The organism is Ignavibacteriota bacterium, assembly GCA_016707525.1.
Taxonomy (GTDB): domain Bacteria; phylum Bacteroidota; class Ignavibacteria; order UBA10030; family UBA6906; genus JAGDMK01.
Map to the genome: position 1 here is coordinate 115,343 of JADJHP010000009.1, position 57,671 is coordinate 173,013.

Annotated in this window: 51 protein-coding genes, 1 pseudogene and 1 riboswitch (2 of these 53 running past the window's edge); of the genes and pseudogenes, 15 read left to right on the plus strand and 37 right to left on the minus strand. The window is 61.0% G+C overall.

The window, feature by feature from the left end; genetic code table 11:
• Together sixA and IPI01_15065 are read right to left on the minus strand one after the other, a co-directional pair.
• Nucleotides 1-104: the start of a phosphohistidine phosphatase SixA gene (gene sixA / locus IPI01_15060; protein MBK7259087.1), read on the minus strand. The gene continues 400 nt to the left of window position 1, outside the view; 104 of the gene's 504 nt are visible here — the first part of the coding sequence; the start codon lies at nt 102-104; the stop codon falls past the left edge of the window.
• Nucleotides 101-1,198 carry an adenosine deaminase gene (locus tag IPI01_15065; protein ID MBK7259088.1) on the minus strand — a complete coding sequence of 366 codons (1,098 nt, stop codon included), beginning with the start codon at nt 1,196-1,198 and terminating at the stop codon, nt 101-103. Before IPI01_15065 ends, sixA begins: the two co-directional genes overlap by 4 nt.
• Before the next feature lie 122 nt (nt 1,199-1,320).
• On the opposite strand from IPI01_15065, the gene IPI01_15070 reads away from it, so the two are divergent.
• Nucleotides 1,321-2,688, plus strand: coding sequence for a sigma-54-dependent Fis family transcriptional regulator (locus IPI01_15070; protein MBK7259089.1), 1,368 nt, complete (start codon nt 1,321-1,323; stop codon nt 2,686-2,688).
• 156 nt (nt 2,689-2,844) lie between these two features.
• Here IPI01_15070 and IPI01_15075 read toward each other — a convergent pair whose 3' ends face one another.
• The 3 genes from IPI01_15075 to IPI01_15085 are packed head-to-tail and all read right to left on the minus strand — an operon-like array spanning nt 2,845 to nt 7,403.
• Nucleotides 2,845-4,317, minus strand: coding sequence for a sodium:solute symporter family protein (locus tag IPI01_15075; GenBank protein MBK7259090.1), 1,473 nt, complete (start codon nt 4,315-4,317; stop codon nt 2,845-2,847).
• Between the two features lie 29 nt (nt 4,318-4,346).
• Entirely contained in the window at nt 4,347-4,976 is a 630-nt protein-coding gene (locus IPI01_15080; GenBank protein ID MBK7259091.1) for a thiamine diphosphokinase, read from the minus strand.
• 15 nt (nt 4,977-4,991) lie between these two features.
• Nucleotides 4,992-7,403, minus strand: a complete 2,412-nt coding sequence (locus tag IPI01_15085; GenBank protein ID MBK7259092.1) for a TonB-dependent receptor — start codon at nt 7,401-7,403, stop codon at nt 4,992-4,994.
• 77 nt (nt 7,404-7,480) lie between these two features.
• Nucleotides 7,481-7,580: riboswitch (TPP riboswitch) on the minus strand.
• A gap of 107 nt (nt 7,581-7,687) precedes the next feature.
• Here IPI01_15085 and IPI01_15090 point away from each other — a divergent pair.
• Genes IPI01_15090 through IPI01_15115 form a run of 6 tightly spaced genes read left to right on the plus strand, consistent with a single transcriptional unit; the run spans nt 7,688 to nt 12,527 of the window.
• Complete coding sequence (locus IPI01_15090; protein ID MBK7259093.1) at nt 7,688-8,566, plus strand: DNA-formamidopyrimidine glycosylase; 879 nt, start codon at nt 7,688-7,690, stop codon at nt 8,564-8,566.
• A 58-nt stretch (nt 8,567-8,624) separates the two neighbouring features.
• Nucleotides 8,625-9,080 carry a hypothetical protein gene (locus IPI01_15095; protein ID MBK7259094.1) on the plus strand — a complete coding sequence of 152 codons (456 nt, stop codon included), beginning with the start codon at nt 8,625-8,627 and terminating at the stop codon, nt 9,078-9,080.
• A 34-nt stretch (nt 9,081-9,114) separates the two neighbouring features.
• The gene (locus IPI01_15100; protein ID MBK7259095.1) at nt 9,115-10,572 is read left to right on the plus strand and encodes an OmpA family protein; all 1,458 of its coding nucleotides are present in this window, start codon (nt 9,115-9,117) and stop codon (nt 10,570-10,572) included.
• A 44-nt stretch (nt 10,573-10,616) separates the two neighbouring features.
• A complete protein-coding gene (locus IPI01_15105; GenBank protein MBK7259096.1) occupies nt 10,617-11,120 on the plus strand; it encodes a DinB family protein in 504 nt (167 codons plus the stop codon).
• Nucleotides 11,095-11,616, plus strand: coding sequence for a hypothetical protein (locus tag IPI01_15110; GenBank protein MBK7259097.1), 522 nt, complete (start codon nt 11,095-11,097; stop codon nt 11,614-11,616). Before IPI01_15105 ends, IPI01_15110 begins: the two co-directional genes overlap by 26 nt.
• The gene (locus tag IPI01_15115; protein ID MBK7259098.1) at nt 11,613-12,527 is read left to right on the plus strand and encodes a Fe-S cluster assembly protein HesB; all 915 of its coding nucleotides are present in this window, start codon (nt 11,613-11,615) and stop codon (nt 12,525-12,527) included. The genes IPI01_15110 and IPI01_15115 overlap by 4 nt, the downstream gene beginning before the upstream one ends.
• A gap of 38 nt (nt 12,528-12,565) precedes the next feature.
• On the opposite strand, the gene IPI01_15120 is transcribed toward IPI01_15115, so the two are convergent.
• The 6 genes from IPI01_15120 to IPI01_15145 form a co-directional block, all read right to left on the minus strand.
• Nucleotides 12,566-13,651: an ATP-dependent 6-phosphofructokinase gene (locus IPI01_15120; GenBank protein MBK7259099.1), complete on the minus strand. Its 1,086-nt coding sequence runs from the start codon at nt 13,649-13,651 to the stop codon at nt 12,566-12,568.
• 140 nt (nt 13,652-13,791) lie between these two features.
• Complete coding sequence (locus tag IPI01_15125; protein ID MBK7259100.1) at nt 13,792-14,673, minus strand: hypothetical protein; 882 nt, start codon at nt 14,671-14,673, stop codon at nt 13,792-13,794.
• Nucleotides 14,673-16,103: a hypothetical protein gene (locus IPI01_15130; GenBank protein ID MBK7259101.1), complete on the minus strand. Its 1,431-nt coding sequence runs from the start codon at nt 16,101-16,103 to the stop codon at nt 14,673-14,675. Before IPI01_15130 ends, IPI01_15125 begins: the two co-directional genes overlap by 1 nt.
• A 29-nt stretch (nt 16,104-16,132) precedes the next feature.
• On the minus strand, nt 16,133-19,681 hold the full coding sequence (locus IPI01_15135) for a hypothetical protein (GenBank protein MBK7259102.1): 3,549 nt from the start codon (nt 19,679-19,681) through the stop codon (nt 16,133-16,135).
• 30 nt (nt 19,682-19,711) lie between these two features.
• On the minus strand, nt 19,712-22,162 hold the full coding sequence (locus IPI01_15140; GenBank protein MBK7259103.1) for a tetratricopeptide repeat protein: 2,451 nt from the start codon (nt 22,160-22,162) through the stop codon (nt 19,712-19,714).
• 109 nt (nt 22,163-22,271) lie between these two features.
• Nucleotides 22,272-22,754, minus strand: coding sequence for a thioredoxin family protein (locus IPI01_15145; protein ID MBK7259104.1), 483 nt, complete (start codon nt 22,752-22,754; stop codon nt 22,272-22,274).
• Between the two features lie 90 nt (nt 22,755-22,844).
• Here IPI01_15145 and queF point away from each other — a divergent pair, with 90 nt between their 5' ends.
• Both queF and IPI01_15155 read left to right on the plus strand, forming a co-directional pair.
• Nucleotides 22,845-23,258 carry an NADPH-dependent 7-cyano-7-deazaguanine reductase QueF gene (gene queF, locus IPI01_15150; protein ID MBK7259105.1) on the plus strand — a complete coding sequence of 138 codons (414 nt, stop codon included), beginning with the start codon at nt 22,845-22,847 and terminating at the stop codon, nt 23,256-23,258.
• Nucleotides 23,255-23,851, plus strand: a complete 597-nt coding sequence (locus IPI01_15155) for a queuosine precursor transporter (protein ID MBK7259106.1) — start codon at nt 23,255-23,257, stop codon at nt 23,849-23,851. The genes queF and IPI01_15155 overlap by 4 nt, the downstream gene beginning before the upstream one ends.
• 141 nt (nt 23,852-23,992) lie before the next feature.
• Here IPI01_15155 and IPI01_15160 read toward each other — a convergent pair whose 3' ends face one another.
• The 6 genes from IPI01_15160 to IPI01_15185 form a co-directional block, all read right to left on the minus strand.
• On the minus strand, nt 23,993-24,193 hold the full coding sequence (locus IPI01_15160; GenBank protein MBK7259107.1) for a cold-shock protein: 201 nt from the start codon (nt 24,191-24,193) through the stop codon (nt 23,993-23,995).
• A gap of 313 nt (nt 24,194-24,506) precedes the next feature.
• Nucleotides 24,507-24,656 (minus strand): hypothetical protein, encoded by a 150-nt coding sequence (locus IPI01_15165; GenBank protein ID MBK7259108.1) that lies wholly within the window; start codon nt 24,654-24,656, stop codon nt 24,507-24,509.
• A gap of 179 nt (nt 24,657-24,835) precedes the next feature.
• Nucleotides 24,836-25,225 carry a co-chaperone GroES gene (locus IPI01_15170; GenBank protein MBK7259109.1) on the minus strand — a complete coding sequence of 130 codons (390 nt, stop codon included), beginning with the start codon at nt 25,223-25,225 and terminating at the stop codon, nt 24,836-24,838.
• Between the two features lie 235 nt (nt 25,226-25,460).
• Nucleotides 25,461-26,753 (minus strand): hypothetical protein, encoded by a 1,293-nt coding sequence (locus tag IPI01_15175; GenBank protein ID MBK7259110.1) that lies wholly within the window; start codon nt 26,751-26,753, stop codon nt 25,461-25,463.
• A gap of 154 nt (nt 26,754-26,907) precedes the next feature.
• A complete protein-coding gene (argF, locus tag IPI01_15180) occupies nt 26,908-27,825 on the minus strand; it encodes an ornithine carbamoyltransferase (GenBank protein MBK7259111.1) in 918 nt (305 codons plus the stop codon).
• Between the two features lie 88 nt (nt 27,826-27,913).
• On the minus strand, nt 27,914-28,267 hold the full coding sequence (locus IPI01_15185) for a hypothetical protein (protein MBK7259112.1): 354 nt from the start codon (nt 28,265-28,267) through the stop codon (nt 27,914-27,916).
• 285 nt (nt 28,268-28,552) lie between these two features.
• On the opposite strand from IPI01_15185, the gene IPI01_15190 reads away from it, so the two are divergent.
• A complete protein-coding gene (locus tag IPI01_15190; GenBank protein MBK7259113.1) occupies nt 28,553-29,137 on the plus strand; it encodes a glutathione peroxidase in 585 nt (194 codons plus the stop codon).
• A 102-nt stretch (nt 29,138-29,239) separates the two neighbouring features.
• Here the strand turns inward: IPI01_15190 and lpdA are convergent, their stop codons facing one another.
• The 3 genes and pseudogenes from lpdA to aceE all read right to left on the minus strand — a co-directional run bounded on the left by lpdA (nt 29,240) and on the right by aceE (nt 34,705).
• Nucleotides 29,240-30,655 (minus strand): dihydrolipoyl dehydrogenase, encoded by a 1,416-nt coding sequence (lpdA, locus tag IPI01_15195; GenBank protein ID MBK7259114.1) that lies wholly within the window; start codon nt 30,653-30,655, stop codon nt 29,240-29,242.
• A 13-nt stretch (nt 30,656-30,668) separates the two neighbouring features.
• A pseudogene (locus IPI01_15200) lies at nt 30,669-31,984 on the minus strand (2-oxo acid dehydrogenase subunit E2).
• A 27-nt stretch (nt 31,985-32,011) separates the two neighbouring features.
• Complete coding sequence (aceE, locus tag IPI01_15205; GenBank protein MBK7259115.1) at nt 32,012-34,705, minus strand: pyruvate dehydrogenase (acetyl-transferring), homodimeric type; 2,694 nt, start codon at nt 34,703-34,705, stop codon at nt 32,012-32,014.
• Between the two features lie 68 nt (nt 34,706-34,773).
• On the opposite strand from aceE, the gene IPI01_15210 reads away from it, so the two are divergent.
• The gene (locus IPI01_15210) at nt 34,774-35,493 is read left to right on the plus strand and encodes a lipoate--protein ligase family protein (GenBank protein ID MBK7259116.1); all 720 of its coding nucleotides are present in this window, start codon (nt 34,774-34,776) and stop codon (nt 35,491-35,493) included.
• Between the two features lie 47 nt (nt 35,494-35,540).
• Here IPI01_15210 and IPI01_15215 read toward each other — a convergent pair whose 3' ends face one another.
• The 8 genes from IPI01_15215 to IPI01_15250 are packed head-to-tail and all read right to left on the minus strand — an operon-like array spanning nt 35,541 to nt 43,755.
• The gene (locus IPI01_15215) at nt 35,541-36,296 is read right to left on the minus strand and encodes a tetratricopeptide repeat protein (protein ID MBK7259117.1); all 756 of its coding nucleotides are present in this window, start codon (nt 36,294-36,296) and stop codon (nt 35,541-35,543) included.
• A complete protein-coding gene (locus IPI01_15220) occupies nt 36,293-38,134 on the minus strand; it encodes a protein BatD (protein ID MBK7259118.1) in 1,842 nt (613 codons plus the stop codon). The genes IPI01_15215 and IPI01_15220 overlap by 4 nt, the downstream gene beginning before the upstream one ends.
• Nucleotides 38,135-38,138: 4 nt before the next feature.
• Nucleotides 38,139-38,873: a tetratricopeptide repeat protein gene (locus tag IPI01_15225; GenBank protein ID MBK7259119.1), complete on the minus strand. Its 735-nt coding sequence runs from the start codon at nt 38,871-38,873 to the stop codon at nt 38,139-38,141.
• Nucleotides 38,870-39,919 carry a VWA domain-containing protein gene (locus IPI01_15230; GenBank protein MBK7259120.1) on the minus strand — a complete coding sequence of 350 codons (1,050 nt, stop codon included), beginning with the start codon at nt 39,917-39,919 and terminating at the stop codon, nt 38,870-38,872. Before IPI01_15230 ends, IPI01_15225 begins: the two co-directional genes overlap by 4 nt.
• On the minus strand, nt 39,919-40,917 hold the full coding sequence (locus tag IPI01_15235; GenBank protein MBK7259121.1) for a VWA domain-containing protein: 999 nt from the start codon (nt 40,915-40,917) through the stop codon (nt 39,919-39,921). The genes IPI01_15230 and IPI01_15235 overlap by 1 nt, the downstream gene beginning before the upstream one ends.
• Complete coding sequence (locus IPI01_15240; GenBank protein ID MBK7259122.1) at nt 40,904-41,887, minus strand: hypothetical protein; 984 nt, start codon at nt 41,885-41,887, stop codon at nt 40,904-40,906. Before IPI01_15240 ends, IPI01_15235 begins: the two co-directional genes overlap by 14 nt.
• Nucleotides 41,884-42,759 carry a DUF58 domain-containing protein gene (locus IPI01_15245; GenBank protein ID MBK7259123.1) on the minus strand — a complete coding sequence of 292 codons (876 nt, stop codon included), beginning with the start codon at nt 42,757-42,759 and terminating at the stop codon, nt 41,884-41,886. Before IPI01_15245 ends, IPI01_15240 begins: the two co-directional genes overlap by 4 nt.
• Nucleotides 42,760-42,765: 6 nt before the next feature.
• The gene (locus tag IPI01_15250; GenBank protein ID MBK7259124.1) at nt 42,766-43,755 is read right to left on the minus strand and encodes a MoxR family ATPase; all 990 of its coding nucleotides are present in this window, start codon (nt 43,753-43,755) and stop codon (nt 42,766-42,768) included.
• Nucleotides 43,756-44,166: 411 nt separating this feature from the next.
• On the opposite strand from IPI01_15250, the gene IPI01_15255 reads away from it, so the two are divergent.
• Nucleotides 44,167-45,183: a bifunctional transcriptional activator/DNA repair protein Ada gene (locus IPI01_15255; protein ID MBK7259125.1), complete on the plus strand. Its 1,017-nt coding sequence runs from the start codon at nt 44,167-44,169 to the stop codon at nt 45,181-45,183.
• A gap of 119 nt (nt 45,184-45,302) precedes the next feature.
• Here the strand turns inward: IPI01_15255 and IPI01_15260 are convergent, their stop codons facing one another.
• Both IPI01_15260 and IPI01_15265 read right to left on the minus strand, forming a co-directional pair.
• Complete coding sequence (locus tag IPI01_15260) at nt 45,303-46,199, minus strand: CHAD domain-containing protein (protein MBK7259126.1); 897 nt, start codon at nt 46,197-46,199, stop codon at nt 45,303-45,305.
• 159 nt (nt 46,200-46,358) lie between these two features.
• On the minus strand, nt 46,359-47,870 hold the full coding sequence (locus IPI01_15265; GenBank protein MBK7259127.1) for a Ppx/GppA family phosphatase: 1,512 nt from the start codon (nt 47,868-47,870) through the stop codon (nt 46,359-46,361).
• Nucleotides 47,871-47,994: 124 nt separating this feature from the next.
• Here IPI01_15265 and IPI01_15270 point away from each other — a divergent pair, with 124 nt between their 5' ends.
• Nucleotides 47,995-48,903 carry a DMT family transporter gene (locus tag IPI01_15270; protein ID MBK7259128.1) on the plus strand — a complete coding sequence of 303 codons (909 nt, stop codon included), beginning with the start codon at nt 47,995-47,997 and terminating at the stop codon, nt 48,901-48,903.
• Between the two features lie 111 nt (nt 48,904-49,014).
• On the opposite strand, the gene IPI01_15275 is transcribed toward IPI01_15270, so the two are convergent.
• Together IPI01_15275 and IPI01_15280 are read right to left on the minus strand one after the other, a co-directional pair.
• Complete coding sequence (locus tag IPI01_15275; GenBank protein ID MBK7259129.1) at nt 49,015-49,566, minus strand: hypothetical protein; 552 nt, start codon at nt 49,564-49,566, stop codon at nt 49,015-49,017.
• 70 nt (nt 49,567-49,636) lie between these two features.
• Nucleotides 49,637-50,317: a hypothetical protein gene (locus tag IPI01_15280; GenBank protein ID MBK7259130.1), complete on the minus strand. Its 681-nt coding sequence runs from the start codon at nt 50,315-50,317 to the stop codon at nt 49,637-49,639.
• Nucleotides 50,318-50,508: 191 nt separating this feature from the next.
• On the opposite strand from IPI01_15280, the gene ychF reads away from it, so the two are divergent.
• Nucleotides 50,509-51,594, plus strand: a complete 1,086-nt coding sequence (ychF, locus tag IPI01_15285; GenBank protein ID MBK7259131.1) for a redox-regulated ATPase YchF — start codon at nt 50,509-50,511, stop codon at nt 51,592-51,594.
• A gap of 49 nt (nt 51,595-51,643) precedes the next feature.
• On the opposite strand, the gene IPI01_15290 is transcribed toward ychF, so the two are convergent.
• The 5 genes from IPI01_15290 to IPI01_15310 form a co-directional block, all read right to left on the minus strand.
• Nucleotides 51,644-52,675 (minus strand): T9SS type A sorting domain-containing protein, encoded by a 1,032-nt coding sequence (locus IPI01_15290; protein MBK7259132.1) that lies wholly within the window; start codon nt 52,673-52,675, stop codon nt 51,644-51,646.
• 132 nt (nt 52,676-52,807) lie between these two features.
• Nucleotides 52,808-53,326: a hypothetical protein gene (locus IPI01_15295; GenBank protein ID MBK7259133.1), complete on the minus strand. Its 519-nt coding sequence runs from the start codon at nt 53,324-53,326 to the stop codon at nt 52,808-52,810.
• Between the two features lie 96 nt (nt 53,327-53,422).
• Nucleotides 53,423-54,478 carry an agmatine deiminase family protein gene (locus IPI01_15300; protein ID MBK7259134.1) on the minus strand — a complete coding sequence of 352 codons (1,056 nt, stop codon included), beginning with the start codon at nt 54,476-54,478 and terminating at the stop codon, nt 53,423-53,425.
• A gap of 32 nt (nt 54,479-54,510) precedes the next feature.
• Nucleotides 54,511-55,401, minus strand: coding sequence for a carbon-nitrogen hydrolase (locus IPI01_15305; GenBank protein ID MBK7259135.1), 891 nt, complete (start codon nt 55,399-55,401; stop codon nt 54,511-54,513).
• Nucleotides 55,402-55,473: 72 nt separating this feature from the next.
• Entirely contained in the window at nt 55,474-56,898 is a 1,425-nt protein-coding gene (locus IPI01_15310) for an MFS transporter (protein MBK7259136.1), read from the minus strand.
• 80 nt (nt 56,899-56,978) lie between these two features.
• On the opposite strand from IPI01_15310, the gene IPI01_15315 reads away from it, so the two are divergent.
• Nucleotides 56,979-57,671: the 5' portion of a M20/M25/M40 family metallo-hydrolase gene (locus IPI01_15315; protein ID MBK7259137.1), read on the plus strand. Its footprint extends 1,002 nt past the window's final position; only the first 693 of its 1,695 coding nucleotides appear in the window; the start codon lies at nt 56,979-56,981; its stop codon lies off the right edge, out of view.

The window sequence follows — 57,671 nt, forward strand, 5'->3', positions numbered from 1 at the left end:
CGGATATCGCTTTCTCCCTGTGGCGAGAGCGGCCGCTCGCTGTCCGAAGTGATCGCCCCGCCTATCGCCCTGGCATCCCCATGGCGGACGATATAGACGTTCATGCCTTCCCCTTTGCGAACCTCTTCCGGGCCGCGGCATACCCCGGTTTGATGACGTCGTAGATGATCCCGATGCGTTTATTGTACGGCAGGAACGCACTCTTCATCGCGTTGATGGTCAGCTTCTCGAGATCATCAAGTGTCAATTTGAAGACCTGGTGCGCGATCTTGTATTCCTTCGTCATGGTGGTCGCACTCATCAACCGGTCATCGGTGTTGAGCGTGACGCGGAATTTGTACTTGTGGTAGACGCCGAACGGATGCTCCTCGAGACTCTTTACCGCACCCGTGTCCACGTTGCTGGTCAGACAGATCTCCAGCGGCAGGCGCTTGTCGAGGACGTACTGCGCAAGGTATCCCATGCGCACGATCTTGTTCTTGTTCTTCTTGTCGAGTCCGATATCCTCGATCAGGCGCGTGGCATGGCCGATACGGTGGGCGCCGCACCACTGCAATGCCTGCCAGATACTTTCCTTGCCGAATGCTTCCCCGGCATGGACGGTGATATTGAAATTCTCGCGCTGGATGTAGTGGAAGGCATCGACGTGCTTCTTCGGCGGATAGCCGCCTTCCTCCCCCGCAAGATCGAATCCGACCACGCCGCGCTCACGGAAATCGACCGCCAGCTCCGCCATCTCCAGCGAAAGCTTCATGTTGCGCATGGCACAGATGATCACGCCGAACTCGACCCCGAAATCTTTCTTGCCGCGCTCCAGCCCGCGGAGCACCGCGTTGACCACGTCGTCATGGTGGAGGCCACGTTCCGTATGAAAGACGGGAGCGAACCGGGTCTCCACATAGACCACGCCGTCGTTCTTCATATCTTCCATCATCTCATAGGCGACCCGCTCCAGGCCTTCCTCGGTCTGCATCACCGCGCAGGTATGGGCGAATCCCTCAAGATACAGCGGGAGACTTCCCCGTTGGGCCCCCCGGTGGAACCATTCAGCCAGCTCACCGGGATCCGTAGTCGGAAGACCCGTATACCCGATCTCCCGGGCAAGCTCGATGATGGTCTTCGGACGGAGTCCTCCGTCGAGGTGGTCATGGAGAAGAACCTTGGGAAGAGTGCGGATAAACTGCTCTGTAATGCGCATAGGAGAGATAGAGAGGTTGGACATTTGCCAAAATAACAACTGAAGGGGTAAAAATCAATGAAAGGTTGATTTTGAAAGGGGTTTTCTCTATATAAGCAGGGGGAAAAACAGGGCCAACACGTATGTCCAAAAAAGATACATCCGTCCTCGTCGTTGATGACGAGGAAACCTTCCGATATCTGCTCTCATCGCTGATCGGCACGGCAGGCTACGCCGTTGATACCGCCGCCGATGGCGTGGCAGCGATCAACGCGGTCCAGACAAAGCTCTACCACGTGGTCCTGCTCGATATCCGTATGCCGAAGGTGGACGGCATCGAGGTGCTGAAATTCATCAAGAATAACCACCCGGGCATCGAAGTGATCATGCTCACGGGCACGTCGGACGTCAAGACGGCCGTGGAATGCATGCGCCTGGGGGCCTACAATTTCATCACCAAACCGACCACGGCCGACGAACTCCTGACGACCATCGGACGCGCCATCGAGCGCCGGCAACTGATGATCGATAACTTCCTGATGAAGGACCAGTTGGACCGCCTGCAGGGGACGCAGGAAATGGTCGGCAAGAGCGAGGCCTTCCAGAAGGTGCTCGAGATCGCAGCAAAGGTTGCCCCGACCGAATCGACGGTCCTTATCCAGGGTAACAGCGGTACCGGTAAAGAACTTATCGCCAATTTCATCTTCAAGAACAGTCTCCGCGCGAACGCTCCGTTCGTGACGCTGAACTGTGCCTCGATCCCCGATACACTCATCGAAAGCGAACTGTTCGGACACGAGAAAGGTGCCTTCACCGATGCCCGCGCCACCAAGCCCGGTATCGTGGAGATCGCCAACAACGGGACGTTGTTCCTGGACGAGATCGGCGATATCAGCCCGGTGGTCCAACCCAAGATCCTCCGCTTCATCCAGAGCGGTGAGTTCCGCCGGGTGGGCGGGAATACCACACTGAACGCCGATGTCCGCATCCTCTCGGCAACGAACAAGAACCTGAAGGACGAGGTGCGCGAGGGCCGCTTCCGCGAGGACCTGCTCTACCGCCTCAATGTCATCACCATCGAGATCCCGCCACTCCGCCAGCGGAAGCAGGATATCCCCCTGCTGGTCGCATCGTTCCTCGCCAACCGGATGAAAACGAAGGTGAAGACGACCATCTCCCAGAAGGCGCTGGAGATCCTGATCGAGTACGATTGGCCGGGGAACATCCGCGAACTGGAGAATGTGATCGAACGCGCGGCGATCCTCTGCCGGAACAACTTGATCGAACCGGTCGACCTGTCGCTGCCCAATGCACCCATGACCCTTCCTGCCAGCACATCGGGCGACCAGAAGATCGGGACGGCGGTGGCACTCAAAGAGATCGAGCGCTACCACATCGAAGGGGTGTTGCGGAGCTTCCGCGGGAACAAGGCCGAATCCGCCAAGGTACTGGGGATCAGCCTGAAGACGCTGTATACCAAGATCCAACAGTATCAGATCAAACTCGGGTAACACCGACGCACATCGGATTTCATCCGTAGGGGGCCGTGCATGCACGGCCCCCTACATGTTTTACGGCATCCCATCTGCTGACGGCTGCAAATAGATGCACCGCTCCTATACGTTTCACGACATTCCATCCGTGTGAGGGGCCGCATGCACGGCCCCCTACGTCGTTCTCGCCCTCATCTTCCCCCACATCCACACCGCCACACTGACCGCCAACCCCGGGAACATCGGTTCGATGCCCCACGGGTACGACTCGGCACTGCCATACTGCAACTGCCAACCCGCAAGCATCCAGATCAGCGAGGTCAACCACCCACCAAGCATCGCGTAAAATGCCGTCCGCGCGTCCACACGCAGATCGTCGAAGTATGACGTGACGAGCGGCACCAGCAAGCCGGGAACAAGCGTGGTACCGATCACATACCAGAGCTTGATCACCGAAGGCACGGCGAGCGCAAGACCGATGGCGAGCACCGCACTTACGACCATCCCCCACTGCACACGCCGCCGCTCATGCTTCCCCGCCTCCTCCCCGTCCTGGAGACCCGCCTCGTGCTCCGTACTCCCTGCTCCATACACCGTGCTGCCCTGTTCTCTCCAGCCCCTCATCAACCGAACCATATCACGCCCGAGCATGGTCCCCGACACCAGCATCAGGGTGTTGAGCGTGGACATCATCGTCGCGAGCAACCCCACAAAGAAGAACCCTTTCGCCACCGGCGGCAGAAGCGCTTCAGCGATCAGCGGATACGCCATCACCGGCTGCGTGATCCCGGGCAATGCTGCGCGCGCATACAAGCCCACGGTCGCGGTCATCATGTCAAAGATCACCCAGAAGAGCACGGACCACAGGATCCCTCTTCGTGCAACGTCAGGCGATGACGCTGCGGCACAACGCTGGTAGAAGGATGGGTCGACGAGCGTCCACAATGCGATGAAGAACCAAACGATGATGAATTGCGGCGACGACCCGCCGTGCCACGTCAGATGCAATGGCGGAAGATGGGCGGCAAGGAAATCCCATCCACCATACGCATGCACGGCGAACGGAAGAATGAGCCCGAACCCGGCGAACATCAGAATGAACTCGTACACATCCGTATACACATCGGCCCGGAATCCGCCGGCGAGCAGGAACACACCTGTGACGATCGTACCGCTGAGGATGCACAGCGGCAACCCCCACCCGGTGATCATCTGGATGAGCACGCCGATCATCAACACATACGGAGCCGGCGTCATGAGAAGGAAGGTCAGCCACGCCCCCAGGAACGCAGTCCGCCGGTCATACACCTGCTCGAGACGGTCGGGGATGGTGATCCCTCCGGCAGAGCGGATCCGTCCCGCAAGAAGGAATGCAAACAGAATGGCAAAGATGTAGTACGGCACGCCCTGCATCACCCAGGTGGCAATGCCGACAGAGTACGTGAACTCCCCCACACCGAGGATGCCTCCGTACCACGTGGACACAAGCGTCATCACGAAGACCGGGACGGTCAGGGAGCGCCCGGCGAGCAGGAATTCCGCCGCGCTACGTGCGCGCTGGCGCCGTACCGCATACCAACCGATCCCGAGCACGCCTGCCACGTACAACACGACCACCGCGATGTCCCACCCGGAGAAATGGATCATCGTCCCCGTCCGCACCTGGCCAGGACCATTCAGTGATCTCCGAAGCGCGCGAGCACAAGCACCATCAAACGGCCATGCTTGATGTTCACGGAGAACGAACGTCCGCGGACCACATTGCTCACCGCAACATCACCGGTGCGGAGCGTACCCTCCACCAGCGGGTACCGGAGCCCGCGCAGCGTGACGCCGGAACACGTGCCGAAGGGCACAAGACTGACGGTGGTGCCGGACGGCGCAGTGAACTTCCGCGTAGCGGTGATCGGCACAGCATACCAATCCTCACCGACGAAGCAGATATCCATATCCGGCAGATAGTGCCAGCACACGGACAGGTTCGCCAGGGTCATATCCAACCTGCGTCCCGTCGCCCCTGCGATGATCATCGCCGTGTCGCCCTCGGCAGCACAGTGGTCCAGTGCCTTCTCGAGGTCAGTGTTGTCCTGACTCGGGATGCGGATGGTCGGCACCTTCGCAAAAACACGGCGCGTGGCGGGCGTCACCGAGTCGAGGTCGCCGAGAATGAGGTCAGGCACGAGTCCGACCGCACGGACGGCATTGGCACCGCCGTCGGCGGCAACCATACGGTCGGCCCGCGTCAGCATCCGCCGCACGAGACCGCGGGACGGCGGTTCACCATTGCAAATGAGCAGCGTGGTCATGAGATGCTCCTCCTGTCAGAGCATGATCGCGATCTGGAAATATGCGTTGCGTTCCGCACCCACGAAGAACTGATCGCCTTCACCATACGCAGCGTACAACGTGTCAAAGATGTTGTTCACCTGGACCTTTGCTTCAACGTCCACATCTTGTAGGATGCCACGGAAAAGCCACGAGCTCGCGGCATCGGCAACGAAGAACGGGTCCACCGTGCGGGCTTCGTCCTGGAAGTTGTCGGTGTACTGCTTGCCAATGTACCGAGCGGAAAGCGAAAAAGAAAATGGTCCGTGACGGTGTGCCAGCCGCATATTGGCAAGGAAGGATGGGAACCCCGCGATAGGGTTGCCGTCCAGGGCCTGAGCGCTCCCTCTCGAGTAATCCCTGTGCCGGATGAACGAGTTCCGGCTCAGGGTCGCATGGGCCTCAACATCCAACCCCTCGACGATCCGCACACGTCCTCCCGCCTCGATCCCCAGATGCCGCGTCCGTGCCGCATTGCCGGTGATCGGTTGCCCGAACCGGTCCACCTGACCGCTTTTCACGATCTCGTCGGTGAATTCCATCCAGTACAGGTTCACCGAAAGCCGCACATCATCACTCGTATAGCCGCCACCGAGCTCGACATCCAACAATGCCTCGGGCGTGACCAGAGGATCGACGAAATTGAACCTCCCGGCCGCATCCTGCGCGAACTGCGGGGCCACGCCCCCCCACGAGGCGGGTGTGCTCGCTTCGGCAGCATCGTAGAGATTCTTCAGCCGGGGTTCCCGCTGTGTGTAGCCGATGTTCGTGTAGAGATTCCACGACGGGTCGAGATTCAGGTTGAGACCCACCCGGGGATTCAGGAAGTGATAGGGGACCGCAAAGTCGTTCCCGAGAAATTTCTCATCATAGAGGCGGTACCGGTTGTACGCATACTGGAGCGAGGCCATGACCGTCATGTCCGATGGCAGGTCCTGGATCACATGAACATAGGCCGACCCCATGTCCTTCGCTCCGCGGTACTCATAGTACCGGTGGTCCAGCGGAACCCCCACCGGCAACTCTTGTGTCCACTGCACACGCCCCCAGTGCTGCGAACGGTGCAACCGTACTTCACCGCCAACGATCACTTCTCCGGTCCCATGCTTCCACGTGAGGCGCGGGAGGAATCCCCACTGCCGGTTCTCCACCTTCGCGCGGATGAGCGCTCCCGGGAGATAGAGCGTATCGGGATCACCAGCGATCTGGAAACCGTTGTCCCGTGTGATGCGATAGTACGAGTACGGCGCCCAGGTTCCGTCATAGTCGAAGAACCCCTCCCCAAGGACAAGAAAGGCAGTGGAGTTCAGGGTCAGGGCGGGTGTGAGGTGCCATTCATGGAGAAGCTCATAGTGCGGCTGGGAGAAATTCTCGATCTCTTCCGGCCTGGCAATGGGATTGGCGCGGCGGCGGTCGCGGTCCTGCACGTCGGATTTCGGGATGCCATAGTACGCGAGCCCATCGGAGACCGGCCCGCCATAGATGTGCACCTGCGTGGTCATCGTCGCATCGTACCTCGCGAATCCGAGGAAATAGCTGTTGAAGTCGGCCCATGCGCGGTCGCGATACCCGCTGCTCATGATCTTGGAGAGACGCGCATGCATGGCATACGTGTTCTCAATGAGTCCGGAAGAAAATGCCGCCGAGTATTTCCGCGTGTTGTAACTCCCGATCCCCGCGAGCAGATGCAACGACCGTTCACGCCCGAGATGGGAGGTGACGAGGTTCACCGAACCTCCGATGGCAGGTGGGCCGTAGAACGAGCTGCCGGCACCACGCTGGACCTGAATGTCCTGGGCGCTCCCGGCAATATCCGGAAGATCCAGCCAGTAGACATTGTGGTCTTCGGGATCGTTCTGGGGGATGCCATTCACCATCACCGCGATGCGACGCGCATCGAACCCGCGGATGTTCAGATAGGTGTACCCGATCCCGTTGCCGCTCTCGGAGTAGTAGGTCGTGGAGGGGAGTTCTGCGAGCAGTGCCGGAATATCCTGCACGGTATGTCGCTCGCGCAGCGACTGCCCTTCGAGGGTCGAAAAGGCCGCAGGGGTTTCCCGCTCGCGTCCGCGCGTGGCGGTGACCGTCATCGGTTGGCCCGGCAGAACCGTGGGCATGAGCACCACGGTCACGTCGACCGCCACATCCTCGGTCACGGTGATGCCCGAGAGGGACGGGACGTACCCGACGAATGTCGTGCGCAGGGTGGTGAGGCCTGCCGGAACACCCGTGAGCACGCACCGACCGGTGCTGTCGGTTTCACCGGCGATCGATGCGACACCGATGGTACAATGGGCTCCGGCCAGCGGGCGGCGATGTTCGCCATCCCGCACGGTCACCCGTACCGTTCCTGCCAGCGCTCCCCCAACAGAGAGCATCAGCATGACGCAGAGCAGTTTTCGTTTCATCTCTTCCTCCCTACAAAAAACAATACGCCGCTTCTCCGGTAGAGGACTTCGGGAGAAACGGCGTGCATGGCGGAAGAACACGACTGCATCCGTTTCCCTACGCTGGTATGGCCCAGATCAGGTTCCAGGGTGTGATCTCAGTCCCGCACTGTGGGCGGGACACCCCTAACGGTAACGCCCTATGGTACCGGAATACATCCTCAGAAGCAAGTCTTGACAACCTCCTGCATTCTCCGCACATTTGTCCGGCACACTACCGATCACGATCATAGAACTGAACCCGGATGCCGGAACTCCCCGATCTCCTCCATATGCAGAAGTACCTCCGCGCACACGTGGTCGGGCAGACCATTACTGCCGCGGAACTGCGGCAGCCCATCGTCCTCCGCAATGCCGTCGGCGATCCCCCGGAATTCATCCTCAAGTCCCTCGCGATCACCGCGGTGAACGTCCACGGACCGTTCATCCGCTTCACGATCAGCTCCACACTGGAGCTCATCATGAATCTCATGCTGGCCGGACGCATCCAGCACCAGCGGAAGCCGGACAAGACCCTCGGCCATCTGTGCATGGTCCTGCACCTGTCGGACGGCACACGCCTGAACATCTGTGACGAGCAGAAGATGATGAAGATCTACTTCGTGCATTCGGGCGTCTACACCTCGATCCCGAATTTCACGAAGCTCGGGCTTCCCATCATGGATCCCTCATTCACTCTGGATGCGCTCGCGGCCGCGGCGAAGGAACATTCCCGGAAACAGGTCCGGGTCTTCATCAACGACCACACCATCCTGAACAGCATCGGGAATGCGTACGCGGACGAGATCCTGTTCGCGGCGGGGATCCACCCCAAGACCATCGTCGCATCCCTGACCGGAGAGGATCTGCAGAAACTCCATACGGCGGTCGCCGGAGTGATGACCGATGGGGTCCGCGCGGTCGCCGCGGCGAACCAGCCCATCCACATCAAAGTGCGCGACCATATGAAGGTCCGCAACCGGAAGGGACAACCCTGCCTGCAATGCGGCACGATCATTCGCCGCGAGGGCGTCCGCGGCTACGACGTCTTTTTTTGCCCCACCTGCCAGCCGGCCCGCCGCAAGGTGTTCGTCGATTGGAGCACACTCCCACCACCGGCGGCCCCCGGAGCGGATTGCGAATAAGGCGGATTCACCGTATCTTTGAGCAATACGAGCACCCGTTCCTGCCAGGAGTCCGACCATGAACCTCCATGATCTATTGACGCGCGACGCTGACGATATCCTGCGGGATGCCGGCGATGCGATCCAGCGTGCGCACCTGCATAGCTACGAAAAGGCCGGCAGCGAGAATACCCACCACCGCCTGAAAGCCCTTTTCACGCTCACGGTGCGCGCCGCAGCGGAACGGAACCTGGGGCCCATGATCGCTCACGCCGAAGGGATCGCCCGGGAGCGCTTTGAATCCGGGTTCGATCTCTGGGAAGTGCAGACAGCCTTTAATGTGCTCGAAGAGGCCATCTGGGTCCGCATCCTCAAAGAACTCCCGCCGGAAGCGTATGCCGAAGCACTCGGACTCATCAGCACGGTCCTCGGCGTGGGGAAAGATACCCTCGCCCGCCGGTATGTTTCGCTCGCGAGCAGGTCGCGGGTGCCGACACTGAATCTCCAATCCCTCTTCACCGGGACCGAGGGCTGACCAACGGCCGTCCACTCTTAACCATGAGGATCGCATGCGCAGTCTGACTGTGATCTGTACCCTTGTTCTCCTGTCCGTGATGTGCACGGTTTTTGCCTTCGGACAGGATGCCATCCGCGCGCAACTGTTCGGGGAGACCGACAAACTGCTCGAAGCAGCAAAGGCCGGGAACGCGCATCTCTACGCTCCGACCCAATACGAAAAGGCGATGGAAGCCTATCAGGACGCCGAGGCGGCCCTCAAGAAGGGAAAGGACCTTGAAGGGATCCGCGAGACCCTGACCGAGGCGAACGGCTATTTCCAGCGCACCCTTGAGGTGTGTAAGGTCGGTCAGGTCGCGTTCGCAGCCGTCATGAATGCCCGCGGCGATGCCATCAGCGCCGAAGCGGCGCGGTTCTCGCCTGAGCCGTGGACGAAGGCCGAAGAGCAACTGAAGAAAGCCGCCATGGACCTTGAAGACGGCGACATGAACGACGCCAAAGCACGAGCAGGGGAGGCGGAGGGAATGTACAGGACCGCGGAACTGGAAGCGATCAAAGCGAACTACCTGGGGCCCGCCCGTGCTCTCGTGGATAAGGCGGACGAGATGGATGCACGGGAGAGTGCTCCGGCCACCATCACTGCGACCGAGAAGCTGATCCGCCAGGCCGAAGAGCTCCTCAAGTCCAACCGCTACGATACCGACGAGGCACGCCAACTCGCCCAGGAAGCGAAGTACGAAGGCCAGCACGCCATCACACTCTTCCAGTCGATCACTGCATTCAAGAAATCTGAACGTACGCTCGAAGACCTGATCACGACCTACGAAGGCTACCTCACGACGGTGGGGAAAGCCCTGGATATGACGGCACGCTTCGACGGCGGCCCCGACGCTGCGGTGAATGCGCTCACCGCGGAGATCAATAAGCGCGAAGCGGAAACGGCCCGGGAGCGCGGGACGATCAAGCGGCAGGAAGAAGAGATCGTAACGCTCAAACAACAGATCGCCTCGATGGAAAGCCGCCTCGGCTCCCTCACGGAAGCCGAACGGGAACTGAAGCGCCGCATCGAGATCCAGAAGCGCCAGGAGGAGACGTTCACGGTGGTCTCCGCCATGTTCACCAAACAAGAAGGCATGGTACTCCGCGATGGACAGAACGGGATCATCCGCCTGTACGGACTCACCTTCCCTCCCGGCAGGAATACCATCGATCCGCAGTACTTCGGATTGCTGACGAAGGTCCAGGAAGCCATACGTAAATTCGGACGCTCGCAGGTATCGGTGGAAGGCCACACGGATTCGCGCGGAAGCGACGATGCGAATCAGAAGCTCTCCGAAAGCCGGGCCCTCGCCGTGGCCGAATACCTGCGTGCCAACATGGGCGGCAACTTTCCGATCGTCTCCCAGGGCTTCGGCGAAAGCAAACCGGTCGCCTCGAACGATACCGAGGACGGGCGGGCCAAGAACCGGAGGATCGATATCATCATCGTGCCGGAATGGGCGGTCAAGTAGAGAAAAGAGCATCGACAAAGAACAATGGTTGAGGGGAATTGAACATGATCAGGACGATTGCGGATTTTGAACGTGGCTGGGCCACGGAGATGGAAGCCACCCAGAAGATCTTCAAACACATCACGACGGCGTCGTTGACGCAGGTGGTGCACAAGGATGTCCGTACGCTCGGACGCCTGGCCTGGCACATCGTGACCTCCATGCCGGAAATGGCCGAGCGTACGGGGATCCATCCTGCCGGACCTGCTCCCGATGCACCCATCCCGGCGACTGCGAAGGAGATCTTCGACGCCTACAGCACTGCAGCGATCTCTCTCCTGGAAGAGATCAAGAAGAACTGGACCGATGAGACGCTGCAGGTACAGGACGACATGTACGGGGAGAAGTGGACGCGGAGCCAGACACTCACCGTCCTTATCACCCATCAGATCCATCACCGCGCGCAGATGACGGTGGTGATGCGCCTCCTCGGATTGAGCATCCCCGGCATCTACGGCCCCGCCCAGCAGGAATGGGCCGCGTATGGCATGCAGGCCCCGGCCATCTGATGCACGGCAGGCCGGCCACTCCACACAGTTCAACGACAACGGCACGATCGTGTTCCTGAAGCCACGGTGGTATCAAGTCCTGCCAGAACATATCCGCCCTCCGGAAGAAAAGCTGGAGGAACTGGAAACACTCCGCCTCACGCTCCATATGCGCGAGGATGGATTCCTCGCCGCGATCGCTACCACCCCGTGGGCCATCGTCCGCTCCCAGGAAGCGATCCTCGAAACCATGCACCAGCAATTCCCGGAAGCGGACGATCGGCGCCTCTGGACCGCGGTCCTCATCGCGCGCTTCGAGATGAAACTTGGATCACCCGCCCCATGGGACCCACCGGAAGAGGATCTCCGCCGGCGCATGGAGACGGTCGCCGATATCGTGAGCCCGATGGGCTCCTGGCAGGAGGTTCTCGCGTATATCCTGGAGATGGACAAGGAAGGGATCAATCTTGATCCTATGGGGCCGCACATGCTGATCGAGAAGATCCTCGCTTCATGAGCGGAACCTTCCTCCTTCGCACGCCCCGCAACTTCTCCTTCTGGCGCACCGCCTACAGCCATGGCTGGTACGATCTCCTCCCCTTCGCCTCCGATCGTGCGAACCAGACGCTCTCACGCGTCCTCCGTCTGACCGATGGGTCGATCGTCGGGTGCGAGATGCGCGCTGCCAGAGAAGGTGTGCGTGTCCGATGCACATCGACAACTCTTCTGTCGGCCACACACCGCAAAGAACTGCGCGCAACGCTCGGGACGTGCTTGCGCCTGGATGAGGATCTTTCCGGATTCTATCGTGCCATGCGCCGCCTACCGGACTACCGCTGGATCGCACGCCATCATGCCGGACGGCTTCTCCGCGCACCCACGGTCTTCGAGGACGCCGTGAAGATGATCTGCACGACGAACTGTACATGGGCACTCACGGTGCAGATGGTGCGTGGCATCGTGGGGAGGTTCGGCCCCACCGACGGTGCGCTCACGGCATTCCCCGATGCAACGTTGATCGCAGGGTCGACCGAGGCGACACTCCGCAGAGAATGCTCCACGGGATATCGCTCCCCCGCCCTGCTCGAACTCGCCACTGCGGTCGCTTCCGGCCGCCTGCCGATCGAATCATGGCGCACAACAACCATCGGCACCGGAGAACTCTTCGATGCGATGTGTACGGTGCGGGGCATCGGACCGTACGCGGCCGGCAATCTCCTCCGGCTTGCAGGACGGTATGAACACCTCGGCCTGGATTCCTGGGTGCGCAAGCAATGGCGGACGTTGCATGCACGTGGCCGGAACGTCAGTGATGCGCGGATCGAACGCTTCTATGAGAAGTATGGCCAGTGGAGGGGGTTGATGTTCTGGCTGGAGATGACGCGAGACTGGCATGACGAGAAATTCAGAACAAAAGGCGGGCCGTAAGGCCCGCCTTTTGTCATTCTCCTGGATGGAGCAAGGACTCAGTCGCCGAGACAGGTCCCGACCGCACGCGCGGCAAAGACCAACTGCGAATCCGGAGCCACAAGACGCTGACGGCCGACAGCATCCGCCAGCGGCACGGTCACCACATCGTTCCGCTGCAGACTCGTCATGACGCCGAACTCTCCCGACGATGCCGCCTGCAGGGCAGCCGCGCCGAAACGCGTCGCGAGAATGCGGTCGAACGACGTCGGGCTGCCACCACGCTGTGTGTGCCCGAGCACCGTCACGCGCGTTTCCACACCCGTTTCCTCTTCGATCCGTTTCGCCACCAGCTCGCCGATCCCGCCCAGACGCACAGGGTCCGTCCGTTTGCTGTCCATCTCCTTCACCGACACCTCGCCGCCCTTGGGCTTGGCACCCTCTGCGACCACCACGATGCTGAACTTCGCACCCCGGCTGCGCATGAGCACCGTGTCGAAGACCTTGTCCCACGAGAACGGGATCTCGGGGATAAGAATGATATCCGCTCCGCCGGCAATGCCCGCCCCGAGGGCGATCCAACCTGCATAACGACCCATGGTCTCCAGCACGATCACCCGATGATGCGCGGACGCCGTGGTCTGCAACCTGTCGATCGCCTCGGTCGCGACCGATCGCGCCGAGTCGTGGCCGAACGTGATGTCCGTGGCCTCGAGGTCGTTGTCGATCGTCTTGGGTACGCCGATGACGTTCAGGCCCATCTGCGATAGCTTGTGGGCGATGATCTGCGTGCCATCGCCGCCGATCGTCACCAGCACGTCCAGTTTCATGTTGCGGTAATGGTCGAGCACCTGCTGGGACGCGTCAACAATGCGGATATTGTTGCGCTCTCCCATGGGGAAGTGGAAGGGGTCCCCTTTGTTGGACGTACCGAGGATGGTGCCGCCCTGATTGATGATGCCGGTAACATCGAGTGGCGTGAGCTCACGGTGGAGGCCCTCCACCATGCCTTCATACCCATCCACGATGCCGATCACTTTCGCATTGAAGTGACGCATGGCTGGTTTTGCGATACTGCGGATGACCGCATTCAGTCCGGGGCAGTCACCGCCTCCGGTGAGAATTCCAATGCGATTCAATTTCATCGCGTTCCTTTTCTCCTTGCTTGCTGTATGTCAGGAATATTCAGCCTGAAATATAACCTATTCGAGCAACGAAGCAACTTCTCAGGGACACCCGCTTATATTATCGGTAAAAAGCAGCTCAACTTTAGCCTTTTTCTTCTTCAACCGGCAAGAAACAGCTCCACCTGACCGGTTTCCAGCGTGAGGTCATGCGTCCTGAGAGGATCACCCCCTGAGCTTCTCCGCATGGGCCGTGGGAGGGTCAATGTGCGCTGACCGGCATCGGTGGCGACGAGCATCGCTGCATCGTGCGTGGCCGTCACGATGTCGTGCCGCGTACTCCAGAGGGGGACCCCGGCCTTGCCGGCAAGCGCACACAGGATCCTCACAGGGATCGGCGCCGACCCGACGTAGACCGAGGTGAATCCGTCATGCTCTCTGCGGGCGAATGCGGGTCCGAGCCCATCCTGCCACTCGCCGAGCACTTCTGCACCCCTGTCACGCACCACGAAGCGCGGGTAATGATGTTCCTTCACGCCGAACCCCGCCTCGAGCGTGTCGCCGGCACCCGCCATCGTGGTGCGGATGAGCATCGGTCCCGGATCTTCGCTCACGCTGAACCGGAATCCCGTCAACCGCTCCATCCGCTTCAGATCCAGACGCTGTGGCGTGATGAATGCCGGCGCGTAATACCACACGACCGTCGTCCCGCTCCCGCGGAGCTTCGCCTGCATCGCACGCACATCCTCATCGCTCATCAGGAAAGCATTCACGGCGAAGATCATCTTGTATCTCTTCACATCCTCCCGGGTGAGGTCGAACGTGAAGAGCGAATCGAGCGGCGCACCCATCCGGCGCAGCGAACGCGTCTGCGTGTTCACGAACCAGTGATTGATATAGTCCGTGGACTTGATCCCGTAACTCTCCCAGGGCAGGTCCGCAAGCCAGTGTGCGGTAGCGCTGAAGCTCTGTTGATCGAAGAGCACGCACATGTCCCCCTCGCTGCTGATGTCCATCGCAGGCCGGCGCCCGGCAAGGGTCATCAACGCCCGTATCTCGTTGATGATCGGTGCACCGGAGTACCATCCCTCGGGGCATGATTGAGCGGACCGAAGTCGAACAGCCAGCCCCCGACCCCGTTCGCCAGAACACCCCCGATGTCGCGGCGCAGGATGCGGAGAGAACCCTCCACCGTGCCGCTGCCCGATCCTCCATGGCCACCGATGACATCGTGTGCCACCGTGTCGCGGTACGTACTCGGATCCAGTTCAGCGATGAACAACTTTCCACGCCGGTGCAGGGACCCCATCGGCATCCGGTACGCGCCGTCGCCCGCCACCCCCCTGGGATGCCCGAGAACATTCCCGGCGCCATCGGTCATGGTGACACGGACACCATGTGCATCGGTGGTATTCCCCGGCTGATACGTATACGGTGAGGCAATGTAGTCAATGTACGGTGAGTCGAGCACCGTGCGCGCCGCAAGATACCCCCCCTCCTGCAAACGCGGTTGTTCAGTGACGTAGCCATAGAACACGCCACAGAGCACCCTGTTGTGCATGGCCTCTTTGATGGCCCGGCAGATATGGATGACCGTATCCGCTATGACCTCATGGTAGGCGGTGTAGAACCGCATCACATCGCCTTCCTTCTCGGGGTCCCGCAGGAGGCCATACGTGGTGGTGCGCCGGGCAAGGGGATCGGGAATGGCTCCGACGAGCTTCTTCATCGGCGCGCTGTAGTCCGGCATGTTCATCTCACCGCAGTAATTCCATTCCGCGGTCCGCCCCGTCGTGGGATGATACCCTATCACCCTGCTCCGCAGGGGTGATGCCTCGATGTGCCCGATGAATGCCTTCAGCATCGCGGCGGTATCCTCGCGCCACACGCCGGAGGCGAACGACGCTTCGCGGACCTCCGCACCGATGCGCAGGACATATCCACCCTCGAGCACCGGGAGCTTTCTCTTGCGGGCGATGTTGTATTCAGACTCCTTCGTCGGCAGCCCGAACACCGTCAGTTCGTCCGGATGCGCGTCCTTCCACCACTCGGGGGTGTCGAGTTGCAGACGGGGAAGGAAGTATGCCTCAGGGACCAGCGTGAGCAGGCGCCCGAGGAACCGATCGATCTCCGTCCAGTCGTACGTGTTGATACCCCGCCACGCCGATTCCAGTCCGATCACCGGATGCAGCAGCGTGATCCCCGCCTCGCGATAGTTCGCGGCGGTCTGAAGCATATGGAGACTGGTGCCCCAGAAGGGGAAGACCTCGTTGTCATTCAGGAAAAGCCGTGCACCGCCCCGCTCCATGCGGATCGCCGCACGCATCGGTTGCTCGCCGCGCAAACGGGCGAAGGGATCATCATCAGCGAGCGGGATCGTGTTCAGGAAGGCAAGGTCCTTCAGAGCAAAGGGGGCAAGCGTGAATGCACCTGTTGCTCTGCCGAGCAGCCGGTTGAACTCGCGTCGGTTCACACGGGACTCCTTGGAGGTGGTCGGATCCCTCAGCGGGAAGAAGGAAGGGAACGGAGGATCTCATCCTGATCGGATGGCCGGACCTGATACCGCTCGCGGATATCATCGAGAGCCGCCGCATCGTCCCGGCTCACACGGCCGGTGCTCAGCGCAGTGCTCACCGCATCGCGGTACGCCTCGATCTGTGCCTGTCCCTCGACATTGGCACAATCGGCGTCATCCAGGCCGAGCGACGACTTTGCGACATCCAGCATGATGCGTGCGTCGCGCGTCGGCGGACCATCGATCCACGCCCGTTGGAGCATGGCATGGTACATCTGTACGGATTCCCGTTTCAACTGATCGCGCTGGTCCAGCACGCTCCGTTCGCGCCTCGCCTGGTCGCGCAGATACTGCTCGCTTTGCTGGATACGGCGCTGGACCAGCGTTTGGACTTCCTGGCGGCTCTTTTCAAGACTCAGGATCGCGGTCTCGAGCTCGCGGGCAGCCGCATTCCCCGGACTCATCGCATACACCGCCTCGATCTCGTTCAGCGCCTTGCTATGGTCGCCGGCCCGGTATGCTTCCGTGGCGCGTTGGACCGCATCGGTGATGTGGCGTTCGAGGCGGCTGCGTTGCCGCTCGAGCTCTTCGTCCTCGCGCGCCTGGTCCTTCATACGCGATTGGATCACTTCGAGTTGACGGCGGTGATCATCCTGCAGCCGCGCAAACTCTTCACGGCGCCGCTGATGTTCGGACCGCGCAGCATAGATCGTTTGCTCGAGTTCGCGGGCGGCACCGTTGTCCGGCTCGACCCGGAACACGCGCGACACTTCGCTGAGCGCTTCCTCAAAGCGGGCACCGGCAAGATACTGCTTCGCCTGGTCGACATAGGTCTTGATCTTCTTTGCCTGCGCCTGACGGCGGCCCTCCTCGATCGCGGCACGGACGGCCTCTTCGTACTTCCGGGCGTCCTCTTCATTCTTCCGGCGGAGGGATTCCGCCTCCGCCAGTTGCCTCTGCTGCTCGGCTTCACGCTGCTTCGTGCGGAGCTCCGCCTCGGCACGCTCGCGCTCGGCGATGTGCTGGCGCTCCTGTTCCTCGTACAGCCCGCGCAGGTCGGTCTCGATCCGCACGCGTTCACTTTCCAGCGACTGGACGAATTCCTGCTCCCACCTGCGGCGCTCTTCCGCGAGCCGATCGTTGAACTGCTCGGTCATGCGCCGTTCCGTCTCCTCCTGCACGCGCTTGCGCTCATCCGCTTCCGCCTGCTGTTCCCGTCCACGCCGCTCTTCGAACCGCCGGCGCTCCTCAGTGATGCGCGCATCGCTCTCCGACCGGAGATACGTCTCCAGTTCGTTCATCCGGCGGTTGGCATCCTCCTGCAATGCAAGGAAGGCCTCCGCGTGTGCGGTCTGAAGGTCGCCTTCAAGTTTCTTCCGGTCCTCCTCGAACCGTACGGTCAACCGCTCCTCAAGCTCACGGCGCGAGGCCTCGTCCTGCTGGATGGCATCACGCTTCACATCATCCAGCCTGCGGAGCTCGAGCTCCAACTGCTCGCGTTCCTGCTGCAATTGCTCGCGTTCGCGCGAGATGGCGGCATCGACATCGGCAGTGACCTGCCGGAGCATCTGGTCGCGGACGACCTCCCGTTCGGCACTGACCTGCTCTTCCAGCGTGCGACGGGCCTCCTCGGCGGCAAGCGCCCGTTCCTCATCCAGCAGGCGCTGCGACGCTTCGCGATGCGCGCGCAACTCCTCAGCATGCGTGTGCTGCAACTCGTCGATCTGCGCAGTCAGCTCATCCCGCTCCCGGCGCATGGCCTCGGCCTTCGCCGACTCTGCGGCGAGCAGTGACTGCAACTCTGTTTCCATTTTCCGGAGAGCGGCTTCGTGCGCCGCGGCGACCTCGGCCCTCTGCTTGTCGAACTCGATGGTCAGCTCCTGCCGGAGCCGCAGCATGGCCTGATCCGACGCCTGGCCCCGTTCCGCAACGGCCTGGGCATGCGCCGCTTCCAACCGGCGCACTTCGGCCGCCAGACGCGTGTCCAGCTCTTGCTGGAGCTGCGTCCGGGCAGAAGCGGCAGTGGCCTGCACTTCCTGCAGCCGCGCGGCAAGTTCCTCATCGAACCGCCGTTCCATCTCCTCTTCGCGCCGCCGGTGCCCCTCCGCTTCGGTATTGAGCGCCGCGCGATGCTCGGCCTCGAGCCGGAGGCGCTCTTCCTCGAGCCGGCGGGCCCCATCGGCCTCAAAGCGTGTACGGAGTTCATCGACGAGTTCAAGGCGCTGGCGTTCCGCATCCTCCTGCTCCTGCCGGCGGATCTCCTCGAGGCGATTGATCTCCTGTTCCACCTTGCCGCCGAGCTCCGACTCCACCCGTTGACGGAGGAACTGCTCCAGTTGCCGCCGGTCCTCGCGCGCTGCAGCCTCGGATTCCTGATGCAACGTCTCCAATCGCGCGCGCTCTTCAGCGATGCGTCGCACGACCTCTGCTTCGAACTGCTGCCGCAATGCCGATTCGACCCGCCGGTGCTCCTCGGTCGCGTTGGAATGCTGCTCGTGCCGGAGCTTCTCGATCTGCTGACGCTCTTCCTCGATCCCCTTCGCCAGGTCCTGTTCGAATTTCGACGTCAGTTCCTGCTCGAGCTTGCGCCGTTCATTGGTGAGCGTCTCGAGCTGCTCACGATGCAACGCTTCAAGACGCGTACGGTCCTCATCCATGCGCCGCGCCAGATCTTCCTCGATCTGACGCCGCTGCTCCTGTGACGCGGCACGTTCCTCCTGCCGCGATGCCTTCAACCGGATGATCTCTTCCTGAAGCCCGCGTACGGTCTCGGCCGCGGTCTGTCGCTGCTGTTCCTCCGCCGCCTGCCAGCGCGCCGTGGCGTCCTGGAGCCGGGTCTGGAGCTCGTTCTTCCGCGCGAGTTCCGCATCCCGCTGCTCGCGCAACGCCTCCTCCTGACGCCGGTGCTGTTCGGACAACTGATCGCGCTGTTCCTGCAGGCGCTCCTGCAGTTCCGTCATCGCGTGACGGCGCAGGGCCTCCTGTTTGTGCTTCTCATCCTCGATCTGTTCTCGGAGTTCGAGCAGTGCCGCACGGGCACTCTCAAGTTCCGAGACGAGAGCCGGGTCCGGGGCAGCGGGAGCGGCGGCCGAAGCAGGAGGAACAGCGGGTGCTGGTGCCGTGGATGCGGGTGCCGCAGGAGCGGCCGGGGGGGCCTTCGTCGGCGGTGCCGGTGCGGCACCGGGCTGCGCCTTCTGCTCCTGCAATTTGCGCTGCGCTTCTTCAAGCTTCTTCTTGATCTCCGCAAGGGCGGGCATACCGGTCCGCGGTGGCTCACCCGGAAGAGGCGGACGGGGAACGGCGCGGTCCGATGGGGGGGCGTCGAGCTTCTGGTGGTCACGCTGCTCGATCGCGTACTTGATGCGCTCCTGATACGCCAGGGCGTACGCATTCTTCGGGTCGGCCTCCATGGCCATATTCACAAGCCGCGCAGCCCCTTCAAAGTCACTGCCTTTGAAGAGCTTGTCCGCCATCTTCAGGAGGTCCCCCGCCCGCTTGCGGCGTTCCTGCTGTTGCGCGTCTGTGATTTCAGCCACGGAAACTGGTCCCCGGTACGTTACGTGAGATCATCGTGTCACAGAGCGGAGGAATTCTTCATCCGTTCTGAGATTGAACAGATCCATATCCACGATCGCCTGCAGGTCATACCGGATATCCAGTGCCTGCGTCAGATAGGTCATTGATCGTTCTCTGTCGCGCTGCAGCGCATACATGCGCGCCGCAGCATGCAGAACTCTGCTGTCACCCGGCGCCAGAGCGAGCGCCTTCTCCATCGCCGCACCCGCATCCCGGAACGAACCAAGGCGGGTCTGGGTGAGCGCTAACAATGCCAGCGACGACGCATCATCAGGCCTGCTCCGCAACTTCTCCTCCAGCAGCGTGCGGGCCCGCTCAAAGGAAGCCGTCCACTCGGCCTTCGGACGGCCGGCGGTCTGCGCCATGCGGCCGAACTGGTAGTGCCCCACCGGGTCCGTGCGGTCCCGCGATGTCAGGTCCGCCACAACGTTCAACGCTTCATCGGCTCGCTGCAGGTAGACCATCACGCACGCGTGCAGTTCCGCCACAACGAGATCCTGCCTGTCCTCCTGGATCGCCCGCCGGTACGATTCTTCCGCTTCCTTGAATTCACCGCGGAACTGGTGCACCGATCCCGCAGTGACATGCGACGAAGGATTCAGCGGGTCGATCGCCACCGCACGAAGCGCCGCATGCAGGGCGTCATCGGTCCTCCCTCGCAGCGTCAGGATGCGCGCAAGCTGCTTGAGTGCTTCGGCATCGCTCGGCGAAACCTCCACCGCTTCCTGCATGCGCGATTCTGCCTTGGCATAGTTCCGGTTCATCAGTTCGATCATGGCCCACACACGGAACGTCTCGGCACGGTGCGCGCCATTCGTGACGGCGTGTTGCACGTACGACAGGACCTTGGGCGTTTCCTCTGAAGGCGAAACCGTCAACCGGTCCAGGGCAAGGATGCTCGCCCATCCAAGGCCGGCCCATGCATCGCCCAGCAGAGAGTCCTGCTGCACGGCCTGCAGGAACAGGTCCCGCGCATCACCCAGCGCCGCAGGGTCGCCCGTCTGCACCAGCGCGCGGCCAACGAGATATGCGTGGTACCCCGGCGATGAACGGCGACTCCCGGGTTTCAGAAGATAGTGGTCCGCGTCGCCCACCTCGACATCCATCGCCGCAAGGAGCGCGCGCGCCACCTCGATACGCTTCGCCGGCAGATCTTCGATGGCACACTCGAAACGCGTCTGCCACTTCGGCTCAAGCTTCACGGTGTCCATCAACGCAAAACTTCCCGTGCAACGATCGCCGTCGATCGCCAGATCCGATTGAATGAAGAATCCCGCAGCAAGGCCGCGGGCAACATGCACCGGCTTCGCCGACCGTTCACGCAGCGTGAACGACGTCGCAGGGCCGACAACACGGATCGACGTCACGCTCGCGAGATCACGGATCAGATCCTCAACGAAGCCATCGGCGATCGCACCATCGTTGGTCTGCCCCGGAGTGATCGTCGGTGGGAACACGCACACCACCCGGTCGGGTGGAACAACGGCCTGCACCAGCGTTCCGATGACCAGCCAGGCGACGACGGCAAGAGCGGCAACGCCGGCAACCGTCAGGATCGGTTTGATGGGGATCTTGACCTTCGCAACCTGCGTCGCAAGACGATCGAGCGTGGGCTCCTTCGCCTTCTTCGGTTGTGCAGCGGCAGCAACATCAGGGATGCCCGCGATCGGATCGCCATGGTCCGCCGACAGCTCGGTCGGCCCCCAGAAATCGGAGTCCTTTCCGCCAAGAGGAACAGCCGGCTTCGGTGCGGGAGCAGGCAAGGGCTCTGCCGCACGGTGCTGCGCCGCCTCCTGCTTGATGACCTCCGCAAGCTGCCATGCATCTTCGATCTGCTGGCGCAACTTGATCGCTTCGGTATGCTCGGGGTCCAGAAGAAAGACCTGATTCAATGTCTGTAACGCAGCCTCGTACTTCTCCTGCTCATAGAGCGCGTGCACCGAATCCAGGAGGTCACTGATCCGCTCGTTCAGATGTGCGGATGAGATAGGAGCGGGCGCCACAACGGGCGCAGGTGGAGACGGAGGCGCTGGAGGGGGTGGCTCGGGAGTGAAGACCGTGGGCTCGCACTCGGGTTCAGGTGCCGGGTGCGGGGCAGCGTCGGCATCCAATTCCCTGATGGCCGCGAAGGCAAGTCTGTCATGGAACCCGGACAATGCAGGATCTGCCGGATTCAGAGCTTCAAGTTCGTCGAGAAGATCGCGGGCGTTCTCGAGGTTCCCACGATCGAGCGCGATGCCAAGCCGCTCGCGCAGGATCACCGCACGTTGCTCGGTATCCGCCTTTCCGGACACTGAAGGGGGGAACTGACCCTGAAGCGTAGGAAACGGCGACGATGCTTCACCGTCCGCATTCTGTCCGAATCCGCTGGCGGAGGAACGCTCTTCCTCCTCGATGCGCTTCAGCTCATCTGCTTCGGCCCGGCGCCGAATCTCTTCCAACAAACGCTGACGGTCGTCGTCGTGTTGGGTGTTTGGCTCATTTGTCCCCATTACCCAAAAATATATCCAAAACACCTACGAATGTCAATTATAACGAAAAATGGCCCCCTCAAGACCCCGGGGTGGCGAGAATCGCGAGAATATCCCCTTCCAGGGTCGTCCGGGGCATTTCCACGATCCGGCCGATCTCCTTCCCGCCACGAAGGAAAATGAAGGTCGGTACGCGGTCGATCGCATACTTCTCCTCGAGGCCATCAGGACTCTTCTTCTTCCGATCCACGCCGTAGAGTTCGAAGTCGGCGGGGGTCATCCCGCTCGCGTCCGCGATCCGGAGAAAGCGCGGCACGTCGCGCTTGCTATCAGAACACCAGGTCCCCATGAACACGAGCACACGCACACCCGGACGCGCCTGACGGATCATTTCGATGAATGGCTCTCCGATCGGTTCATCAGGATACGCATGGAGAAATGCATCGGTGAATTGCGAACGCTGGACCACACCCAGAAGGAGCGTGGGATCCGCATTCTGGTATGTCGAACGGCATCCCGCAAGTGCCGCCGCGAGAGCGATCAGTATCATGACACGGAACATGCGTGGATCCTCCGGTTGCATTTCGGCGCGAAAACGGTATATTTTGAAATCTACGAAGCACGACAGGAAAAGACAAGGGTACCACCGCGCATGACCGAACCACTCGACCGCCGCTATGATGTGCAGGACATCTCCACCATCGATGTCGCTGTGCTGGAGACGTTCCCGTACGAGTACAGCGGGAAGGACATCACAATGCACATCGAAACCGACGAGTTCACGTCGGTCTGCCCCTGGTCAGGGCTCCCCGATTTTGCCACGATCCGCATCGACTACATCCCGTCGAAGGTCTGCATCGAACTGCGTTCACTGAAGTACTATCTCCTGAGCTACCGGAATGTCGGCATCTATCAGGAGCACCTCGTGAACCGGCTCCTCGATGATCTGGTCGGCTGTGCAAAGCCCCTCTGGATGAAGGTGGTCGCCGATTACCGCATCCGCGGCGGCGTGCACACCGTCGCCAGCCGCGAATACACGGCACGACAACGGCGTGGAAAACGATGACCTCGCTGCTCATCGGGGTCTACATCGCCTGCGAACTCATCGCCAACGTCACGGCGGCAAAGCCGGTTGCACTCTTCGGACTCGTCGCCCCGGGCGGCGTGTTCATCTACGCACTCACGTTCACGCTTCTCGACCTCCTGCATGAACGGCTCGGGCAAAAAGGAGTACGAACGCTTGTCTATACCGCATTCATCGCCAATGGCCTGCTGGCAGGATACATCGCGGTCATCGCCGCCATGCCGGCCCCGCCATTCTACACCAACCAGGATGCATTCGTTGCGGTCCTTGGCTCCACACCGCGCATCGTGTTCGCCAGCCTGACGGCGTATCTCATCAGCTCCCTGCTCGACGTGGAAGTGTACGCGCGACTGCGCGAACGGTTCGCGCATGCGGCATGGAGCCGTATCCTCCTCAGCAACACCGTTTCCACCGCGGTCGACAGCGCGATCTTCGTGGTGATCGCCTTCGCCGGGATCATGCCGGTGATGCCCCTGATCCTCGGACAGTATGCGATCAAGATGGCCGTGACGGTCGCCAGTCTCCCCCTTGCATACGCCATACGATCCGCACGGCGGTACGTCACCGAGGCCTGAACCGCCGGGGCACCGCCGCTGATCCTCCTGCACTCGTGCATTATCCGTGTACCGCAACAAGGAACCTGGTGAGTCCGGGAAAAGAAAAACCCCGGGGAAAAGCCCGGGGCTGAAGCACGACCATAGTATCAAGAGGGTGTGTTAGATCTTCGTGACGCGGAGCGCCTGAAGTCCCTTCGGCCCTTTCTCAACATCAAATTCAACACGGTCCCCCTCGTTGAGGGTCTTGTAGCCTTCGCCAACGATCGCCTTGTAGTGGACGAACACGTCTTCACCGGTTTCGCGCTTGATGAAACCGAAACCCTTGGCTCCGTTGAACCACTTGACGACTCCCTTTTCCATCGGGGAGATCTCCTTGCAGATGTTCCTGGTATGCGTACGGCAACGCCGCCCTGAAGGGGCACCTGGTTTTTTGCCTCTTAAGAGCGCTCAGGTCGGGTAGCGGGTGCCGGACCTCGACTCTCACCGCTGATACAAGCGCTTGCTGGACGACCCAGAGAACACCACTTGCAGCAACGGAACCCTTTAAGGGCGCAAAAAACGGTGTACTGTTGATTGCGGGGGTAAGATAGGATTTTCACATAGGAAGGTCAAGAAAAAAGAAGGAGCCCCCATCCCACCTCGGGGGCTCCGTACACCGGTCCGTCAAAACCGGTCATTGGATCCAGATCAACGTCTCACCACCAAGCAGCGGACTCACGGTAACCGTATACCACGCCTGAATTTCCATCTCTTCCATCAGTACGGCCTCGAGTGCGGCCCTCTGTTCTCTCGTCAGCTTTTCGAATGTATACCGGATTCTCATGGTCTCCTCTCTTACCGATCACCTATCATGATCACCTTCTCTGATAAGGAATGCATCGAATTCCATGCCAGAACATGAACTGCACGAACCGTCGAAATTTCGACGGTCCTGCGTTCACTAATGAAGACAGTGTGGTAAAAATTCCAGAGATGGGTGATACAGAAGGTAAAAACTACCGCCTATTCCTCGTGGAGTTCACTGCGAAGGAGCATCAAAATCGCGGATTGTGGAACGATGAGGTACTTTTCGTCCTCGTACTCGACCTCGATAGCCTGCTCGCGCAGGAAGATCGCATAGTCGCCTTCATGAGCCTGCAACGGGATGTATTTCATAGGCTCTTTGTTGGTCGACCATGGCTCATCTTCGTTGTAGTTCGGATTCGGAATGGGGTATCCGGGCCCCACTTTTGTGACCCTCCCGGTCGCCACTTTGTCCTTTTCGCGCACAGAGGCAGGCAGATATAGCCCCGATTTGGTCTTCTCGGAACCCTCATCCAGCGTCAGTAGCACCCTGTCGCCAACAACGATCAGCTCTTTTTTCACACGTATCGCCATGGTCATCCGTTTCATACACGTTCTGTTTCAAAGATAGCAAATCACCCCGTGAACCTCAACCCTCTCCCGAATGCCTCAGATCACGCCGTTGCACAGCAGGTCTTCACACAGAGTCGCCCTACCTGCACTCCAAACAGGAAGAGTGCAAGAAGCATCCCACTCTCCCTGCACTCTCCCCGATCTTTTCCTCAATCCTCGATCCTCGATCTTTGATCTTCCATCCTCAATTCCTGCTGTCTTTACTGCTGCCTTACCTCCGCCCTCTCCCTTCACTCCTCCCACCCGAACTTCCCGAAGAACGCTCACCGCGGTTGCTGCTGCCACCATCCCGCATCACCGGCCGGTCCGCACTTGGTCGCTCGCTGCGGTTGGCCTCCGGAGCACGTGAGACGCGCCCTTCATCGCGCGGCCGTTCGCTACGGTCCGCATCCTGGTTCCGCCACACACGACGGTCGGTGTTCGACCGATCGGTACGGGAGACATCAGCACCCCGCTCAACGCGCCGTTCGGGTTGCGAACGGTCCACCGATCTGCGGTCCATATCCTGACGGGTCTCATCCCTCCGCTCACGCGGCGCCACTTCGAACCAACGGCCATTGCGATCTGCCGGACGTCCATCCGGATTCATGCTGCGCGGCTCAGTGTTCCTCTGCTCCAGCCTGTCTATGGACCTGCCATCGGCACGCGCTTCTTCACGGCGCCGCACATCCATCCGGCGCGTATCCAGGGACGGCATCCGTTCGTTCTCACGGACCGATCCCGGACGTTCCACACGCTCCCCGCCACGGCGGTCTTCAATGCGCGGACGGTAGACGCCGATACGGTCGTTTCCTTCGCCCCGCATGCCACGCACACGGTCGCGGTCTTCAACATCCACGAGCGTCGTGCGCGGGATACGCACATCACCACGCCGCTCAATGTACTCGGGTTCCGGCCCACGGGAAAGTGCCCGTCCGTTACCCGGACGTACACTGCCACCCGTCCGCGTCCGTCCGATGAACCTGGTATTATCCTCAGAACGATACACGTACCGGTTGATGTCGTGATGCATCATGTGACGGCAATTCACGAACGACCAGTAGTGGTAGGGGGTGACCCAGTGCCGCGAATAATGGATACCGTAGGAACCGTGGTACACGGCATACGGCCCGAGCGGTGCCCATCCAACATAGTCGCCTCCATAACGCCACTCGACCCACGCCGGTGCCCAGTCATAGCCGGGGATCCAGAGCCAACCATAGTAATCATCAAAATACCAGCGGCCGTAATGATAGGTTGCCCACCCCCACGGCTCCTCCGTGTCCCAGTACCATCCATCGTCGGTCCAGACCCACCGGCCGAATTGGTACGGACGCCAACCCGTTTCGACATGCATCGGCCGCCAGGCGTACAGGCCGGCATCGACCGTGATCCACTCCCCGTGAGGGTCCAGGGAAGAATAGAATGCCCCGAACGATATCTCGAACCCGCCAAACGAGAACGCGCGCACACTCGCCAGGCCACTCAGGGCTACCAGCGCCAGAACCATCATCACTCGTTTCATGGGAACCTCTCTCCGCTGTGACTGCTTTCACAGGGATATGCTCCAACAGGCATGCCAGACAGGGAATTGCCCTTTTCGGGGCGCAGGGGTCGAAACGACAGCGGGCACTGTCCACATTCGTGGCCAATGCCCACTTTACCGGACAGCTCAGGTCCTATCGTATAGAACCGTCCAGGAGAGCGGCCATGATGCCATTCTGAACCGCCAGACGGTTGCGCGCCTGCTCTACGGCGATGGAATTCGAACCGTCGAGGACCTCGCCCGTGATCTCCTCCCCGCGATTTGCCGGAAGCCGGTGCATGACGAGGTGATCCGACTTCGCATGTTTGAGCAACGTCCGGTTCACCTGATAGGGCTTGAAGATGAGAGAACGCCGGCCCCCTTCAACACGGGGCGTGGCTTGCGGCCAGACATCGGTGTACACGACATCAGCATCGCGAACAGCATCGACCGGGTCTGGGATCATCTCCACCCGGCTGACACCCGCGGCCTGGGCCTCCTCCAGAAAACGTGGGTGAGGCTCGTATCCAGCCGGACATGAACACACGAGATGGAACGGCAATCGGGCGGCGCACTCGAGCCAGGAGTTCGCCATCGTGTTGCCGTCGCCTACATACACGATCTTCGTGGTCGGCGTGAAGCGTTGCCGCTCCATGAGCGTGTACACATCACCGAGCACCTGACAGGGATGCAGCAGATCTGTGAGCGCATTGATCACCGGTACCGTCGCACTCTCCGCCAGTTGCACGCATGTCTGATGACGGACGGTCCGCGCGATGATAAGATCGGTGTACTGGGAGACGATCGACCCGATATCGTGAACGGATTCGCGCGCCGCCATGCGGATCGTTGTGTCATCGAGGAAGACGGGATGTCCCCCCAGTTGCGCGATGCCAACCTCGAAGGACACCCGGGTACGGAGCGATGCGCATTCAAAGATCATCGCCGCCGTTCTGTGCGCGAGGGGCGGGCGGACACGGCTGCCATCAGCGGCAAGCTCTCTGCTGATCCGCAGGACGGTCTGGAGCTCTTCCGCCGTCCACAAGGCAAAGGAAACAAGATCACGCTTCATGGAGATCCGGGAGTATGGTCAGGGTTGTGAAACAGGAATGCGGTACAACGGACGCTGTACCGGGAGACGCGGAGCGGACGATCAGGGATCAGAACCGTGAAGAAAGCCGGATCCCTGTGCCGTGCGTCATGATGTGGCTGTAGAGCACTTCACACGAACCGCACAACCGCCGCGCAGGATCCGCATCCAGGAGGGTCTGGTCGACCGGACTCTTGCACGCAAGACAGGAGCCGTAGCTCCCCGCCTCCAGCCGGTTCAGTGCGCTGCGCAATTCATCGATCCGGGCATCGCTCTTGAACGCCAGTAACGCATCGATCTCTCGATCGGATATCTGGTCCTGAACGAACTGCTCGGCCGAGGCCTCCAGTCCGTACGCGTCCTGCAAATGCGCGTACAGGCATTGCAGGATGCTCCGTCGCATCACACGCTTGCTCTTCTTCATGACGGTAGCTCCCTCTCGCGGACATACATCACTGCATCCACCGCTTACGCATGAGTGCATCGCCCGGGATCCATGGATCGGACCCTCGTGATGACCGCAAACGCTGCTCAATGAAAAGAACACATTCCTCATTTCAGGATAGAGAATGGGTGGGAGAAAGTCAAGGTTTTCGGGGAAAATCGGGGTCCTGACGCATCCCGGGCACCCGGGAACTCTGTCCGCGAGTGATTGTTTACATAGGGAGTGCTAATCGCATGAAAAGTCACGCTGTTGAAAGGAGCCACGATGAGGAGGATCTTGACTGTGAGCCTGATGGCATACATGATGATGGTGGGTTCGCTGACCGGTTCAGCGAAGGATGCGCGCGCCGAAACGCCCGCGCCGAAGAGCGTGCACGATTTCACCTTGAAGAACATCGACGGCGCGGATGTCCCGCTCGCACGGTACAAAGGGAAGGTGCTGCTGATCGTGAACGTCGCATCCAAGTGCGGCCACACCCCGCAGTACACGGAACTCGAGGAGCTGTACCGCCGCTACAAGGACAAGGGCCTCGTCCTCCTCGGCTTCCCGGCGAACAACTTCGGCTGGCAGGAACCCGGGACGGATGCCGAGATCAAAACGTTCTGCACCACGAACTACAACGTGACCTTCGACATGTTCTCGAAGATCTCCGTGAAAGGCAGCGACCAGCATCCGCTGTACGCGTACCTGACCTCGGAAGATGCGAACCCGGAAACAGCGGGCGGCGTGAAATGGAATTTCACGAAGTACCTGGTGGATAAGAACGGCCACGTTCTCGCGAAGTTCGGCTCCAGCTCCAAACCGCTGTCTGAAGAGATCGTGCAGGCGGTGGAAGAGGCGCTGAAGTAAAAGATGACGGCAGCTTCTTCGGTGAAATGAAAAGGGCGAGAGGAACCATTCCTCCCGCCCTTCTGCTTTCGTCCCCGGAAATCCCGGGGAGGCTCTTCTTCCTTACGCCTTCTTCTTGCCCATCACGTGTGTTGCATGGCCGTAGAACGCTTCCGCACACTCCATCCACGTCTCGGAGAGTGTCGGGTGGGGATGCACGGACTGCGACATATCGTACGCCGTCGCCCCCATCTCCATCGCCACCACCGCCTCGCCGATCAATTCCCCGGCTCCCGCACCAACGATGCCCGCCCCGAGGATGCGCTCGGTCTCGGGATCGATGATCAGCTTCGTCATGCCATCGGTCCGGTCGAAGCTCAGCGCCCGGCCGGATGCCGTCCACGGGAACTTCACCACTTCCACCGTGCGGTTCGCGGCCTTCGCCTCCGCTTCCGTCATGCCGGCCCAGGCGATCTCCGGATCGGTGAACACTACCGCCGGGATGATGATGTTCTCGAACACCGTGTCTTCGCCCATGATCGCTTCCACCGCGATGCGCGCCTCCTTCGATGCCTTGTGCGCAAGCATCACGCCCCCCACCACGTCGCCGATGGCAAGGATGTTCGGGTCACCGGTCTGCTGATGCGTGTCGACCTTGATGTAGCCCTTCTCGTCCTGCACGATCTTCGTATTCTCGATCCCCATGTCCGCACAGTTCGGCGCCCGGCCAACGGAGACGAGAACACGGTCGTACATCTCCTGCCGCTTCTCACCGTTCATCTCGATGTCCACTTTGATCTGTTTGCCCGAGGTGGCCATCTTGAGGACCTTCACCGAGGTGCGGACCTCCTTGAACAGCTTCGCCGCGCGGCGCAGCACCGGCCGCACAAGGTCCTGATCCGCTCCGGCAAGCACCGCCGGAAGCGCCTCCACCACGATCACGTCACTGCCGAGCGTGGCATAGACCGTCCCCAACTCCATGCCGATATACCCGCCGCCGACAACCAGCAGCTTCTCCGGGATCTCCTCGATCTCCAACGCCTCGGTGGAGGTCATCACACGCGGATTGCCGAGGTCGAATGCCGGGGGCATCGCCGGCCGTGAGCCGACCGCCACGATGGCCTTGCCGAACGTGATGAACTGCTGCCCGGAGGCGGTCTCGACCCGCAGGGTCCTGGAATCCTCGAAATGCGCCTTCCCTTCGAGCACCTGGACACCCCGCTTCTGCGCCAGCGTGCGTACGCCGCCCGCCAGCTTCTCGATCACGCTGTCCTTCCACGTACGCATCTCGTTCAGATCGATGCGCGGAGCCGCAAAGTGTATCCCCCGGAACGAGGACTCTTTCGCCTCGTCGATCAGTTTCGCCGCGTGGAGCAGCGCCTTGGAAGGGATGCATCCGCGGTTCAGACAGACACCACCGAGCCGGGCATCGCGCTCCACCAACACAACGCTCTTTCCTTTATCGGCCGCGTAGAATGCCGCGGCATAACCGCCGGGGCCGGCGCCGATGACAACAACATCTGTGGTAATGGTATTCACGTGTCAGTCCCTGTCAGATCTTCACATCGTCTTCGGAGAATTGTTCGAACTCGCGGACAAGGTCCACGATGAACCGTGCGGCATTGGCGCCGTCGATGATCCGGTGGTCGTACGACAGCCCGAGCGGCAGGATGGTGCGCTCCACGACCTTCCCTTCGCGTATGACGGGCCTGGCCGAGCTCCGGCCCATGCCGAGGATCGCCACTTCCGGCGTATTGATGATCGGTGTGAAGAAACCTCCGCCGATGCCACCCTGATTCGAGATGCTGAACGTCCCGCCCTGCATCTCCTCGAGCGCCAGCTTGCGTTCACGCGCCCTGTCGGCCACCGAGGTCACATCGGCTGAGAGCTGCACCAGGTCTTTCTTGTCCACATCACGGATCACCGGCACGATGAGCCCGTGTTCGGTGTCCACGGCAAGCCCGAGATGATAATACTGCTTGAGGATCAGCTCGCCCGTTGCTTCCTGCATGCTGGCATTGAAGAGCGGATGTTTCTTCAACGCGTTGGCCACGGCGCGGAGGGCGAACGATGTGAGCGTCAGCCGTACACCCTTCTTCTCGTACGCCGGCGCATATTTCTTGCGCAGCGCCATGATGGCCGTGACATCGGCCTCGTCGAACTGCGTCACATGCGGCACGTGCGTCCAGGACTCGACCATCTTGTTGCTGATGGTCTTCCGGAGTGTCGTGATCCGCTTGCTCTCCACCTTGCCCCACTTCGAGAAATCCACGACCGCCGGAGCGGGGCAACCACAGGCGCTGCCACTGCTGCGCCACCCGTTGCCGGGCGCGTACCGAGCGCGGTCTCCTGGAGCCACTGGATGTACCGGCGCACGTCCGCAACGCTCACACGGCCACCGGACTCGGTACCCCGCACACGGCGAAGGTCGATATCCAGTTCGCGGGCGATCCTTCTCACCGTCGGGGATGCCGGCGGCTGCGGGCCTGTCGGTACCTCGAGCACGGCTCCGCTCGGTTGCATCATCGGCCGCGCACCTGCTGCGGGGGCCGCCGGACGTGCAGGTGCCTCCTCGGGTTCCTCATCACCAACGCTTGCATCCACCGTCCGCGGTGCGGGCGTAGCCGCGGCCGCGCCATCTTCACTCACGGTCAGCAGCAAGGCGCCAACCTTGATGACATCACCTTCCTTCACGTGCACCGTTCCGACGACGCCCGCAACAGGCGACGGGATCGATGCCACGGCCTTCTCGCTCTCCAGTTCAAGCACGGGCTGATCCTGCGCGATGCGATCGCCCTGTTTGACAAAGATCGTCGCGACGGTGCCGGAATCAGATCCCTCACCCAGCCGCGGTAGACGTATCTCCATGAATGCTCCTTTGCTTCGCCAGTGAACTCAAACGATCTCGGGGAAATGCTTCTCCGGATCGACGCCCAGGTCCCGGATCGCCGCCGCGACCCTGGCGGGATCATACTCCCCTTTGCGGGCGAGGGCATACAACGTTGCGATCACGATGCTCTCCGCATCGATCTCAAAGAACCGCCGCAGTGCAGGGCGCGTGTCGCTCCGCCCGAAGCCGTCCGTTCCGAGCGTCGTCAACCCGCCGGGGACCCACGGCGCGATCTGGTCGGGAACGAGCTTCATGTAATCGGAGACGGCGATGAACGGGCCCTTCTCTGCCTGCAGCACCTGCTCCACGTACGACACCTTCGGCGGCTCCGTCGGATGCAACATATTCCATCGCTGCGCATTCAGCGCGTCGTTCCGCAGCGCCTTGTAACTCGTGGCACTCCAGATGTCGGCCGAGATGTAGTACTGGTCCGCAAGGATCTCCTGTGCACGCAGCGCCTGACGGATGATCGGGCCACTGGCGAAGATCTGCGCGGTGTGCTGCCCCTTCCCCTCTGCTTTCCTGAACTTGTACAACCCCTTCAGAATGCCTTCCGTCACGCCTTCCGGCATCGGGGGCATCGGATAATTCTCATTATAGAGCGTGAGGTAGTAGAACACCGCTTCGCCCTCACCGTACATGCGGCGGAGCCCATCCTGCACGATCACTGCCGTCTCATAGGAGAATGCCGGATCATAGGCACGCATGTTCGGGATGGTCGTCGCAAGCAGCTGACTGTGACCATCCTCATGCTGCAGGCCCTCGCCGTTCAGCGTCGTCCGGCCGGCCGTGGCGCCAAGCATGAATCCCTTCGCCCGCATGTCGCCTGCCGCCCACGCCAGATCGCCAATGCGCTGGAATCCGAACATCGAATAATAAATATAGAACGGGATCATGTTCACACCGTGGTTCGCGTACGCCGTGGCCGCCGCGATGAACGACGACATGGCGCCCGCTTCGGTGATCCCCTCTTCCAGGATCTGCCCGTCTTTGCTTTCACGGTAATACAACAACGACTCCGAGTCGACCGGCTCGTACAACTGCCCCTTCGGCGAGTAGATGCCGATCTCGCGGAAGAGCGGGTCCATGCCGAACGTTCGCGCCTCATCAGGGATGATGGGGACGATGTTCTTCCCGACGGACTTGTTCCGCAGGAGCATGCTGAGCATGCGGACGAATGCCATCGTGGTCGACACCTCGGTGTGCCCGGTGCCCTTGAGGAACTCGGCGAACTTGTCCAACGCAGGGATCTCAGCCACGGGCGCGCTCTCGACCCTTCGCGGCAGACTGCCGCCAAGTGTCTTGCGGCGCTCACGGAGGTACGTGATCTCCGGACTGTCGTCGGGCGGCCGGTAGAACGGCGTATCCGCCACATCTTCATCATTGATCGGGATGCCGAATCGCGAGCGGAACTCCCGCAACTCCTTCTCATTCAGCTTCTTCTGCTGGTGCGACACGTTCCGGCCTTCGCCGGCCTCACCCAGCCCGTATCCTTTCACGGTCTTCGCCAGGATCACCGTCGGCGAACCCCGGTGCTCCATCGCTGCCTTATACGCGGCGTAGACTTTGCGCGGATCATGGCCGCCACGCTGGAGTTTCCGGATCTGCTCGTCGGTCAGCTTGAGCGCACGCTTCGCGAGTTCGGGATATTTCCCGAAGAAATGCTTGCGTGTATAGCTGCCTGTTTCGACGGAATACTTCTGGAAGTCGCCGTCAACAGCTTCTTCCATGCGTTTCATCAGCAGGCCATCACTGTCCTCGGCAAGGAGCGGGTCCCAGTCCGAACCCCACACCACCTTGATGACGTTCCATCCCGCACCACGGAAGGCCGATTCCAATTCCTGGATGATCTTGCCGTTGCCACGCACCGGCCCGTCGAGCCGTTGAAGATTGCAATTCACGATCCACACCAGATTGTCCAGCCCCTCGCGCGATGCAAGCGTGAGCGCACCGAGCGTTTCCGGCTCGTCCGTTTCACCATCGCCGCCGAATGACCAGACCTTGGGCTCTTCGCCGGTGATGAAGCCGCGGGCCTTGAGGTAGCGGTTGAAGCGCGCCTGATAGATGGACATGATCGGGCCGAGGCCCATCGATACTGTGGGGAACTGCCAGAAGCCCGGCATCAGGTACGGATGCGGGTACGACGAGAGTCCCCCCGTCCGCGCGAGTTCCTGACGGAAATGATGCAGCTTCTGTGTGTCGATGCGTCCCTCGAGGAACGCACGGGCGTAGATGCCCGGGGAGGCGTGGCCCTGAAAATAGACCATGTCCGCCGGACGGTCGCCATCACCCCCACGGAAGAAGTGGTTGAACGCCACCTCGTACAGGGTGGCAGATGACGCGTAGGACGAGATGTGCCCGCCCAGGCCGCTGTGCGCCCGGTTGGCATTCACGACCATCGCCATGGCATTCCAGCGGATGAAGCTCTTGATCCGGCGCTCGATCTCGCGGTCGCCGGGATACTCGGGCTCCTCTTCCACCGGGATGGTATTGAGGTACGGCGTGCTCACCGAACGCGGGATCTGCATCCCTGCATCGCGCAACCGGGTCTTCAGACGCTCGAAGAGCAGCGGAAGTTTCTCTGCCGGCTGGTCACGGAGGACCGATTCCAGCACCAGTTCCAGTGAATCCAGCCAGCGTTCCTGCTCTGCCTGCGCCCCTTGCGGGGTACCATCGGGTTTCGTAAGTTCTTTTTCCACTCGTTCTCACCTGTAAAAGGACTGGGTAATGTACGCGTTTCTTCATCTGCACACAATACCTAAGTGCAGTGCGTTTCACTGACGAACACCTCCACACCCCGGGGATGCAGCTGGCGTGCGACGACGTCCTGCTCGATCTCTGCGATGCGAACCCCGGCTGCGAGACCCTGCGCGTCTGGAGCCCGGAGACGTACTTCGTTGTGGCGGGGTACACGAACCACATCCTGGAAGAGATCCGTGTGGATGCCTGCGTGGCCCGGGGCATCCCCCTCTATCGTAGAACAAGCGGAGGGGGTACGGTAGTTCAGGGCCCCGGGTGCCTGAATTATTCCGTCATTCTGCGCATCGAGCGCGATGCGGCACTGGAGAACATCACCTCCACGGGCTCCTACGTTCTGCAGCGTATCGCCAGGGTGGTATCCCGGCTCGCCGGACTTCCGGTGGCGCATCAGGGACATACCGATCTGGTATCGGGCGGACGGAAGTTCTCGGGGAATGCACAGCGACGAAAGAGCAACGCGGTCCTGTTCCACGGCACGCTCCTCCTCGACTTCGACATGGACATCATCGAGGAACTCTTACCGATGCCCGGGCATCAGCCGGAGTACCGCGAGGGGAGATCACATCAGGAGTTTCTGGTGAACCTGGGATTGGATGCGGCCGAACTGACGGCCGCGCTACGGAAGGAATGGGATGCTACAACGGCATACGGGCAGCTACCACTCGAAGAGATCCGTGCCCTCGCGGAGACGCGCTACCTCAATCACGACTGGACCTATCGCTTCTAGCACCAATTAAGAATTAAGAATTCTTAGTTCTTAGTTCTCAATTGAGATCAAATCCGCTCCGCGGATTTGATCTCCACCCACCCGACCTTGCCATCCACCAGCCGGATGCGGAGCCACTGGCCGATCGAATCGGAGATGCGCACCTTCAGCCCGGCATGGATGACGAATGCATCACTGCTCTTCGCGTCGGGCGAGTTCTTCGCCGTGGCGATCGCCGCCGTGATCACGGCCTCTTCATTGCTGTTCGCGTCGATCACCTTGCCGCTGAAGATGGCCACTGCCATCACCACCATCACCCCGGTCGCGATCGAAGCGATCAGGCCCGACTTCCGCAGCGCATAGGTCCGCGCCAGCAGGATGAGGGCGACCGATCCCAGGAAGAACACCACCATCAGCCAGGTCAGCCACGTGATCGCATTCAGCGAGAATACATCCTTGATCCCGTCCCACCAGTCCCACAGGAACAGCCGCGGTGCCGGATCGATCCGGTCCACGATCTGCAGGTTGGCAAGCTGGAGATTGTGCCGCACATCATCGTCGGCAGGTAGGAACCGGAGAGCGCGCTCGAAATTCAGGATGGCCTTCCCCATGTTCCCCTGCTTGTAATACGCGTTGCCGAGATTGAAACAGATCTCGCCACCGGTATACCCCGCCTGCAGGATCGTCTCATAGGCGGCGGCAGGTTCGGCGAACTTCCCCTGCTGATACAGCGCATTCCCCTGCTGGTACCGTTGCTCCACCGTCTGCGCCTGCATCCCGATCGCCACACACATCACCGCAAGAAGAACGAGGATCCGTTTCATCGTGCCCTCAGTGTCCGTTCAACATCCACGATCACCCGCCGGGCATCGTCATAGGTCTTCTGCATCGCCGTCAACTCGAGGCTCGTCGGCGCGAACCTCGCCATGTCGCACGTCTCCAGCACGGATCGCAACGACGTCAGCAATTCTTCCGCCGCACCACGCTCACGGAGAACGGTGACGGCGCCCTCCACGGAGAACTCGGCCTGCGGAATGGTCAGCTTGTCGCCAAGGTACTTCCAGAGAGCCTTCGATATTTCCGCGTAGAAACGCAGGCGCTGGTTGGACGACGGTTCTCCCTTGCGCGGCGACTTCTCCTTCAACAAGTACTCCGCCTCGCGCAAACCCTTCTGTGCCACCTTCATCGCACGACGGTTCCGGTACCCGGCCTGATCGGCCATCACCACCTGCCGCTGCCGTGCGTACACCCAGGCACCAGCAAGGCCGGCGAATGGCAGCACCATCAGGATGATGAACAGGGGATCTTTATACAACCGGTCGCCCGGCCGCACGATCACCGGCGTACTCATCTTGATGAATCGGATATCCTGACTCAGCAGCCGCACATCCTCCCGGTTCACCCCCGAGATCACCGGGGCACTCCCGGCTGCGCCCTGCTCGACATTCAGGTCGATCTGCGGTGAACGGAGATGGACGTACTCACGCTTCTTGAGATCGAAGTAGGACATCGTGACCGGCTTGATGACCTTCAACCCCGGATAGCGCGGGATCATCAGGTACTCAAAGGTCTTGCTGCCGCTGACGCGACCCTGCGAACGGTTGATCGATTCGGTGACCTTCGGGCTGTACTGCTCGAAATCCGGCGGCAACTCCAACGCCGGCGCCTCGAGCAGCTTGATATTCCCCGTTCCGGACACCGTTACCTTCAGGCTCACCGGCTCATTCGAACGGGTCGATCTCTTGTCGATGCTGGTACTCATCGCAAATTGACCGATGGCACCCTTGAAGTCGGACGGTGCACCCCCGGGGAGGGGGTCGACCACCACCTTCACCGCTTCGCTCGCCGCGGTGTAGCTGACGTTGCGCCCGAACGGATCACGGAAGAAGGCCTCGAACGGATCATTCGATCGCGGGTTCTGCAACTGCACGGTCGTCTGCACTTCCATCGGCCCCACTTCGAGCGTCCCCGACTGCGTGGGAAACAACGCCACGCGCCTCAGAACACCCACGCGGTACGTCTTGCCGTTGATGGTCTCGTTGGTCAAACTGATGTTCTTGGGGATCTCGACATCCTCGCTCCAGAATCCCGTCATCGCCGGATTCTTGGACACGGCATAATTCACGACCGATACACGGGTGTACAGCTTGAAGACCAGGTTCACCTGGTCCCCCTGCATCACATGATTGCGGTCCACCACCGCACGCAGGAACAACTCCTCCGAAAGCCCCGCCGTGGGATCGCCGCCCTGCTGCTGACGGTTCTGACGCGGAGCGGCCTTCACGACCTGGATGGTGACGGGTGAACTCTTGAGCACGGCGCCGCCGGCTTCGATCGACGCAGGCCCGATGGTGAACGTGCCCATCTCCTTCGGCTGCAGGACGTACGCATACGTGACCGAGGACGACACGGACCCGTTGATGATCTGCATGCTTGTGGACTGGTTCGGGCCGGCCATGATGTGGAACTTGCTCATGTCGGGCAACTGGAGGTTCTTCCCGCCTCCGGCGAATTGCCCTTCCAGCGTGAGCACATAGTTGAATTGCTCGCCCTGGCCCACCGTGGTACGGTCCACGGAGGCCTCGAACCTCGCCGTCTGCGCCACGCCTGCAGCCCGGAACAGCACAAGGGCAACAAGGAGTCCGGTGACTGTCCGTCCCATCGCCTTACCAGTCCCTGTCTGTGCGCGCACGGCCCGCAGGTTTGGCCTGGCGTTTCTTCTGGATGTCGCGTTCATTGTTCTTCAGCACGTCAAGTATGCGTTCGGCGTCGGCTTTCGAGATCTGCTTCTCCTGCTGCTGCGGCTGACGCTGTTGCTGCTGGTCCTGTTTCTGGTCCTGCTGCTGTTGTTGCTGCTTCTGCTGGTCCTGCTGATCCTTGTTCTGCTGCTGTTGCTGCTGATTGTGTTTGTCCTTGTTCTGCTGCTTGTCTTTGTTCTGCTTGTTCTGTTGTTGCTGTTGTTGCTGCTGCTGTTGAAGCATGCGGAGCGCAGCGGACAGATTGTATTTCGCCTCCTGGTCGTCGGGGTTCAGCTTGAGCCCATCCACATACGCCTGGATGGCCTTCTGCGGCTGCTGCGCCTTCATCCAGGCGTTGCCGATGTTGTAGGAGGCATTCGCACGGGTCTGACTTTCGGTCGCCACCTGACGCGCCGCATCATACGCTCTCACGGCTTCATCGTACTTCCCCTGGCGGTACAGGGAGTTGCCAAGATTGAAATGGCCCTGCACGAGCTGTTGATCCTGTTCGAGTGCCTTGCGGTACTTGATCTCGGCGTCCGGAAAACGCTGATCATGATAGAAGTCATTGCCGCCGTTCACCAGCGAACGGACCGATTGCGCCCGCACCGGCAGGGCACACAACGCCAGACAGAGAAGCACCAGCACATGTCCTCGTGTCACGCCTTCACCTCCTCCTCGCGCCGCAGGAACCGTCCGAGCGACAGCCAGGGAGTCTTGTTCTCCGACAACATCAGTTCCAGGACCAGCAGGAGCAGCGCGAACGCAAGGAAGAACTGGAACCGGTCCTCGTAGTCCGTGAACTGCTTCACGCCGAATTCCCTCTTCTGCAACGCATTCACATCCTTATAGATGGCATCGAGTTCATCCTGCGACGTTGATGCCCGGAAATACTTCCCCTTGCCGATCAGCGCAATGCGCTCGAGCGACGCTTCGTCCAGCTTCGTCACAACGACCGCACCCATGCGGTCACGTTTGAAATCACTCACCCCCGCATTGGTCATCAACGGGATCGGTGCGCCCGTGGGCGAACCCATGCCGATGGTATAGATCATCACCCCTTTGGCCACCGCGGCCTCGGCCGCCTCAAAGACATCGCCATCGGTGTTCTCGCCGTCCGTGATCACGACGATCACTTTCGTCGTCGGATCCTTGAGATCGAACGATGCCATCGCCTGCTCGATCGCCGAACCGATGGCGGTGCCGGGGATGGAGACCGCGTCCACGTCGATCGCATCCAGGAACAGATTCGCCGCACTGTAATCCGTGGTGAGGGGGAATTGCGTATACGCCTTCCCGGCGAACACCACGAGCCCGATCCGGTCCCCGCCCAACCGCGCGATCAGATTGCGGATCTCCAGCTTCGCCTTCTCGAGGCGGTTCGGCTTGATGTCCTCGGCCTTCATGCTGAGCGACAGATCCAGCACCAGAAAGATCTCTACGCCCTCCTGCTTCACTTCTTCAAGACGCGTCCCCACCTGCAGGTCCGCGAGCGCAAGGATGAGCACGGCGACAATGAGAAGCTGGAGCCCGAACTTCACCGGACGTTTGAACGTGCTTGCCGCCGGGGCAAGCCGCGCGAGCATCGCCGGGGCCGCGAACTTCGCGGCCGCACCCTTCCGGAGACGCCACATCCACCATCCCAGCGCAAGCAGCACCGGAATGACGGCCAGGAGCATCAGGTATTCTTCATGGACGAACCGGACCATCACGGCACCTTCCTGAGGATGACCCCGGAGACCAGGAGCTCGAGCAGCAGCGCCGCCAGCGCCAGCCATGCCCACGGAGTGAACCGCTCGGTATACGAACGGTACGACTTCACTTCGATGCGGGTCTTCTCCAGCTGGTCGATCTCTTCATAGATCTGTTTCAACGCGCGGTTGTTCTTCGCACGGAAATACTTCGCGCCGGTCATCTCTGCGATCGCGGACAGGGTCTTCTCATCCACGTCCACCGGCACATTCTGATAGCGCGTTCCGAACGGCGTCTGGACCGGATACGGCGCTTCACCGATGGTCCCGACGCCCACGGTGTAGATCCTGATGTCGAACGTCTGCGCGATCTGCGCCGCCGTGATCGGGTCGATCTCGCCGCGGTTGTTCACACCATCGGTGAGCAGGATCATCACTTTGCTCTTCGCCTTACCGTCCTTCAGACGGTTCACGCCCTGGGCGATGGCCATGCCGATGGCGGTGCCATCCTCGACCATGCCCGGCTCCACCTGGCGTAACAGATCCTTCAGGACCCGGTAGTCCGTGGTCATCGGACACTGCGTGAAACTCTGCCCGGCGAAGATCACCAGCCCGATACGGTCATTCCGGCGGCCGTCGACGAATTCCTGCGCCACGGCCTTCGCCGCCTTGATACGGTTGGGCTGGAAATCCTCGGCCAGCATACTGCCGCTGATGTCGAGTAGCATGGCGATGTCGATGCCTTCCGTGTAGATATCCTCGCCCTGCGACGTCGTCTGCGGCCGGGCCATGCCCACGATCACGGCAGCAATGATGACCATGCGGAGGACCATGGGTCCATGGCGCAACCGTTCCCGCCACGTCGGCTTCACCCCCGCAAATGCATCCAGCGTGGAGAAACGCACGTCGCTGAACGCCCGGCGGTGCCGCCGGATGTACCAGGAGACCAGCAGGGGAATGATGATCAGCCCCCAGAGGAATTCCGGGTTGGCGAACGTCGTGTTAGGATGCCACATTGTCCGCACCCTTCTCCGCGACAGCGACCGGCGTCATATCCACGATCTTCGTGCGGTCGACGAACACATACACGGCCTCCATCGCCTGCTCGTGTTCGCTCATCGAAGGCGTATGCTTGGCGAACTTCACAAGGTCCGCCGTCCGCAGCACCGATTCCGTGCTGTGCAACAGTTCAGTTCCCGGCCGGAGCTTGCGGAGCCCCTCTATGATCTCGTCGGTGGTCTCTTCCAGCGCGGGCATCGCGTACCTGTTCTCGAAGTAGCGCCGGAGTATCTCCGTCAGTTCCGAGTAATACTCCTTCACCTGCCCCGCCTGCCAGAGCTTCTTCGCCTTCAATGCTCCCAGCTCTTCCAGGGCGATCGCATGCGCGGGCCGGGGCGGCGGAACGAATCCGTCGTCGCCTCTCGCCGCCTTGCGCTTCTTCCAGAAACGGTAGCCGAAATACGCGAGCGCAAGGATGACCAGGATGATCCCGCCATACAACCCGATGTCCTCCCATGCAAGCGGAAGCGACATGATCGGACGAAGGTCCTTGATGTCCTTGGAGGTATCCGGCGGCACCGTGGTGATGGTCACCGCCAGCTCGTTCGTCTGCGCATGGTGCGATGCCGTATCCCCCGGGAGAAAGAACAGGAAAGGCATCGACGGGATGGTGGCATCACCCGAGTCGTACTTCGCGAGGACGAACTCCGCCCGCGACGTGGAATCAGTGATCTTCTGCACCCCCGACTGTCCGAGTACCGTGAACCCGCCGATGGAATCGGCCACCAGGGGCTGCAACGTCAGGCCGGGCGTATGGAACACATCCACATGCACGATGATGCGGTCGCCGACAAGGTAGACCGTCGAGTCGATGTGCGCGCGCACGGATGCGCGTTGCGCATGGAGGCGTGTCACGGAGCCCTGAAGCAAGAGCATCGCGGCCATCAGCACCAGAAGAGCCACCCGGCGGCATGCACCAGTCATCATAGCCTGCTCTCCCGGCGCTTGAAGAAATCCACGATCGGTTTGATGTACGGACGGTCGATGCGCACCGGGATCGCATCCACTTTGCTGCGGAGGAAAAGACTGCGGCGCTGGTCGCGGCGGTCCTTCCAGTACTTCACGAACGACGCACGCACGGCACGGTCCGACGTGTCCACCCACCGCTCACGGCCCGACTCCGCATCGGTAAACTTCATGAGTCCCGACTCCGGAAGCGATTCTTCGCGCGGGTCGGACAATTCCACCGCGATCACGTCATGCTTCTTGCTGATGATGCGGAGGATCTGGTCGTACCCATCGTCGATGAAGTCCGAGATCACGAACGCGATCGTGCGCTTCTTGTGCACATGGTTCAGGTACTCGAGCGCACCACGGATGCTGGTACCGCTCCCTTGCGCCTGGAACGAGATGAGTTCGCGGATGATGCGGAGGATGTGTGCACGCCCCTTCTTCGGAGGGACGAACTTCTCGATGCGGTCGGTGAACAGGATGAGGCCGACCTTGTCGTTGTTCTTGATGGCGGAGAACGCGAGCACGGCACAGATCTCGGCGGCGATCTCGTTCTTCATCGCCTGCGCCGTGCCGAACTGTCCGGACCGGCTGAAGTCCACGACCAGCATCACCGTCAGCTCGCGCTCTTCTTCGAAGATCTTCACGAACGGATGGTTGAAGCGCGCCGAGACGTTCCAGTCGATGCTCCGGATGTCGTCGCCGTACTGGTACTCCCGCACCTCGGAGAACTCCATCCCCCGTCCTTTGAAGACGGAGTGGTATTCGCCGGAGAAGATCTGATTGACCAGGCCGCGGGTCTTGATCTCGATCTGGCGGACTTTTCTTAAGAGATCACGGGTTTCCATGTGACCTTACGGTACTTCGATCTTGTTCAACACTTCCTGCACCACCGCCTCGGAGGTCACTTCTTCCGCCTCGGCCTCGTACGTGACCGCCACACGATGGCGGAGCACATCCAGACTCACCGCCCGGACATCCTCCGGGATCACGTAGCCGCGGCGCTTGATGAAGGCGTACGCCTTCGCACCGAGCGCAAGATTGATCGATGCACGCGGCGACGCTCCGTAACTGATGAGCTGCGCCAGATTGTTGAGGTTGTAAGCCTTCGGATTACGCGTGGCAAAGACGATGTCCAGGATGTACCGCTCGATCTTCTCATCCATGTAGATCTCGCCCACCGCCTCGCGCGCACTGATGATGTCCTCAGGCTTCACGACCGCACTCGGGGTCTTGAGCGCTCCGGCCACATTCGCCCGCATGATCTGCAACTCTTCGTCCTTCGTCGGATACCCGATCTTCACCTTCAACATGAACCGGTCGACCTGTGCTTCGGGAAGCGGATACGTTCCCTCCTGCTCGATCGGGTTCTGCGTCGCCAGCACCAGGAACGGCTCCGGAAGCTTGTAGGTGTTCTCGCCGATCGTCACCTGACGCTCCTGCATGGCCTCGAGGAGCGCGCTCTGCACCTTCGCCGGAGAACGGTTGATCTCGTCCGCCAGGATGAAGTTCGCGAAGATCGGCCCCTTCTTCGTCTGGAAGGACGCGTCCTTCTGATTGAAGATCATGGTGCCCACAAGGTCGGCAGGCAAGAGGTCCGGCGTGAACTGGATCCGCTGGAATTTTGCCTGAATGGCCGCCGCAAGGGTCTTGACGCTGAGCGTCTTGGCCAGGCCGGGCACGCCTTCAAGTAGGATATGGCCATTGGAGAGGAGACCGACCAGGAGCCGTTCGACCATGTATTTCTGGCCGACAATGACCTTGCCGAGCTCGTTCTGCAGAATATCCACAAAGGCGCTTTCGCGCTGGATCTTTTCGTTGATGGCCTTGATGTCGAATGCCATGGAACCTCCAGGTGTCACAGGGGATCGTTGCTGAAATCGAATAAGAAATTTACAAAAATGGGGGGTGAAATGAAAGAAGCCGGGCAGAACACACCAATGCCGCACAATTCCCCGGATCGCATATTGGACACGCTCCAGGGCCGCAAGGTTGACCGATACGATCCTGGCAGGAGGATTTTGCATTCCTCACACTTTGCCCCCCTCCGGCCCGACATCCATCAGGGCGCCCCCCGGAGTTCCCGGCAGACCGGAACAAGCTGCGGCAGGGATCATTCGATATCGATGTCCATTTTCCGGTGGACTCTGGCGGCGCCATACGGTATCGTTGATGCAGTATGGCGCCGTTGCCGTACGATCGGTTGGACATCATGAAGGATCATGCCCATGCACACACTCCCCTCACGCGCCGTGATGGAGCGCGCGTATCAGCAGAGCGACGTCACCTACGACGGCGTCTTCTATCTCGGCGTCCGCACGACCGGGATCTTCTGCAAACCCTCCTGCGGCGCGCGCAAGCCATTCCCGAAGAACGTCGAGTTCTTCGCAACCACGAAAGAGGCACTCTTCGCAGGGTACCGCCCGTGCAAACGGTGCAAGCCGATGAGTGCAGCCGGTGCACCACCAGCGTGGGTGGCCGAATTGCTGGCACTGGTCGACCGTTCACCGGATGCACGCGTGCGGGATGGCAATATCCGGAAACTCGGGATCGACCCGGCGCGGGCGCGACGCTACTTTCAGAAGAACTACGGTATGACATTCCAGGCATACAGCCGGGGCCGGAGACTGGGGAAGGCCTTCGAGCAGATCAGGCTGGGGAAACGATTGGATGATGTGACGCTCGGCCACGGCTATGATTCACACAGCGGTTTCCGGGAGGCGTTCGCAAAGACCTTCGGGACCCCACCCGGAAAAGCGCACCGTTCAGAATGTTTGCTGGTCACGTGGATAGAGAGTCCGCTGGGCCCGCTGATTGCCGGCGCAACGGAGAAGCATCTGGTGCTGCTGGAATTCACCGACCGGCGTATGCTGGATGCACAGTTCGTGACCCTGCGGCGTGCCTTCAAACGTCCGATCGTTCCGGGGAACAATGCGATCCTGAAGAACCTCCGTGATGAACTCGCCCTCTACTTCCAGGGGAAGCTGCGCACGTTCAAGGTGCCGCTTGAATATCCCGGGAGCCCGTTCCAACAGAAAGTGTGGGATGAGCTGCGCCGCATTCCCTATGGAACCACGATCTCCTACGAGGACCTCGCAGAGCGCGCAGGGACGCCCAACGCCCAGCGTGCGGCGGGAAGCGCGAACGGGAAGAACCGCATCGCGATCGTGATCCCCTGTCACCGCGTGGTGAACAAAAGCGGCAAACTCGGTGGGTACGGCGGCGGACTCTGGCGGAAACAACGATTGTTGGATATCGAGCAGGGCCGCTAGCGCGACCAACCCGGACGCGCCGCTGTTCTCCTTCCGCGACCAACCCGGACGCGACGCTGGCTCCTTCCGCAACCGGGGTACCCACACTGCCACGCGCTTCTCGCCATAAGCCTGGCCGGTCACCCCCGCGGGCACCGCGTTTCCAACTCCCCCGCCCGCAGCAGGAACGCCGCCAGGGCTCTGTTCTTGCGTACAGCAAGCGCTTCTTGCACCGCGATCATCGGGATCCTGCGCCCGGCCACAGGTGCGGCGGTAAACCGCCGCGCCCCGGCGATCATGACCTCGCAATCCTGCACCTCCCCCATGAGCGTCTGATACTCACCCATCCATTGCTTCGTTGCCTTCGGGAACCCTCCGATCAACGGCGCCAGGACTTCCACCGCATAGCGCAGTTTCTTGAACGACACACGCAACGTGTGGATCGTGGATGCGTCGGCAGCGTTCACATTGCGGAGGGCCCGCACCGCACGGACAGAGATCCGTGCCATCGCACCACGCAACACCGCGGGCATCGCCGACGCAAGGACCGGGTCCGCGCCAACGGCGAACAACGATTGCTGCACGGTGGCCACCGACCGTTCAACAGACCGTTCATCCATGGACCGCAGGGAGGCCCCACACTCCCGGAGCAGCAAGACCTCCCGTTTGCGCAATGCCCCCATGTACACCCTCACCGCCGGCACAGCCCGCTGAAGCTCCCGCGCGGCAAGCAGCGAGATGTGAATGTCCCGCACGGCGTTGAACCCTTTGAGCGATCTCCGGAGCTTCCGGCACAGCGGAGCCACTCCGGCATCAGGAACGATCTCCTTCGCCAGATCCAGGACCGCGATGAGCCGGCGCATCGACACACGCAGGTCGTGGATCGCAGGCTCCGTTGCCCGCGTGCGCGCCTGACGCAACCGGAGCATGAACACGCCAAGCCGGTCGTCCAGCGCCCCGCTTACCACCCGCACCGCATCGACCCGGGAAGATGCAACGCCAGATGACTGTACCGCGCTCTGCGTCCTTGTCTCCACCCTTCGTGGCGCCCTTGCTTCCACCCTCCCTCGCGACCCTGTCTTCGTCGTTCCTGGCGTTCCCGTCCTCACCGATCTGCGCGTCACTGTCTTCGCTCTTCCCGGCATCCTCTTCCTGGCGTTCTTGTCTTTGCCTTCTTTGCGTGCTCGCGTTGCCATCTATTCCCCCACCACCAATTTCACACCGTACACCTCCTCGAACATGTCGGCCTTCTTCGCGAGCGCCCACTTCTCCAGCAACAGATCCCCATCGCCACGCAGCGTGAGCATGAACTTCGGCTTCTTGTAGTCCGTCTCGATGGTATGCACCTTCGAGGCATGCTCATTGTCCATCGCATCCGCCATGCGGAGCAACGCGGCGAGCTTGGAAACCACCATGCGCTCCTTCGGCGACAACGCCCGGTAGGCATCATGCGCCTGCTTGGGCAGCGACTTCCGGTGATACCGCGCGACGTTCGCAATGACCGCCACCTGATCGCGCGTCAGTCCGATCATCGGCGTCGCCATCAGCAGATACTGCGTATGCTTGTGATGGTCCGCCGCTCCGATGAACTGCCCGATATCATGGAGGAGCGCCGCGACCTCCAGGAAGAGACGATGCTCGGGGCCAAGACGGTGCAGATCCTTCGTACGGTCGAAGAGCTGTCCGGCAAAACGGGACACCGTGAGTGCATGCGGCTCGTCGAACTGATACTTCCGCCCCACCTGCACCGCCGACGCCACGACCTGTTCACGGCGCAGATGCTTCCGATCGCCATACAGGTCCTCGACGATGTCCAGGAGCAGTCCGTCTTTCAGCCCGACCCGTGGCACGATCAACTGGCTCGCGCGCGAGATGCGCAGGATCTTCTGAATGATCAGGGCAGCCGGTACGATCACGTCGGCGCGGTCCGGACGGAGTCTGAGCTGTTGCACCCGTTCCTGGTACGTCAGGGACGTCAGCTTCGCAACCAGAACATCCAACTCCCCGGCCGGGATCACCGTGTCCTTTTCGGCGCCGAGCAGTTCCTTCCGCAGGTCACCCAGGGATTCCAGATTGCCGCCGGTACCGATGCACAGATCGATCTTCCGGTCGCCGATCTCCCGGCTGATCCGGCGCTGCGTCGCATCCACGTATTCCTGGATCAACTGCTGGACCTGCCGCTCATCCACCGACCGCTCACCGAGGGTGCGGAGCAATCGTACGGACCCCATCCGGTAACTTGCCGTGGACAGGATCTCGCCGTCTGCGGCCAGGGTGATCTCCGTGCTGCCTCCGCCAATGTCCACCAGGACCGCAAAACGCTCGTGCAGGTCCACGCGCTCTTTCACCGCAAGATGGATGAGGCGCGCTTCCTCCTCGGGCCCGATGATGCTGATCTCCAATCCCGTGGCCTGCTGCACGCGGTCCAGAAAGATCTCCCGGTTCACGGCATCACGCATGGCACTGGTCGCCACCACGCGGACATGTTTCGCCCCGCGGCCATCGATCGCCTGGCGGAAGCGAAGGAGCGCGTCGCAGGCGACCTCCATGGTCTTCTCGGTGATGACACCGGTCGTGAAGACATCCTGCCCCAGGCGGACCGGTTCACGCAGCATATCCAGAACGGTGATCTGCTTCTCGGCGTCCACGGAAGCGATGGACAGCCGCATGGCATTGGAACCTATATCAAGAGCAGCAAGTGTCGGCATGATCTTCAGAGATTGTGTGCCCGAATATACATATCCGAGCGGTGAAAAACACGGGGCGCTGACGGTTGCCTTCGGCGTGGAAATGGGGTATCATAAGAAATGAAAAACCGTATGCACCCCCCACGTGACTGATCAAGCCCCTTCCCCCAACCGTCCGTATTATGGCGCGCTTTTCGCTGTCGTCGTGTGGGGCGCCTCGTTCATTGCCACCAAGATCGCCCTCCACGACGTGCAACCGATGACCGTCGTCTGGCTTCGCTTCGGGATCGGCGTGCTGGTGCTCTCACTCGCCGTCCCCCTGCGTCATGAGTTCTTCATCCCCACCGCAGCCGACCTCCGCAGCTTCGCACTGCTCGGGCTCCTCGGCATCACCGTCCACCAGTGGCTGCAGGTGGAAGGACTCGTGACCTCGCTGGCCTCGACCACCGCCTGGATCATCACGGCGATCCCGTTGGTCACCGCCATCGTTGCCCGTGTCGTGCTCGACGATCCCCTGCACCGGAATCACATCATCGGGATCCTCGTCGGTGCCCTGGGCGTCTTGCTCGTTGTCTCGCGCGGCGATTGGCACCGGCTCACCGATGGGGCGTTCGGTGCACCCGGAGACGTCCTCGTCGGGTTGAGCACCATCACCTGGTCACTCTTCTCGGTCTACTCGCGCAAAGCCCTGCACCGCCACCGCGCGGCACCCATGACACTCTACGTCATGGGGAGCGGATGGCTGTTCACATCGGTCTTCTGGCTCATGAAGGACGGACCCGCAGATCTGGCGAAGCTTTCGTCCGGGGGATGGGTAGCGATCGGATTTCTGGGTGTGCTGTGCTCCGGACTTGCCTACATCTACTGGTATGATGCTCTCAAGGCATTGCCCGTGGCGCAGGTGAGCAGTATGCTCTACGTCGAACCGATCGTCACGATGTTCGTGGCAGCGGCCCTGCTGAACGAACCGGTCACGATCGCAGCACTCGTGGGTGGTGGGGTCATCATGGTGGGGGTGAAGATCGCAACGCTCCGGCAGGGAAGTACGCCGTAGAGATTTACTGAGAAGCACATCATGAAAACAAGAAGAGAGATGTGAGGCCGGGAGCGCTACTGCCGCCAGCCTCACTTCTCTCTTCTTGCCAAACTCACAACTGCCTTCTGCCTATTTGGACAGCGATCCCACCAACGCCTCGAACTCCGCTTCTGCCGCTGCGATGCTCTTCTCGGGACCCGTCATCTTGAAGAACACGGAACCCTGCGGGCCTGCCACGATGGCACCGAGCAAACGGTAACCGGGCTTCTTCCCCATCGACTGCATCATGGGACCGGACGGATTCAGGTACGCACCGCCGATACGCACGGTGGACACTTCCATGCCGTTCACCTGCTTCGTGCCTCTGTCCGGTCCGCTGGTCGGTTCGAACTGGCCGACCCAACGGTCGATGTTCGATGTCACATCCCCGCCGGCACCCGGGCCAAAATAGAATACCGCACACTCGGCACCTTCCGTGTCACCTTCCGCCGCCGGAATGGCATACGTGGCCGCCCGCATCGGCCGCTCGGTGCCGGGTACCCAACGCTGCGGTACGCCCCACGATACACCTGCAACCGACCCCTTCCCCTCTCCCATCGCCACCGAACCAGTGGTGTCCTTCTTGCATCCGGCAAACACCAGAAGACCGGCGAATACAACCAGCGCGACATACTGCTTCATCGAATTACTCCCTTCGTGAAAAGTAAGTGTGACACGGTATGCATCAAAGTACCATTCATGAGAGTCTGAATCAAGAGCGGGTGGCATCATCCACGGTCCGATGGATCGATCGCCGGTGACGGTCCACCCATGCCGCCCACAACACGAAGAGCCAGCTGGCATTCCCCGCAACCGCGATCATCCCTGCATCCGGTGGCGGTGGCCCGAACACATTGGCAGCATAGATCCCGACAAGAACCACCAAAAGCCCACCCAGGCCATACGACCCGATCCGGTCTTTCGCCTTCGTTCCCCGGGTATACAAAAACGCTCCACCCGCAAGAAGTCCGAGCTCCAGGAACAGTGTCACCGCCAAGGAATTCCACCCCCCCAAACCGACCCGTGCATCTCCCACGACATTGAGCGGAAGATCGGGTCTGTGCACGACGAGGTCAAGGACCCAATGGCTGACAACAGCCAGGCCAACAACAAGTGCACTCATCCAGGATCTCTTCAGGGCAAAGTAGATCCCACCCACCACGAGACCCCAGAGCACCACACCGACGAGGCTGTGTGATATCGGATAATCATAGAAGTCGAGCGGTGTGACCACGGTGTTCCCCGGGTCGATGCGCACATGCTCCAGCCCGGCCAAGAGCAGCACCGGCCAGAGGAGGTCGATGAATTGTGACGCCATCACAAGCGTGCCAAGTGACGTGTTCGGGGTCGCGCGCTTTGCGCCGAGAGCAACGGCATAGTGGCCGAGGAACATGGGACGTATTCTCCTTCCTGACGGTGAGAGGCCGCGTGAAACCGGCATGGGTCTGTCTGCGAAATGCCGGCGTTCGGATCGTGTTCTGAGAACATTCAAAGCATGCAAAGAGTTGCCGGACCAACACAGCAGAAATCCGGGAAAATCCGTATCTTGTGCCGCACTCATACACACACTCAGCGGACTTTGCTATGCAGATCGGTATCGTCGGACTCCCGTTTTCGGGGAAATCAACGCTTTTTCAGGCCATTACACGCACCCACATCGACCCCGCCTCACTCTCGCGCGGGGAAGCGCACCAGGGGATCGTCAAGGTGCCGGATGTACGCCTCGACAAACTGACCGGGTTCTTCTCCCCCAAGAAGACGGTTCATGCCACCATCGAATTCGTGGATGTGGTCGGCCTCAAGAAGGGCGAATCAGGGTCCACACAGTTCACGACGAACTTCCTCGGCAACGTGAAGAACGTCGATGCCATGGTGCAGGTCGTCCGCCTGTTCGCCGATCCCTCCGTCCCCCACCCCGATGGCTCGGTGGATATGATGCGCGACATCTCCACGTTCGAGACGGAGTTCATCCTCGCCGACCTCGGGATGCTGGAGAACAGGATCGACAAGATCAAGAAGCAGCTTCAGAAGCTCGCGGATGAGACCCTGAAACGTGAACTCCCCCTGCTGGAACGCTGCCACGGCTTCCTCGAACAGGAAAAGCCGCTGCGCGATCAGGAGTTCACGAAGGAAGAACTGGTCATGCTCCGCACGTACCAGCTGCTGACCCTCAAGCCGATGCTCATCGCGCTGAACCTTGACGAGACCCAGCAATCGACCGCCGCCAAAGCGGTCACCGATGTCGCCGCAAAGAAATCCGGAAAACAGACGAAGGTCCTCGCCTTCTACGGCAAGATCGATATGGAGATGTCCGAGCTGTCAGCCGAAGAAGCGAAGGCATTCATGGGCGAATACGGGATCACCGAGTCGGCGCTCGACACGCTCATCCGGGAATCCTATCTGCTCCTCGGCGTCCAATCGTTCCTGACCGCCGGCGAAGACGAGTGCCGCGCCTGGACGATCCGCAAGGGGATGACCGCACAGGAATCTGCCGGCGTGATCCACTCGGATTTCTACAATAAGTTCATCCGCGCGGAGGTGGTGCACTACGATGACCTCGTTGCTGCCGGAGGGTCGTTCGCAAAAACGAAAGAAGCAGGCGTGTGGCGACTCGAAGGGAAGGAATATATCGTCAAGGACGGCGACATCATCTCCGTACGGCATTCCTGACCGCACAAGAACTCACGGACATCCCGACGCCGCCCCTCACCGGGCGGCGTCAACGTATCAGAGATACCCTCCGTACATCGGTCCCCACAGCACTCCGGACCCGCACAAGATACACACCCGATGCCAACCGGTCCGCATGGAACCGCACACGCACGATCTCCCCTCCCACGGCGACATCATCGTACAACACCCCGATCTCCTGCCCGAGCAATGAGTGAACGGTCAGCGTGACGTGCCCGGTATGACGGACGGAGAATGGGATCGTCGTGGTGCTGTTGAAGGGATTGGGATAGTTCGCCATCAGGGTCATCTCACGAGGTACGAGCGCCGGTGTCTCCACCGACGTCGGCGCAAGGAGCCCCGCCTGCTGCCAGGCATACTGCCAGAGCGACGCAAGCACGACGGTCGCTTCCTGCACGAGCTGGATGGTCATCGTATCGGTGCTCGCCCAGAGGTTCGCATAATACGTCGACGAGTAACTCCCTCCGCTCGCCAGCTTCGCTCGTGTATCCGCGTGCAGGATGGAATCGACAAGCGTCTGCGAGCGGAGGATGTACGAGAAGATATACCGGTACGGATCGGTGACCGGCTGGAGCTGTCCCTTGCTCACGACCAGAGCCGATTTGTACGTGCTGATCATGCTCGACTCATACCGTGAGTGGATGCCGTTGTTGCCGGTCATCGCTCCATCATAATTCTGCGTGCAATGCAGCGGCTGAAAGACATCGCCGACATAATGCCCGACGTCGGCAGCGGTCTGGTACGCCTTCGTCCAATCGCCACGCTTCGCCTGCGCCGTCAGGGAATCCACCGCCCACAGGGTCGCCCACGGCAATATGCCGTTCTCTTTCACCGTCGGCCAACCATACTGCACCACCAGTGCGCTGAGAGACGTCGGCAACTGCGCGTAGTCGGGGTACCAGTCGATGTCCAGGTAATGCTTGGGAGCCTCGGCCGTGTCCGCGGATTTCCGGCTGTCCGCATCGCTCGCATGGCTCGCAAGATACGACTGCTGGGCAGCAAGGGTTGCCATTTCCGGCGGAAGATGAATGACCGCATTCCGGTTGATGATCTGGTGCACAGTGCTGCCCCATCCGAAGGCACACCGGGGAGTCGCCCCGGCAAGCAAGGCAAGACACAGCACGGAAACGTACACGCGATGGCATTGTGAGAGCGGGAGGGGCGTCATTCCATGGTACCGTTGTATGGCAGATCAGTGAGGGAGCGAAGCGAGCACCCGCTTCGCGCGGGAATGGAACGCCGGTGTTCCATAGGGGAGTTGTTGTTCAATGACGAGCCGGAGCTCACGGCCCAGTTCCGGTTCCTGGCGCACCACCCGCTCCAGAACGGTCATGGCACAGGCCCTGACGGCAATGGGTGACGAAGGCGATGCGAGTTCGTCAAAACACACGGTGGCTACTTCACCGAGCAGACGCGACGGGATCTCCACGAACTGCAGGGCCCGGATGACATTCCGGCGTGCCGCATCGTGCACGCCGGGCTGGCGCATCTTCTTCATCAGCCTGGCGAGCCAGGGCTGGAGGAGCTTCCCACGGTCATCCGCCAGCACACCCACGACCCACGCTGCCCGCTGGGTCAGGAGCGGGTCATCCCCCAGAAAGATCTCCACCAACACCTTCACCCGCGACGGATCATGGCCTATCCACTGCACGATCCGGTCGGTGTTCTTTCTCGAGTGCTCGAGCAGGAGTTGTTTTTCTACGTCCATCATGATCTCAGAGGCAGTGAAGAGTGAATAATGAAAGGTAACGATCGTGCGGCAAGAACCCGGCTCCCGTCGGTCACCCGCCTTTTCTCTCTCAGCTCTTCACTCTTCACTTCTTGAAAGGGGTTGTTGCTGCGTCAAACAATGCAATGTCCCCAGCCCCCACACCAGATCCACCGCATGGATGCCTACGACGGGCCGGTCGGTGAAGAGCTCGCTCAACGTCCCGAGCGCAATGCGGTCGTTCGGATCGTTGAACGTCGGAACAATGACCGCCGCATTGGCGATGTAGAAATTGGCGTAACTCGCCGGGACCCGCTGACCGTCAAAGATGAGCGGGGCAGGCATCGGAAGCAGAACAACCTCGGGGCGCGATCCGTCCGCGAGCCGCGCACCCTGCAGACGTTCGAAGTTTTCCCGCGAGATACGGTGGTTGGGATCCTTCGGGTCCTTCTCATCCACCAGCACGACCGTGCGGTCGTTGACGAACCGGCAGAGGTCGTCCACATGCCCGTGGGTATCATCTCCCGCAATACCATCGCCGAGCCAGATCACCTGCTCCACGCCCAGATGCGCACGGAACACATCCTCATACTCAGCACGACGGAATCCCGGATTACGGACCTGCACGGTAGGATGCAACAGGCATTCTTCCGTCGTGAGCAGTGTGCCCTTGCCGTTCACATCGATGCTGCCGCCTTCGAGAACGACCTCACGCCCTTGGTGCTTCACCGTGACCAATGGCTTCTTCAGTTTCTGCGCAGCGCGCGGCGGCACTCCATCATCCTTCTTCCAATCAGGATACTTCGCCCACGCGGAGAACCGGAACCGGAGCACGGACGTCGCCCCCCGTTCATCGCACACGAACATCGGCCCCATGTCGCGCGTCCAACCGCGATTCGTCGGGAACCGGAAGAACGCCACCTGCGCAAGATCCACGCCTGCACGCTCAAGGACACGGCGCGCTTTCCCTTCATGCGCGGCATCGTTCACGATGATGCGGAGGATCTCGCCCGGCGTGATCTTGCGTGCCATCTCACCGAAGACCCACGGGATGGGAGCGAACTTGCCGGGCCAATCGGTGACGTTCGCGGGCCAACTGATCCACGTGGCCTCGTGCTTCTCCCACTCGGCCGGCATATGTGTTGCAGCGTGCATGGTCGTCGTGCTACCCTGTCGTTCGTTCATCCTCAGCGGTAATACCGGCGCGTGATGTCGCCGTACATATCGATCCGGCGGTCGCGCAGGAACGGCCAGTTCCGGCGGATGTTCTCCAGATGCGCCGGATCCACTTCCGCCACAAGCACTTCTTCTTTGTCCGTGGAGGCTTCGGCGATCACGACACCCTGCGGATCGCAGATGAAGGACGAACCCCAGAATTCTATGCCCGGCGAATCCGCAACCTGCTTCTCGAGGCCGATGCGATTGGCGGCGGCGACATACACCCCGTTCGCGATCGCGTGTCCGCGCTGGACGGTCTGCCATGCCTCACGCTGTGCCTTCCCATACTGCTCCTTCTCGTACGGATGCCAGCCAATGGCCGTAGGATAGAAGAGTACCGACGGATCCTGCAGCGCAGAAAGGCGAGCCCCCTCGGGAAACCACTGGTCCCAGCAGATCAGTGTCGCCACCCGTCCGAACTTCGTGGTGCATGCCTGAAACCCGCGGTCACCGGGTGTGAAGTAGAATTTCTCATAGTACGCAGGATCGTCGGGAATATGCATCTTCCTGTAGAATCCCACCGTGGACCCGTCGGCGTCGATCGTGGCTGCACTATTATAGTAGATGCCTGCACCGGCACGCTCATAGACCGGTGCGATGATCGCCACACCGTGCTCGCGCGCCACGGCCGCCAGCGCATCCGTGGTTGGTCCCGGGAACGGCTCGGCAAGATCGAACAACGCCACGTCCTCACGCTGACAGAAGTACGGCGAGCGGAAGAGCTCGGGCAAACAGATGACCTGTGCCCCCTGCTTCGCCGCCTGGCCGATCATCGCGATCGCTTTGGCAAGGTTGGCGCCGGTGTTGGATGACATCGACATCTGCACCAGGCCGATTCGGAACGGAGTATTCTGCGACATGGGTTCCACTTTCACTGTACGGGAAAAGTGGTATAACATACGGAAAAGCGAGGAGAGGGGAAAGAGGGAGGATCAGCCCTCCGGCGTGCCACGGAACTGCCGGCCACGCGCACGCCCCCGCGCCAGGGACGCGAACACCCCGAGCGTACAGAGCGCGGCCGAAACGCCAAAGGCGATCCGGATCGCCACAAGCAACTGCGTGTGCACCGCAGGTGACAACTGCACCGGCCCGATCACAATGGCAAAGATCATCATCGCAATGCCGATGCTGAACGTCTGTCCCGTCATCCGCATCGTCGCCAGGGCGCCGGCTGCAACACCATAGACCTTCCGATCGACCGACCCCATGACGGCATTGGAGTTGGGCGATGAGAACATCGCAAAGCCGAGGCCGACCATCGCAAGCGCTCCGACAAGCACCGGTATGGGAACGGTCTCGGACAGCATGGAAAAGTACGTGAGGCCCACCACGATCAATGCCATCCCCCCCGATGCAACAATGCGAGGCTCAATGCGGTCAGACCACCTCCCGGCGAACGGTGACCCGATCGCCATCACGATGGGCTGGGCAAGCAGGACCATCCCCGTCTGCTGTGGCGTGAAACCGCGGACATGCATCAGATACAGACTCATCAGGAACCCGATCGAGAACGTCGCCCCATAATTGATGAACGCGGCGAGATTCGAAAGGGCAAAGACCCTGTTGTGCCGGAAGAGCGAGACGTCAAGAATGGGACTCGCTGCGCGTGTTTCCCAGTACACAAAGAGCGCAAGGGCAAGCACCCCCGATCCGAGAATGATCGCGCCATCGATCCCCGGCAAGCGGGAGAATCCATACATCAACGCGACAAGCCCGAGACAGTAGGCTACCGTGCCCGTGACATCGAACCGCGCACCACGTGCCTCGATCCATTCTCCCCTCATCTTCGCGATCACGAGCACTACCATGAGAAGCCCGAGCGGCACGTTCACAAGGAAGATGCTCCGCCAGCCAAGCTGCTGCGTCAACACCCCGCCGATCGTCGGGCCAAGCGAGAGTCCGACATAGACCGAGGCCGTGTTGATCCCGAGCGCCTTCCCCCGTTCCTCCGGAGGAAAGACCGATGTCAGGACAGCCATGCCGGTTCCGGACATCATGGACGCGCTCACCCCCTGCAGGACCCGCCCGGCAAGAAGGAGAGCGAAGGTCGGCGCGATGCCGCATAGGAACGAAGACAGGGTGTGCAGGACGATGCCCCCCAGAAAGACCCGCCGCCGGCCGTAGATATCCGCCAGACGGCCAACGGGGATCAACAGCACCGAAGACGTCAGCAGGTACGCGGTCGGGATCCAACCCAGGAGCACTGCATCGGCGCCCATTTCCGTACCGATCGTGGACAATGCGACGTTGATGGAGGATCCCATGAAGGGCGTCAGGAACGATGCCAGGCTCGCGACGAGCAGGGCGGTTTCCTTGCTGAACGCGTGTGAAGGGTGGGGCTCGGTGGTGCCGGTCATCCGGTAAACATACGGAGGGCTTTGTGGAGATGCAAGATTGTTGCTATATTGCACGATCCACCACCAACAACGAGGTACCGATGGCACGCTGCACAGTGGCTCTATTGCTCCTGGTGTTCTCTGCTACGCTCCTGCAAGCTCAGCCCGAACGTATCGACAGCGCCGCAGTGGCATTGATAAAAGAAGAAGGACTTCAGCATTCTCAGGTGATGCCGCTGCTGTCATCGCTCTGTGACGTGTACAGCCCACGACTGACCTGGTCCCCCGAATATACCCGCGGCGCGGATTGGGTGAAGAAGACCTTTGCCACATGGGGGATCACGAACGTCTCCTACGATCGATGGGCTCCACTCGGCCGTGGCTGGACACTGAAGAATTTCTCGGCGATGGTCACCTCGCCTGTCCCCTTCCCGGTCATCGCCTACCCCTCAGCCTGGTCGCCGGGATTCAAGGAGAAGGAAGCAGAGGTCGTCTATCTCAACGCATCCGATCCTTCGGAACTCGAACGCTATAAAGGAAAACTCAAAGGGAAGTTCGTCCTGCTCTCCGATCTTGCCGATGTACGCCCGCACTTCACGCCACAGGCAACACGCCTGGCGGATTCGGTGCTTCTCAGGATGGCGAATGCGGACATCCAGGGTGGGCGCAGGGGTGGACGGCGCTTCCCGCGGCTCGACCGCATGACACCCCAGGCGATCGATTCGGCACTCATCGCCATCGCACAAGCATCCCCCGATGTGGATACGGCGGCGATGCGCGAGCGCTTCTCCGGC

What these genes read in the sequence shown, in the direction of transcription:
- IPI01_15065 (MBK7259088.1), bottom strand. Translation starts at nt 1,198, where the DNA reads ATGCGCATTACAGAGCAGTTTATCCGCACTCTTCCCAAGGTTCTTCTC.
- IPI01_15070 (MBK7259089.1), top strand. Translation starts at nt 1,321, where the DNA reads ATGTCCAAAAAAGATACATCCGTCCTCGTCGTTGATGACGAGGAAACC.
- IPI01_15075 (MBK7259090.1), bottom strand. Translation starts at nt 4,317, where the DNA reads ATGATCCATTTCTCCGGGTGGGACATCGCGGTGGTCGTGTTGTACGTG.
- IPI01_15080 (MBK7259091.1), bottom strand. Translation starts at nt 4,976, where the DNA reads ATGACCACGCTGCTCATTTGCAATGGTGAACCGCCGTCCCGCGGTCTC.
- IPI01_15085 (MBK7259092.1), bottom strand. Translation starts at nt 7,403, where the DNA reads ATGAAACGAAAACTGCTCTGCGTCATGCTGATGCTCTCTGTTGGGGGA.
- IPI01_15090 (MBK7259093.1), top strand. Translation starts at nt 7,688, where the DNA reads ATGCCGGAACTCCCCGATCTCCTCCATATGCAGAAGTACCTCCGCGCA.
- IPI01_15095 (MBK7259094.1), top strand. Translation starts at nt 8,625, where the DNA reads ATGAACCTCCATGATCTATTGACGCGCGACGCTGACGATATCCTGCGG.
- IPI01_15100 (MBK7259095.1), top strand. Translation starts at nt 9,115, where the DNA reads ATGCGCAGTCTGACTGTGATCTGTACCCTTGTTCTCCTGTCCGTGATG.
- IPI01_15105 (MBK7259096.1), top strand. Translation starts at nt 10,617, where the DNA reads ATGATCAGGACGATTGCGGATTTTGAACGTGGCTGGGCCACGGAGATG.
- IPI01_15110 (MBK7259097.1), top strand. Translation starts at nt 11,095, where the DNA reads ATGGCATGCAGGCCCCGGCCATCTGATGCACGGCAGGCCGGCCACTCC.
- IPI01_15115 (MBK7259098.1), top strand. Translation starts at nt 11,613, where the DNA reads ATGAGCGGAACCTTCCTCCTTCGCACGCCCCGCAACTTCTCCTTCTGG.
- IPI01_15120 (MBK7259099.1), bottom strand. Translation starts at nt 13,651, where the DNA reads ATGAAATTGAATCGCATTGGAATTCTCACCGGAGGCGGTGACTGCCCC.
- IPI01_15125 (MBK7259100.1), bottom strand. Translation starts at nt 14,673, where the DNA reads ATGACCCTTGCCGGGCGCCGGCCTGCGATGGACATCAGCAGCGAGGGG.
- IPI01_15145 (MBK7259104.1), bottom strand. Translation starts at nt 22,754, where the DNA reads ATGTTCCGTGTCATGATACTGATCGCTCTCGCGGCGGCACTTGCGGGA.
- queF (MBK7259105.1), top strand. Translation starts at nt 22,845, where the DNA reads ATGACCGAACCACTCGACCGCCGCTATGATGTGCAGGACATCTCCACC.
- IPI01_15155 (MBK7259106.1), top strand. Translation starts at nt 23,255, where the DNA reads ATGACCTCGCTGCTCATCGGGGTCTACATCGCCTGCGAACTCATCGCC.
- IPI01_15160 (MBK7259107.1), bottom strand. Translation starts at nt 24,193, where the DNA reads ATGGAAAAGGGAGTCGTCAAGTGGTTCAACGGAGCCAAGGGTTTCGGT.
- IPI01_15165 (MBK7259108.1), bottom strand. Translation starts at nt 24,656, where the DNA reads ATGAGAATCCGGTATACATTCGAAAAGCTGACGAGAGAACAGAGGGCC.
- IPI01_15170 (MBK7259109.1), bottom strand. Translation starts at nt 25,225, where the DNA reads ATGAAACGGATGACCATGGCGATACGTGTGAAAAAAGAGCTGATCGTT.
- IPI01_15175 (MBK7259110.1), bottom strand. Translation starts at nt 26,753, where the DNA reads ATGAAACGAGTGATGATGGTTCTGGCGCTGGTAGCCCTGAGTGGCCTG.
- argF (MBK7259111.1), bottom strand. Translation starts at nt 27,825, where the DNA reads ATGAAGCGTGATCTTGTTTCCTTTGCCTTGTGGACGGCGGAAGAGCTC.
- IPI01_15185 (MBK7259112.1), bottom strand. Translation starts at nt 28,267, where the DNA reads ATGAAGAAGAGCAAGCGTGTGATGCGACGGAGCATCCTGCAATGCCTG.
- IPI01_15190 (MBK7259113.1), top strand. Translation starts at nt 28,553, where the DNA reads ATGAGGAGGATCTTGACTGTGAGCCTGATGGCATACATGATGATGGTG.
- IPI01_15215 (MBK7259117.1), bottom strand. Translation starts at nt 36,296, where the DNA reads ATGAAACGGATCCTCGTTCTTCTTGCGGTGATGTGTGTGGCGATCGGG.
- IPI01_15220 (MBK7259118.1), bottom strand. Translation starts at nt 38,134, where the DNA reads ATGGGACGGACAGTCACCGGACTCCTTGTTGCCCTTGTGCTGTTCCGG.
- IPI01_15230 (MBK7259120.1), bottom strand. Translation starts at nt 39,919, where the DNA reads ATGGTCCGGTTCGTCCATGAAGAATACCTGATGCTCCTGGCCGTCATT.
- IPI01_15235 (MBK7259121.1), bottom strand. Translation starts at nt 40,917, where the DNA reads ATGTGGCATCCTAACACGACGTTCGCCAACCCGGAATTCCTCTGGGGG.
- IPI01_15240 (MBK7259122.1), bottom strand. Translation starts at nt 41,887, where the DNA reads ATGATGACTGGTGCATGCCGCCGGGTGGCTCTTCTGGTGCTGATGGCC.
- IPI01_15245 (MBK7259123.1), bottom strand. Translation starts at nt 42,759, where the DNA reads ATGGAAACCCGTGATCTCTTAAGAAAAGTCCGCCAGATCGAGATCAAG.
- IPI01_15250 (MBK7259124.1), bottom strand. Translation starts at nt 43,755, where the DNA reads ATGGCATTCGACATCAAGGCCATCAACGAAAAGATCCAGCGCGAAAGC.
- IPI01_15255 (MBK7259125.1), top strand. Translation starts at nt 44,167, where the DNA reads ATGGAGCGCGCGTATCAGCAGAGCGACGTCACCTACGACGGCGTCTTC.
- IPI01_15265 (MBK7259127.1), bottom strand. Translation starts at nt 47,870, where the DNA reads ATGCCGACACTTGCTGCTCTTGATATAGGTTCCAATGCCATGCGGCTG.
- IPI01_15275 (MBK7259129.1), bottom strand. Translation starts at nt 49,566, where the DNA reads ATGAAGCAGTATGTCGCGCTGGTTGTATTCGCCGGTCTTCTGGTGTTT.
- IPI01_15280 (MBK7259130.1), bottom strand. Translation starts at nt 50,317, where the DNA reads ATGTTCCTCGGCCACTATGCCGTTGCTCTCGGCGCAAAGCGCGCGACC.
- ychF (MBK7259131.1), top strand. Translation starts at nt 50,509, where the DNA reads ATGCAGATCGGTATCGTCGGACTCCCGTTTTCGGGGAAATCAACGCTT.
- IPI01_15295 (MBK7259133.1), bottom strand. Translation starts at nt 53,326, where the DNA reads ATGATGGACGTAGAAAAACAACTCCTGCTCGAGCACTCGAGAAAGAAC.
- IPI01_15300 (MBK7259134.1), bottom strand. Translation starts at nt 54,478, where the DNA reads ATGCACGCTGCAACACATATGCCGGCCGAGTGGGAGAAGCACGAGGCC.
- IPI01_15305 (MBK7259135.1), bottom strand. Translation starts at nt 55,401, where the DNA reads ATGTCGCAGAATACTCCGTTCCGAATCGGCCTGGTGCAGATGTCGATG.
- IPI01_15310 (MBK7259136.1), bottom strand. Translation starts at nt 56,898, where the DNA reads ATGACCGGCACCACCGAGCCCCACCCTTCACACGCGTTCAGCAAGGAA.